At 61.3% G+C, this 57,671-nt stretch carries 50 protein-coding genes, 2 pseudogenes and 1 riboswitch (1 of these 53 running past the window's edge); of the genes and pseudogenes, 44 read left to right on the top strand and 8 right to left on the bottom strand.

Features of this window, described 5'->3' with window-relative positions; all coding sequences use genetic code 11:
* The 11 genes from AB1576_09885 to AB1576_09835 form a co-directional block, all read left to right on the top strand.
* Positions 1-544, top strand: the 3' portion of a protein-coding gene (locus AB1576_09885) for a TIGR00282 family metallophosphoesterase (protein MEW6082064.1). 245 nt of this gene lie to the left of the window's left edge; only the last 544 of its 789 coding nucleotides appear in the window; its start codon lies off the left edge, out of view; its stop codon occupies positions 542-544.
* 109 nt (positions 545-653) lie between these two features.
* Positions 654-914 (top strand): stage V sporulation protein S, encoded by a 261-nt coding sequence (locus AB1576_09880; protein ID MEW6082063.1) that lies wholly within the window; start codon positions 654-656, stop codon positions 912-914.
* A gap of 226 nt (positions 915-1,140) precedes the next feature.
* A complete protein-coding gene (locus AB1576_09875) occupies positions 1,141-1,683 on the top strand; it encodes an XRE family transcriptional regulator (GenBank protein MEW6082062.1) in 543 nt (180 codons plus the stop codon).
* Between the two features lie 50 nt (positions 1,684-1,733).
* Complete coding sequence (locus AB1576_09870; protein MEW6082061.1) at positions 1,734-3,581, top strand: aldehyde ferredoxin oxidoreductase family protein; 1,848 nt, start codon at positions 1,734-1,736, stop codon at positions 3,579-3,581.
* Positions 3,582-3,625: 44 nt separating this feature from the next.
* Positions 3,626-4,906, top strand: a complete 1,281-nt coding sequence (gene gabT, locus AB1576_09865) for a 4-aminobutyrate--2-oxoglutarate transaminase (GenBank protein MEW6082060.1) — start codon at positions 3,626-3,628, stop codon at positions 4,904-4,906.
* Between the two features lie 60 nt (positions 4,907-4,966).
* Entirely contained in the window at positions 4,967-6,148 is a 1,182-nt protein-coding gene (locus AB1576_09860; protein MEW6082059.1) for a thiolase family protein, read from the top strand.
* Between the two features lie 20 nt (positions 6,149-6,168).
* A complete protein-coding gene (locus AB1576_09855; GenBank protein MEW6082058.1) occupies positions 6,169-7,050 on the top strand; it encodes a 3-hydroxyacyl-CoA dehydrogenase NAD-binding domain-containing protein in 882 nt (293 codons plus the stop codon).
* A 33-nt stretch (positions 7,051-7,083) separates the two neighbouring features.
* Positions 7,084-8,238, top strand: a complete 1,155-nt coding sequence (locus AB1576_09850) for an acyl-CoA dehydrogenase family protein (GenBank protein ID MEW6082057.1) — start codon at positions 7,084-7,086, stop codon at positions 8,236-8,238.
* Positions 8,239-8,254: 16 nt separating this feature from the next.
* On the top strand, positions 8,255-9,034 hold the full coding sequence (locus AB1576_09845) for an enoyl-CoA hydratase-related protein (GenBank protein MEW6082056.1): 780 nt from the start codon (positions 8,255-8,257) through the stop codon (positions 9,032-9,034).
* Between the two features lie 70 nt (positions 9,035-9,104).
* Positions 9,105-9,926, top strand: coding sequence for a PHP domain-containing protein (locus tag AB1576_09840; protein ID MEW6082055.1), 822 nt, complete (start codon positions 9,105-9,107; stop codon positions 9,924-9,926).
* A 181-nt stretch (positions 9,927-10,107) separates the two neighbouring features.
* Positions 10,108-10,374 (top strand): translation initiation factor 2, encoded by a 267-nt coding sequence (locus AB1576_09835; GenBank protein MEW6082054.1) that lies wholly within the window; start codon positions 10,108-10,110, stop codon positions 10,372-10,374.
* Positions 10,375-10,382: 8 nt separating this feature from the next.
* On the opposite strand, the gene AB1576_09830 is transcribed toward AB1576_09835, so the two are convergent.
* Both AB1576_09830 and acs read right to left on the bottom strand, forming a co-directional pair.
* A complete protein-coding gene (locus tag AB1576_09830) occupies positions 10,383-11,438 on the bottom strand; it encodes a phosphotransacetylase family protein (protein ID MEW6082053.1) in 1,056 nt (351 codons plus the stop codon).
* An 11-nt stretch (positions 11,439-11,449) separates the two neighbouring features.
* Positions 11,450-13,552 (bottom strand): acetate--CoA ligase alpha subunit, encoded by a 2,103-nt coding sequence (gene acs, locus AB1576_09825; GenBank protein MEW6082052.1) that lies wholly within the window; start codon positions 13,550-13,552, stop codon positions 11,450-11,452.
* Between the two features lie 463 nt (positions 13,553-14,015).
* Here acs and AB1576_09820 point away from each other — a divergent pair, with 463 nt between their 5' ends.
* The 21 genes and pseudogenes from AB1576_09820 (at position 14,016) to AB1576_09720 (ending at position 38,029) form a co-directional block, all read left to right on the top strand.
* Complete coding sequence (locus AB1576_09820) at positions 14,016-15,779, top strand: formate--tetrahydrofolate ligase (GenBank protein MEW6082051.1); 1,764 nt, start codon at positions 14,016-14,018, stop codon at positions 15,777-15,779.
* 152 nt (positions 15,780-15,931) lie between these two features.
* Positions 15,932-16,453, top strand: coding sequence for a hypothetical protein (locus AB1576_09815; protein ID MEW6082050.1), 522 nt, complete (start codon positions 15,932-15,934; stop codon positions 16,451-16,453).
* 157 nt (positions 16,454-16,610) lie between these two features.
* Positions 16,611-16,721: pseudogene (locus tag AB1576_09810) on the top strand (RNA-guided endonuclease TnpB family protein).
* Between the two features lie 151 nt (positions 16,722-16,872).
* Positions 16,873-18,171, top strand: coding sequence for a D-alanyl-D-alanine carboxypeptidase family protein (locus tag AB1576_09805; GenBank protein MEW6082049.1), 1,299 nt, complete (start codon positions 16,873-16,875; stop codon positions 18,169-18,171).
* 172 nt (positions 18,172-18,343) lie between these two features.
* Complete coding sequence (gene miaB, locus AB1576_09800; GenBank protein MEW6082048.1) at positions 18,344-19,660, top strand: tRNA (N6-isopentenyl adenosine(37)-C2)-methylthiotransferase MiaB; 1,317 nt, start codon at positions 18,344-18,346, stop codon at positions 19,658-19,660.
* Positions 19,657-22,251, top strand: a complete 2,595-nt coding sequence (mutS, locus tag AB1576_09795; protein MEW6082047.1) for a DNA mismatch repair protein MutS — start codon at positions 19,657-19,659, stop codon at positions 22,249-22,251. Before miaB ends, mutS begins: the two co-directional genes overlap by 4 nt.
* A 2-nt stretch (positions 22,252-22,253) precedes the next feature.
* Positions 22,254-23,936, top strand: a complete 1,683-nt coding sequence (gene mutL / locus AB1576_09790) for a DNA mismatch repair endonuclease MutL (protein ID MEW6082046.1) — start codon at positions 22,254-22,256, stop codon at positions 23,934-23,936.
* A gap of 12 nt (positions 23,937-23,948) precedes the next feature.
* Positions 23,949-24,893: a tRNA (adenosine(37)-N6)-dimethylallyltransferase MiaA gene (gene miaA / locus AB1576_09785; GenBank protein MEW6082045.1), complete on the top strand. Its 945-nt coding sequence runs from the start codon at positions 23,949-23,951 to the stop codon at positions 24,891-24,893.
* A 40-nt stretch (positions 24,894-24,933) separates the two neighbouring features.
* The gene (gene hfq, locus AB1576_09780; GenBank protein MEW6082044.1) at positions 24,934-25,194 is read left to right on the top strand and encodes an RNA chaperone Hfq; all 261 of its coding nucleotides are present in this window, start codon (positions 24,934-24,936) and stop codon (positions 25,192-25,194) included.
* Positions 25,195-25,492: 298 nt separating this feature from the next.
* The gene (locus AB1576_09775) at positions 25,493-25,666 is read left to right on the top strand and encodes a twin-arginine translocase TatA/TatE family subunit (protein ID MEW6082043.1); all 174 of its coding nucleotides are present in this window, start codon (positions 25,493-25,495) and stop codon (positions 25,664-25,666) included.
* 113 nt (positions 25,667-25,779) lie between these two features.
* Entirely contained in the window at positions 25,780-27,684 is a 1,905-nt protein-coding gene (gene selB, locus AB1576_09770; GenBank protein ID MEW6082042.1) for a selenocysteine-specific translation elongation factor, read from the top strand.
* A gap of 17 nt (positions 27,685-27,701) precedes the next feature.
* Entirely contained in the window at positions 27,702-28,031 is a 330-nt protein-coding gene (locus AB1576_09765; GenBank protein MEW6082041.1) for a twin-arginine translocase TatA/TatE family subunit, read from the top strand.
* A complete protein-coding gene (tatC, locus tag AB1576_09760; GenBank protein ID MEW6082040.1) occupies positions 28,006-28,743 on the top strand; it encodes a twin-arginine translocase subunit TatC in 738 nt (245 codons plus the stop codon). The genes AB1576_09765 and tatC overlap by 26 nt, the downstream gene beginning before the upstream one ends.
* A gap of 117 nt (positions 28,744-28,860) precedes the next feature.
* Positions 28,861-29,796 (top strand): formate dehydrogenase accessory protein FdhE, encoded by a 936-nt coding sequence (locus tag AB1576_09755; protein MEW6082039.1) that lies wholly within the window; start codon positions 28,861-28,863, stop codon positions 29,794-29,796.
* Positions 29,793-32,819, top strand: coding sequence for a formate dehydrogenase-N subunit alpha (fdnG, locus tag AB1576_09750; GenBank protein ID MEW6082038.1), 3,027 nt, complete (start codon positions 29,793-29,795; stop codon positions 32,817-32,819). The genes AB1576_09755 and fdnG overlap by 4 nt, the downstream gene beginning before the upstream one ends.
* Position 32,820: 1 nt before the next feature.
* The gene (locus tag AB1576_09745) at positions 32,821-33,588 is read left to right on the top strand and encodes a 4Fe-4S dicluster domain-containing protein (protein MEW6082037.1); all 768 of its coding nucleotides are present in this window, start codon (positions 32,821-32,823) and stop codon (positions 33,586-33,588) included.
* Positions 33,589-33,657: 69 nt separating this feature from the next.
* Complete coding sequence (rsxC, locus tag AB1576_09740) at positions 33,658-34,974, top strand: electron transport complex subunit RsxC (GenBank protein MEW6082036.1); 1,317 nt, start codon at positions 33,658-33,660, stop codon at positions 34,972-34,974.
* Positions 34,975-34,987: 13 nt separating this feature from the next.
* On the top strand, positions 34,988-35,968 hold the full coding sequence (locus AB1576_09735; protein MEW6082035.1) for an RnfABCDGE type electron transport complex subunit D: 981 nt from the start codon (positions 34,988-34,990) through the stop codon (positions 35,966-35,968).
* Positions 35,969-36,146: 178 nt separating this feature from the next.
* Positions 36,147-36,482 (top strand): annotated as a pseudogene (locus AB1576_09730) (solute carrier family 23 protein).
* 206 nt (positions 36,483-36,688) lie between these two features.
* Positions 36,689-37,411 (top strand): 4-hydroxy-tetrahydrodipicolinate reductase, encoded by a 723-nt coding sequence (gene dapB / locus AB1576_09725; protein ID MEW6082034.1) that lies wholly within the window; start codon positions 36,689-36,691, stop codon positions 37,409-37,411.
* A gap of 39 nt (positions 37,412-37,450) precedes the next feature.
* The gene (locus AB1576_09720) at positions 37,451-38,029 is read left to right on the top strand and encodes a glycerol-3-phosphate acyltransferase (GenBank protein ID MEW6082033.1); all 579 of its coding nucleotides are present in this window, start codon (positions 37,451-37,453) and stop codon (positions 38,027-38,029) included.
* An 11-nt stretch (positions 38,030-38,040) separates the two neighbouring features.
* Here the strand turns inward: AB1576_09720 and AB1576_09715 are convergent, their stop codons facing one another.
* The 5 genes from AB1576_09715 to yedE form a co-directional block, all read right to left on the bottom strand.
* A complete protein-coding gene (locus AB1576_09715) occupies positions 38,041-39,198 on the bottom strand; it encodes an aminotransferase class V-fold PLP-dependent enzyme (protein MEW6082032.1) in 1,158 nt (385 codons plus the stop codon).
* A 60-nt stretch (positions 39,199-39,258) separates the two neighbouring features.
* Entirely contained in the window at positions 39,259-39,519 is a 261-nt protein-coding gene (locus AB1576_09710; protein MEW6082031.1) for a DUF3343 domain-containing protein, read from the bottom strand.
* A complete protein-coding gene (locus tag AB1576_09705) occupies positions 39,516-40,424 on the bottom strand; it encodes a LysR family transcriptional regulator (GenBank protein MEW6082030.1) in 909 nt (302 codons plus the stop codon). Before AB1576_09705 ends, AB1576_09710 begins: the two co-directional genes overlap by 4 nt.
* 216 nt (positions 40,425-40,640) lie before the next feature.
* Complete coding sequence (locus AB1576_09700; GenBank protein ID MEW6082029.1) at positions 40,641-40,889, bottom strand: sulfurtransferase TusA family protein; 249 nt, start codon at positions 40,887-40,889, stop codon at positions 40,641-40,643.
* Between the two features lie 16 nt (positions 40,890-40,905).
* The gene (gene yedE, locus AB1576_09695) at positions 40,906-41,967 is read right to left on the bottom strand and encodes a YedE family putative selenium transporter (GenBank protein MEW6082028.1); all 1,062 of its coding nucleotides are present in this window, start codon (positions 41,965-41,967) and stop codon (positions 40,906-40,908) included.
* A gap of 333 nt (positions 41,968-42,300) precedes the next feature.
* A riboswitch (cobalamin riboswitch) is annotated at positions 42,301-42,479 on the top strand.
* A gap of 115 nt (positions 42,480-42,594) precedes the next feature.
* Here yedE and AB1576_09690 point away from each other — a divergent pair.
* The 12 genes from AB1576_09690 to AB1576_09635 all read left to right on the top strand — a co-directional run bounded on the left by AB1576_09690 (position 42,595) and on the right by AB1576_09635 (position 56,878).
* Complete coding sequence (locus tag AB1576_09690; protein MEW6082027.1) at positions 42,595-43,539, top strand: cobalamin-binding protein; 945 nt, start codon at positions 42,595-42,597, stop codon at positions 43,537-43,539.
* 19 nt (positions 43,540-43,558) lie between these two features.
* Complete coding sequence (locus AB1576_09685) at positions 43,559-44,656, top strand: iron chelate uptake ABC transporter family permease subunit (protein ID MEW6082026.1); 1,098 nt, start codon at positions 43,559-43,561, stop codon at positions 44,654-44,656.
* A 50-nt stretch (positions 44,657-44,706) separates the two neighbouring features.
* Positions 44,707-45,651: an adenosylcobinamide-phosphate synthase CbiB gene (gene cbiB / locus AB1576_09680; protein MEW6082025.1), complete on the top strand. Its 945-nt coding sequence runs from the start codon at positions 44,707-44,709 to the stop codon at positions 45,649-45,651.
* A 12-nt stretch (positions 45,652-45,663) separates the two neighbouring features.
* Positions 45,664-46,611, top strand: a complete 948-nt coding sequence (locus tag AB1576_09675; protein MEW6082024.1) for a GHMP kinase — start codon at positions 45,664-45,666, stop codon at positions 46,609-46,611.
* Positions 46,595-47,704, top strand: coding sequence for a threonine-phosphate decarboxylase (locus AB1576_09670; GenBank protein ID MEW6082023.1), 1,110 nt, complete (start codon positions 46,595-46,597; stop codon positions 47,702-47,704). The genes AB1576_09675 and AB1576_09670 overlap by 17 nt, the downstream gene beginning before the upstream one ends.
* Positions 47,686-49,215, top strand: coding sequence for a cobyric acid synthase (locus AB1576_09665; protein ID MEW6082022.1), 1,530 nt, complete (start codon positions 47,686-47,688; stop codon positions 49,213-49,215). The genes AB1576_09670 and AB1576_09665 overlap by 19 nt, the downstream gene beginning before the upstream one ends.
* An 84-nt stretch (positions 49,216-49,299) precedes the next feature.
* Positions 49,300-50,217, top strand: coding sequence for a metal ABC transporter substrate-binding protein (locus tag AB1576_09660; protein MEW6082021.1), 918 nt, complete (start codon positions 49,300-49,302; stop codon positions 50,215-50,217).
* On the top strand, positions 50,214-50,990 hold the full coding sequence (locus AB1576_09655; protein MEW6082020.1) for a metal ABC transporter ATP-binding protein: 777 nt from the start codon (positions 50,214-50,216) through the stop codon (positions 50,988-50,990). Before AB1576_09660 ends, AB1576_09655 begins: the two co-directional genes overlap by 4 nt.
* A gap of 5 nt (positions 50,991-50,995) precedes the next feature.
* Positions 50,996-51,850 carry a metal ABC transporter permease gene (locus AB1576_09650; protein MEW6082019.1) on the top strand — a complete coding sequence of 285 codons (855 nt, stop codon included), beginning with the start codon at positions 50,996-50,998 and terminating at the stop codon, positions 51,848-51,850.
* A 93-nt stretch (positions 51,851-51,943) separates the two neighbouring features.
* Positions 51,944-54,289 (top strand): DNA internalization-related competence protein ComEC/Rec2, encoded by a 2,346-nt coding sequence (locus tag AB1576_09645; protein MEW6082018.1) that lies wholly within the window; start codon positions 51,944-51,946, stop codon positions 54,287-54,289.
* Positions 54,290-54,354: 65 nt separating this feature from the next.
* Positions 54,355-55,677, top strand: a complete 1,323-nt coding sequence (gene hflX, locus AB1576_09640; GenBank protein MEW6082017.1) for a GTPase HflX — start codon at positions 54,355-54,357, stop codon at positions 55,675-55,677.
* The gene (locus AB1576_09635) at positions 55,616-56,878 is read left to right on the top strand and encodes a methionine gamma-lyase family protein (GenBank protein ID MEW6082016.1); all 1,263 of its coding nucleotides are present in this window, start codon (positions 55,616-55,618) and stop codon (positions 56,876-56,878) included. Before hflX ends, AB1576_09635 begins: the two co-directional genes overlap by 62 nt.
* On the opposite strand, the gene lexA is transcribed toward AB1576_09635, so the two are convergent.
* Positions 56,864-57,466 (bottom strand): transcriptional repressor LexA, encoded by a 603-nt coding sequence (gene lexA, locus AB1576_09630; GenBank protein MEW6082015.1) that lies wholly within the window; start codon positions 57,464-57,466, stop codon positions 56,864-56,866. The genes AB1576_09635 and lexA overlap by 15 nt on opposite strands.
* Between the last annotated feature and the right edge of the window lie 205 nt (positions 57,467-57,671).

Genomic DNA, 57,671 nt, shown 5'->3' with positions numbered 1-57,671 from the left:
GCCAAGACTGCTCAGGCCAGCCAACTACCCCGGCGAGCCCCCGGGCTCAGGGTCTGGCGTGTTCACCGCCAGGACAGGGCAGCAGGTAGGTGTGATGAACGCCAGCGGCCGCGTCTTCACCGGGATACACTTCGCGTGTCCCTTCCGCTGGGCGGCCGGGGAGGCCAGGCGCCTCAGGCAGGTGACCCCTATCGTCCTGCTGGACTTCCACGCGGAGGCCACCTCGGAGAAGATCGCCATGGGGCACTACCTGGATGGCAAGGTCAGCGCAGTACTGGGAACCCATACCCACGTGCAGACCGCTGATGAGATGGTACTTCCCGGCGGCACCGCCTTCATAACTGACCTGGGGATGACAGGGCCGTGGATCTCGGTTATTGGCGTGAGGCCCGAGCTGGTGCTCGAGAAGTTCCTGTCCCAGATGCCTGTGAAGTTCGAGGTGGCCCGCGGGCCTTGCCAGCTGAACGCCGTTGTGGTGGACGTGGATGAATCTGGTGGAATGGCCAGGGGCATCCGGAGGATTTCCTTCAGGGAGCATGCGTGACTGGTGATACTTGTCAGACTAGGCAATTAATTCTTGTCAATCGAGGGATAGAACAGTACAATGTAATTGTGCACTAGACAAAGTCTTTGCCCTCGGGGGGTCGTTACACTTGGACATGCTAAAGGTTTCATCCAAGTCCAATCCCAATGCCGTAGCAGGGGCCCTTGCCGGAGCCATTAGGGAGAAGGGAGGAGCCGAAGTCCAGGCCATCGGAGCGGGGGCGGTAAACCAGGCAGTGAAGGCAGTGGCTATTGCCAGAGGCTTCGTAGCGCCAGCCGGGATGGATCTCATCTGTATTCCCGCCTTCACCGATATCGAAATAGATGGAGAGGAGCGCACCGCCATCAAGTTCATAGTTGAGCCAAGGTAGCGCTACCCATGCCGCCAAGCCTCGGGCCTGCCTGCTTCTGGGAAGGGGCGGGCCCTGTCGTCTGGCGCCAGGACCGAGGGGCGCTATCCCCCGCAGGATCCGGGGTGCGAGTTTTAGCCGAGAGGAAAATCTGGGCTTTTCATTTTTCCCAGGGAGAAAGGAATCCAGGCGCCCACGGCGAAGATGACAGGTAGGTTTCCACTTATTAAACCCCGGGGGTTCCCACGTGGTCGAGATTGGCAAGTCCCTGAGAAACCTGCGGCAGGCCCGCGGGCTGAGTCTTCAAGAAGTCTCCCAGGCCACAGGACTCTCCGTGGCCTTTTTGAGCAAGGTCGAGAGAGACCTCAGCAACATAACCATGGGTCACCTCCGGAGACTCGCCAACTTCTACGGAGTCCAACTGGTCAGCCTCTTCGAGGACAGGGAGGAGCTGGAGAACCCCGTCATCCGCAAGGGCCAGGGCGTCAAGATCAACGCCCAAGGAGTCGAACTCCAGCTTCTCATGGGCAAGGACAATGGGGTCCTGGAACCTATCGTGGCAATCCATCACCCCAAGAGTCAAAGCGGCGCCCTCTACACCCACCATGGTGAGGAGTTCAACTACATCCTGGAGGGGCAGCTCCTGTACATCCTGGGAGGCGATGAGTACCTCCTGGAAGAGGGGGACAGCATAAGCCACTCCAGTTCAGTTCCTCACGGGTGGATCAACCCGGGCAAGACTAAAGCGGTGGTGCTGACGGTTGTCACGCCGCCTTCATTCCTGTTCTAGCGCCCCGCGCCAGGCGGACCTGCGAGGACAACGATGGGAGAGTGATGTCTATGTCAAACTACGGATTCTGGGGAAGGGTTCTCAGGGTAGACCTCACGGAGGGAAGGGTCAGTGATGAACCCGTCTCACCGGAGACCACCAGGAAGTACCTTGGGGGGTCCGGGCTTGCCGCCCACTTCCTCACAGCTGAGACGGGGCCAGGGACAGACCCCCTCGGTCCCTCCAACCTGCTGGCCTTCACAACGGGCCCCTTGGTGGGAACCAAGGTGCCCTGCTCTGGGAGGCACTGCGTGGCTTCGAAATCGCCCCTTACCGGGATCTGGGGTGAGTCTGATGCGGGGGGCACCTGGGGTGCCGCGCTGAAAAAGGCCGGCTATGACGGGATCCTGGTCACGGGCGCCTCTGAGCGCCCTGTCTACCTTGCAGTGACCGCTGGTGGCGCCGAGATCAGGGACGCCAAGGGGCTGTGGGGCCTGGACACCTTTGAGGCCCACCACGAGCTGGAGAGGGAACACCCGGGCTCGGTAGCTGCTGTCATCGGCCCCTCGGGTGAAAGGATGATTCGAGTAGCCGGTGTCTTCCATGACGGCAAGGAGGCCAGGGTGGCAGCCAGGGGGGGCCTAGGTGCAGTCATGGGCTCCAAGCGGCTCAAGGCCATTGCGGTGGTGGGTGCTAGAAACGTACCCGTGGCCGACCCTGGCGCGCTTTCCGAATCCATCAAAGAGATGGCCAAGGGCATCAGGGAGAGCACCAAACGCCTGCATGACCTGGGAACCGCTGGCATCGTGGTGCCAACCGAGGCCATAGGGGACCTCCCCATCAAGAACTGGGCCCAGGGGAGCTGGCCCGAGGGCGCCGGCAAGATATCCGGGGAGAGGATGGCCGCCACAATCCTCACGGGACGCTACTACTGTGGCTCATGCATCATCGGATGTGGCCGGAAGGTGAGGATCTCCGAAGGCCCCTACGCCCCGGTGGACGCCGCAGGACCCGAGTACGAGACCCTCGGGATGATGGGAGCCAACTGCCTGGTGGATGACCTCCATGCCATCTGCAAGGCCAATGACCTGGCCAACCGCTACGGCATAGATACCATCTCCACAGGGAGCCTGGTAGCCTTCACAATGGAGGCCTTTGAAAAGGGGCTTGTAACACGGGAGGAAATCGGGTACGACGTCAGGTGGGGGGACGGCCAGGCCCTGGTGCGCTTGGTGGAGGACATCGCCCTGGGCCGGGGTTTCGGTGCCGTACTCTCCATGGGCATAGTGGAGGCCGCAAAGAGCGTGGGAGGTGAGGAGTTCGCCATCCATGTCAAGGGGATGGACCTCCCGGCCCATGACCCCAGGGCCTTCGTAAGCCTGGCTCCGGGATATGCTACGGCCAACAGGGGTGCCTGCCACCTCCAGGGTTTCAGCTACGCCTTCGAGAAGTCCGTGGTCATGCCCGATATTGGGGTTGACGCTGTCATGGACCGGTTCTCCAGCGAGGGCAAGGGAGCCCTGGTCGCCAAGGCTCAGGACCTCATGAGCGTCATGGACTCGTTGAAGATCTGCAAGTTCCTCCTTTACGGCGGGGTGAAACCCGGCCACATCTGCCGCTGGCTGAATGCCGTGACCGGCTGGGATACGGATGTGCCTGAGATCCTCGGCACCGGTGAGCGGCTCTATAACCTGAAACGGGCCTACAACGTGTCCTTGGGAATCACGCGGAAGGATGACACCCTGCCCCCCAGGATCCTCACGCATCGCAGGGGGACCGGCGGGGCCGCCCAGTGCCTGCCTCACCTGGGAGAGATGCTCTCCCAGTACTATGAGGCGCGAAATTGGAGTGAGGATGGGGTGCCCACCCGCGAGAAGCTGTCGGAACTAGGACTACTCACAGGAGGAGATGTGCAGTGAGCAGGGTCAAAGGAAACGTTCCAGGGCCCAAGAGCCAGAGGCTGATGGAGGAGCGGAGGAAGTACGTTCCCGATGGCGTGTTCAACGTGACGCCGCTCTTTGCCGAGAAGGCGTCGGGTGCCCTCCTTACGGATGTGGACGGGAATGAATTCATCGACTTCGCCGGGGGCATTGGCGTGCTCAACGTTGGCAGCTGCCCGCCCCCGGTGGTCAAGGCGGTAAAGGACCAGGCAGAGAAGTTCCTTCACACCTGCTTCCACGTGGTAATGTACGAGGGATACGTTAATGTCGCCAGGGAGGTCACCGGCATCTGCCCTGGTGATTTCCCCAAGAAGGCCATGCTGGCCAACAGCGGAGCCGAGGCGGTTGAGAACGCCATCAAGATAGCCCGCAAGGCCAGGCAGCGCCAGGCAGTAGTCACCTTTGAGAACGCCTTTCACGGGCGCACCCTCCTGGCTATGGCTCTCACCAGCAAGGTGAAACCCTACAAGTGGGGCTTTGGTCCCTTCGCCCCTGAGGTGTACCGGGTTCCCTACGCCTACTGCTACCGCTGCCACTTCGGTCACTCCTACCCAGGCTGTAACATGGAGTGCCTGAGTTACATCGATAAGGCCCTCAACGTGGACATCGGGACGGAGAACGTTGCGTGCATGATCGCCGAGCCCGTGCAGGGAGAGGGAGGCTTTATCATCCCGCCTGCCGAGTTCATACAGGGACTCAGGGAGATTTGCGACAGGTATGGCATCATCTACGTGGATGACGAGATCCAGTCAGGTTTCGGCAGGACCGGGAAGATGCTGGCTATTGAGAACTACAAAGTGGTGCCAGACATGGTGACAATGGCTAAGAGCATAGCTGCGGGGCTGCCGCTATCCGCGGTGGTCTCCAAGGCCGAGTACATGGACGCAGTGCACGCTGGCGGCATAGGCGGCACCTACGGCGGGAACCCGCTGGCGTGCGCCGCCGCTATGGCAGTGCTTGGGATGATCAGGGAGCAGGACCTAGTGTCTAGGGCGGCAGCCATGGGTTCGAGAATAGGGGATAGGCTCCATGCCTTGAAGGACCGGTTCCCGGTCATGGGAGACGTCCGGGGAATGGGAGCCATGTGGGCCGTGGAGTTCGTAAAGGATCCGGTCACGAAGGAGCCCGCGAAGGAGACCTCTGCGTCGGTCATCGCCAACTGTACCGCTGCCGGGCTCATTGTGATGAAGGCCGGCATCCTCGACAACGTGGTGCGCTTCCTGCCGCCCCTTACCATCGAGGAGTCCCTGCTTGACGAGGGCTTGGACATCTTCGAGAAGGCGGTCATGGGCGCAGTCAAGTAAGCGAGACAGTCCCCGGGGCCTGGCGGCCCTGGGGACCAGTCCGAAGGGGGGAGGGTACCCGTGAATCAGCCTGTTATCGTCAGCGCTGTCAGGACTGCGGGAGGCCGTTTCGGTGGATCGCTTTTGGGAATGACGGCACCCGAGATGGGTGCAGCTGTAGTCAAGGAGGCCCTGTCCAGGGCCAGCCTGAGCGGAGACGAGGTGGACGAGGTCATTTTCGGCTGCGGCTGGCAGGCAGGGATCGGCGCCAATGTGGCTCGGGTTGTGACCGTCAAGTCAGGACTCCCTGTGAAGGTCCCAGCGTTCACCGTAAACATCCGGTGCGCGTCCAGCCTGCGGGCGGTTGCCCTGGCAGCCCAGGCTGTGAAGTCAGGGGATGCTGAGGTTGTGGTGGCCGGCGGAACCGAGTCCACCAGCAATGTCCCGTACGTTCTGCCGGAGGCCCGGTGGGGGCAGCGCATGGGGGATAAGACCGTCGTGGACGTCCTGCACAAGGATGGTTTCATGTGCCCCCTAGCGGGGATGCTCATGGGGGCCACTGCTGAAGTGCTGGTGGACAAGTACCAGATATCACGGCAAGAACAAGACCAGTTCGCCCTGGAGAGCCACCAGAAGGCGGTAGCCGCTGTTGAGAAGGGCTACTTCAAGGATGAGACACTCCCGCTTGAGGTCCGGGCTGGCAAGAAGACCACCATCTTCGGCGACGAGGAGATACCGCGGAAGGACACGAGCCTGGAGGTCCTGGGGAGCCTGGCACCGGTGTTCAAGAAGGAAGGCACCGTGACCGCAGGCAACAGCTGCGCCATGTCAGATGCGGCCTCCGCTGTTGTGATCATGAGCGCCCAGAAGGCAAGGGCACTGGGGATTAACCCAATGGCTGCTATCAGGTCCTATAGCTACACCGGAGTCGAGCCCACGGTGATGGGGATTGGGCCTGTGGAAGCCATTCCCCTGGCCCTGGCCAGGGCAGGCCTGAAGCTGGGGGATATCGACCTCATCGAACTGAACGAGGCCTTCGCTGCACAGGTCATTGCTGTGGAGCGGGAAGTGAAGTGGGACAGGTCCCGGGTGAATGTGCACGGTGGCGCCATCGCCCTGGGCCACCCGGTAGGGGCCACCGGAGCCAAGATCCTGACCACGCTGCTTTACGCCCTCAGGACCCACGACAAGCGCCTTGGCTTGGCCAGCCTTTGCGTGGGAGGTGGCCAGGGCGTGGCCGTGGTTGTTGAGCGCCTAGACTGATGGAGTGAGGTGAGACCAGGGTGGATGTAAAGAGGGTTTTTATCCTGGGTTCAGGGATCATGGGGACAGGTATTGCCCAGGTGGCCGCGCAGGCAGGCCTGGACGCAGTGCTGTCCGACGTGAACGAGGCCATCGTCAACAGGAGCGTCGGCAGGATCAAGTCAGGCCTTCAGAAACGGGTGGAGAAGGGTAAGGTTTCGCAGGAGGAGGCAGATTCCATAGTCTCCCGGGTTATCCCTTCCGTGGGCCTTGAAGGCGCCAAGGATGCCGACTTCTGCATCGAGGCCATCCTCGAGGACGTAAAGGTGAAACGGGAGGTCTTCCGCGAGCTGGACGGGCTTGTCCCCGGCGATTGCATCCTGGCCACGAATACCACCGCCTGCAGCATCACGGAGATCGCCGCGGCCACCTCGAAGCCGGAGAGGGTTCTTGGCATGCACTTCTTCAACCCAGCGGTCGTGATGAAGCTGGTAGAGATCATGCCAGGCCTAGCCACGTCTGGGGAAACCGTGCAAAAAGCCAAGGATTTTGCTGAGTTCCTAGGCAAGGTTACCGTGGTCACCGAGCGTGAGGGTCCTGCGGGAATTGCCAGCCGCGTCCTGGCGGCCCAGCTGAATGAGGCCGTATGGGTTCTGGAAGAGGGCATAGCCTCGGTGGATGCCATCGACACTGCCATGAAGCTGGGGGCGAACCTGCCAATGGGACCCCTGGAGCTCATCGATCTCATCGGGATAGACGTGCACCTGGCCAAGACTCGCACCCTCTACTCCAAGCTAGGGGATCCCCGTTACAGGCCGTGCTTCCTCCTGGAGAAGATGGTGACTGCAGGCTATCTCGGAAGGAAGTCGGGCAAGGGGTTCTACGACTACAGCAAGGAACCGCCGGTGCCGGTGAAGCTGTAGGAAGGGTGCCACAACCTGTGGAGGTGACAGAAGGTGGATTTTGCCCTCACCGAGGAGCAGAACATGATCCGCAGCACCGTCCGGGAGTTTGCGGAGAAGGAAATAATGCCCTACGCTGCCCAGTGGGACAAGGAAGAGAAGTTCCCGGCGGACCTGGTGCCCAAGATGGGGGAGCTTGGCATCTTCGGCACCGTGATACCCGAGGAGTACTCCGGGGCGGGATTCGACTACATCAGCCACGCCATAGTCGCAGAGGAGCTGGGGAGGGCTTGCTCCTCCGTGCGCGGCCTGTACTCAGTACAGATTTCCCTGGTAACCCTGACCGTACTCAAGTGGGGCACGGAGGAGCAGAAACAGAAGTACATTCCGCGCCTGGTATCTGGTGAGATGCTGGGGTGCTACGGCCTGACGGAGCCCGATTCGGGCTCAGACCCTGCCAGCATGAGTGCAAGCGCGGTGGAAGACGGGGACGACTACATCCTGAACGGCAACAAGATGTGGATTACCAATGCCGGAGTGGCAGACCTCGCCATCGTCTTTGCCAAGACCGACAAGGCGGCGGGCGCCAAGGGCATCACGGCCTTCTTGGTGGAGAGGGGGACCCCTGGCTACTCCACCAAGGACATCCATGAGAAGCTGGGGCTCAGGGCCTCCAACACTTCGGAGATAATACTGGAAGACGTGAGGGTGCCCAAGTCGCAGGTCCTTGGAGATGTGGGCAAGGGGTTCACTGTGGCCATGTCCGCCCTGGACAACGGGCGCTACACCGTTGCAGCAGGGTGCGTTGGCACGGCGGACTATGCCCTGGAGGTATCCAAGGCCTATTCCAAGAACAGGGAGCAGTTCGGCAAGCCCATCGGGGGCCACCAGCTGGTGCAGCAGCTGATCGCTGACATGGCGGTGGATGTTGAGATCGGGCGCCTGCTCACCTATCGCGCCGGCGACGTGAAGAACAAGGGCCTTCGCAGCACCAGGGAGGTGTGCGTGGCCAAGTATTTCTGCAGTGAGATGGTGAACCGGGTCACCTACAAGGCCATACAGATCCACGGTGGCTATGGCTTCAGCGCCGAGTATCCCGTGGAAAGGCTCTATCGCGACGCTCGAATCAACACCCTGTACGAGGGAACCTCCCAGATCCAGCAGCTCATCATCGGCAACTTCGAGCTGGGAATTGGCGCCTTCGCCTGATAAGGAGGCACGACGCATGTACGAACTCCTGGAGTACCGCAAAGAGGACACCACAGGGGTGCTTACCATTAACAGGCCGGACGTGAGGAACGCCCTCTCCAACGCCATGGTCGAGGAAATGGACCAGGCCATAGCCGAGGTTCAGAAGGACGAGGGGCTCAGGGCCCTAATAATCACCGGGGCTGGCGATAAGGCATTCATGGCGGGCGCTGATATCCGGGAACTGGAAAAGCGGGACTTCCGCCTGGGGCGGAACCAGACCCGGCGCCGCCAGGAGGTGTTCGGGCGTATCTGGGAGCTACCCATCCCCGTGATAGCTGCGGTGAACGGGTTCGCTCTTGGGGCGGGCCTGGAGCTGTGCCTCGCTTGCACGCTCCGGGTGGCCTCGGAGAACGCCCGCTTCGGGTCTCCCGAGGTCAACCTGGGAATAATACCAGGGGACGGCGCCACGCAACGCCTGCCCAGGGTTGTGGGACTGGGGAACGCCATGTTCCTGGTGCTTACTGGGGATATAATCGATGCTCACGAAGCCTACCGCATGGGACTGGTCAACAAGGTGACTTCGCAGGAGGCTCTCATGGAAGAGGCTATGGCCCTGGCTGGCAAGATCGCGGGGAAGGCGCCCCTGGCCATCCAGTATGCCAAGGATGCAGTGGCCAGGGCCCTGGACGTGAGCCTCGCGGACGGCCTGGCCCACGAGTCCTACCTCCACGCGCTCTCGTGCGCCACCGAAGACAAGGCCGAGGGCGTCCGGGCCTTCCTGGAGAAGAGGAAGCCAGAGTTCAAGGGGTCCTAGCCGGGATCAGGGTCGTTGCAAAGCGGTGGGGCGGGGGGCCTACCCCCGCCCTGGTCTAGGGGGACCGCGCTTGTACGCTGACATGCATGTGCACACCACACGCTCCGATGGCACGCTAAGCCCGGAGGACCTAGTGGCCGAGACCAAGCGGCTTGGCCTTAGGGCCGTGGGGATCGCGGACCACGATACGATGTCCGGGATCGAGGAAGCCCAGGCTGCCGGCTGCCGCCTGGGCGTCGAGGTTATCCCCGCGGCGGAGATCAACGCTGACCTCGAGGGGGCAGAGGTGCACATACTTGCCTACTACCCGTGGCACAGCCTGGAGGACGCCCTACTGGTGTTGCGGGGCGCCCGGGTGGACAGGATGGAGGAAATGGTGAGCAATCTGGGACGTCTAGGATTTCGCCTGCCCCTGGAGAGGGTGCTTGACCTAGCGGGGGACTCTGCCCCAGGCCGCCCTCATCTTGCCAGGGTCATGGAGGAAATGGGCTATGTCCGGGACACGGAGGAGGCTTTTAGCAAGTACCTGGCAGCGGGCAGGCCAGGGTATGTGGGAAGGACCAGGCCCAGCCCCGAGCAGGCTGTTAGGCTCATCCTAGATAACGGGGGCGTCCCGGTGCTGGCTCACCCTGGGCTCACCGGCGCGGGTGGCCTGTTGCCGGGCCTGCTTAGGTCTGGGCTAATGGGGATTGAGGTGTTCCATCCCTCTCACTCCCACGCCGATGTGATGCGCTATTCAACGCTGTGCAGTGAGAAGGGCCTCCTGGTTACAGGCGGCTCGGACAGCCATGGCCCAGGCTCCGGGAGGGTGGCCCTGGGAACTATAAGGGTGCCCTACGACCTTGTAGAGCGGGTCAAGGAGGCGTCCCGGCGCCTGGCAGCCCAGGTCTAAACCGCCCTGCCTGCCCCTTGGCGATGCGCGCATAGTGCCTGGGGGCCAAAGATATAATAATCCTGGGAATGAGGCCCCAAATCAGGAGAAGCGTGACATGGTGCCCCGGGATGACCAGGTGTGCCATGCCGGTGCAGCCTAGGAAGGGAGGCAGCCGGCTAGACAGGGCCGGCCACGTGCTGTGCTGAATGAGATCCATGAGGTTGCCCACCTGATGGCCAGGGTGAAGACCCTGGAGGACACCGTGAGGAGTCTCCGGGTGAGCCGCCGAGTGCTCATGAACCTCATGGCGGAGAGGGAAAGGAGCCACGAAGGGCGCATCAGGGACCTGGAGAGAAAGAACAAACGCCTCCGGCGGGACAACCGGAGGTATGCCCAGCGCATGCTCGAGCAGAACATACGGCTCATGGGCATGGAAAACCCAGCCTCAAGCGACGGCCGCCGCTAGGGGCGTCATCAGCCCTGGGGAAGTCCCAGGATCGCCGGCCAATCGCAGTGTTTATCCACGTTCTCCTTGGCTATCCTTATCCCCTTCAGGTCAGACGGGGTTATCTTCCTGGATACCTGGTGGCACCTCTCCACGGCATCGTAGGTCAGGTAGTGGACAAGGATGACCGGGATCTGCTTTTCGTCTGCCCTGGCCAGGACACCCACGTCCGGGTACATTCCACCCGTCAGGACTAACCCGGCTGTGCTTGTCTCCAGGGCAGCGAGGCACAGGTCGGCCCTGTCACCGCCTGTGATCAAGAGCTTATTGGGAACGCGGCGGAGATACTGGAGGGCCCCCTCCGAAGTCATGGCTCCTATGAGGACCTCCTCCACAACCTTCTCAAGGCCATCCTCCCCGGCTAGCAACTCACCGCCCAGGACGTCCAGGTACTGCCTGACCTTGGGGGCGGACACCTCCATTCTCCTGGGCACCACACCCAGGACCGGCAGGCCCCTGGCCTCGAGGAGTGGCTTGTACACCCCCCTGGTCTTGTCCAGGAGGGGCCTTGTGACGTCGTTAAATATGTTGCCTAGGAGGGGTACCCCCTTGCATTGGAAGCAGTCGTTGTACATGATGATCCTGTCCACTATGAAGTCATTGTCCGGCCGCGTTACCAGGAGGGCCGGGATGTCCAGGGTCTTCGCCAGGGAGCCCGCATCAAGGCTAAGCCCGGCCATGACGTAGGGGGACGTCGTGCCTTCCACTACAACCACCTGGTACGTGGAGGCGAGGTCCCGGAAGGCCTGGGTTATCTGGTGAAGAAGGTTCTCACCCCGGCTGTACCTGGTGAGGTAAGTGGAGGACGCCTGGATGTGGACCAGTTGCTCCAGCGGTTCCTCCATCTTGAGCACGTGCTTCATGAGCACCGCGTCCTCATCGGCCGTTCCACGAGCGGCCTCCACAGCCCCGATGGGCTTGAAGTAGCCTACCTTGAAGCCCTCTTGCTGTAGCCTCAGGGCTAGGCCCAGGCATATGGCGGTCTTGCCGCTCCCGTATCTGCCAGCCACCAGGAAACTCCTCATGCCTTCACACCTCACGATATAGTGATTTTGACGTCTAAGGCCAGGGCACCCTGATCGTAGGCCATTACCGGGTTGATGTCCATCTCCGTTATCTCCGGGAAGTCCAGGGCAAGCTGGGCCACGCGCTGGATCATCTGGGCGATAGCGGCGCAGTCCTTGGGCTTCTCCCCCCGGAAGCCGCGGATAAGGGTGAAGGCCTTGGTCTCTTCCATCATCAGCCTCGCCTCAGCCTCCGACAGGCCATCGGCTAGGCGAAACGCTACATCCTTGAGGAGGTTAACGTATATTCCTCCTAGGCCGAATGCGATGAGGGGTCCGAACTGGACGTCCCTGGTCATCCCCACTATCAGTTCCACGCCCTTGGGTGCCATCCTCTGGACCTCTATGCCGTGGGGCGTGATCCCTGGGAGGTACCGCTGGACGCTCTCAGTGATGTCCAAGAAGGCTTGGCGGACCTCCTCGGGGCCCTTGAGATTGGGCTTTACGCCCCCCACGTCGGTCTTGTGGAAGATCTTTGGGGAAGCCACCTTGAGGATCACCGGGAAGCCTAAGAGGTCCGCCATGTACGCAGCCTCATCAGCCCGCGTGGCCAGAAGTGAAGGTGCGCAGGGGATGCCATACGCCCGCGCCACCCTGATGGCCTCGGGTCCCAGGAGGATCAGGCGGCCCTCCTTCCTGATGTCCCGAAGGATCTCCTTGACGGCCCCGGTATTAACACCGCCAAACTGAGGGGATTCCGTGCAGGGCGGGTTCTTCAGGCGCTTCCCATACTTCACCAGCCCCTGGATGGCCTCCACCGCAGGTTCGGGAAACGGGTAGCAGGGAACCCCCTGCTTAAAGAGGAGCGCCGATGCCTCCTCAACCGCCTGCCCGCCCATGAAGGAGGCCAGAATGGGCTTATCCGGGTGGGCCTGGCGTGCCTCGAGCACCACCTGGGCCGCCTGGGTCGCGTCCAGGACGGCGGTGGGGGACAGTATCACCAGGCCCACATCAACGCCGGGATCCCCCAGGGTCTTCTCCAGGGCCAGCCGGTATCGCGCGGCGCCGGCGTCCCCTATCACATCCACGGGGTTGTACACGTTCGCCGTACGGGGCAGCGCCTCCCTGAGGCTGTCGATCGTCTCCTTGGCGAGGTGAGCCATCTTCAGGCCGCGTCTCTCCGTGGAGTCCGTGGCAATGATGCCGGGCCCGCCCGAATTGGTCACGATGACGAGGTTCTCGCCATGGGGCACCGGCTGGGATGCAAAGGCCACGGCCCATGCGAACAGTTGCTCCACGGTGTCAGCCCTGAGCACACCGGACTGCCTGAAAGCCACTTCATAGGCAAGGTCGCTTCCGGCTAGGGCCCCGGTGTGGGATGAGGCTGCCTTGGCTCCCGCCTGGGTGCGGCCAGCCTTCAAGACAATGACAGGTTTTTTCAGGCAGGCCTTCCTGGTCACCTCAAGGAACTGCGGCCCATTGGCGACGTCCTCAAGATAGCACAGGATCACCCTGGTGTTAGGGTCGCCGGCGGCATCGGCGATGAAGTCGGCCTCATTGAGGTGGCCCTTGTTGCCCAGGCTGATGAACTTGCTGAAGCCTATGCCTCGCTCCAGGCTCCAGTCAAGGATGGCCACGCACATGGCGCCAGACTGGGATATGAAGGCTATGTTTCCCTTCAGGGGATAATCCTTGGCGAAGGTAGCGTTTATTGGGGTGTGGGTATCGATTATGCCCAGGCAGTTGGGCCCGACCATTCTCATCCCCATTCCCCTCACGGCATCCACAAGGTTCTTCTCCATCTCGAGGCCCTCTTTACCAATCTCCTTGAACCCGGCGGTGATCACCACGAGGTTCTTTACTCCAGCGTCCCCGCACTCCTTGACCACCTCCAGGATCGCTGCGGGTGGAACGGCTAGCACAGCGAGGTCCAGGGGTTTTCCAATGGACTTGACCGAGGGGAAACACGGCACTCCCAAGATCTCTTTCTCCGTAGGGTTCACGGCATACGTCTTTCCCTGGTACCCGCTGGAGAGGATGTTCCTGATGAGAGCGTGGCCTATCTTGCCCGGGCTGCGGGAGGCACCAACCACCACTGTGCCTGCAGGGTTGAACAACGTCTCTAGGTCCGGCATGGTGCGACCACCTTTAGAAGAAGGTATAAACGATCCAGCAGTTATCAGCTAGAATCTATCATATCACGCCGGCTGGGACAACTCGGGCGCGCTTCATTGATGCCTGGGACCTGAATGCCCAGGACGCGGTTATAGAAAACGCGATTTCGGATTTTTCCGCCTGTTGGCCCGGTGCCGCCAAGTAGCAGGAATTGGGGGAGACTGTGGAGAAAGTTAACGGGCGAACAAGGGGCTCGGGCTAATTGACACCCTGGCGATGCATCCTGGCCGGGGCGGTCCCCCGCGTGTACCCACGGCTCATCCCCAGGCAAAGCGAGGGGGCTTAGGGTAGATGGCCCTTGGCCAGATTGTGTGGCAAGGCCTTGGGCTGGCGTTCCGCCGGACCCGGGCGGCTGGCTTGGCACGGTGTTCTGGCCGGACGGGTTCAGGACAAGTTTAGACAAAAGGGTAAGGAGGACGAAGGATGGCACTGGATCCCACCAAGTACGCAGATTGGCAGATCGCTGAAGAAGCAGAGACCAGGATGAAGAGCGTGTACCAGCTCGGCGAAGAACTGGGGCTGGAGAAGGAGGAGCTCCTGCCCTACGGTCATCACGTGGCCAAGGTGGACTTCAAGAAGATCCTGGCCCGGTTGGCCGGCAGGCCTGACGGCAAGTACATTGACGTTACCGCCATTACACCCACACCCCTGGGTGAGGGCAAGTCCACCTCCACAATGGGGCTTACCCAGGGTCTTGGCAAGCGGGGCAAGAGAGTGACCGCGGCCATCCGGCAGCCGTCAGGCGGTCCCACCATGAATATCAAGGGTTCGGCGGCGGGCGGCGGGCTGTCCCAGTGTATCCCCCTGACTCCCTTCTCCCTGGGGCTCACTGGCGACATCAACGCCATCATGAACTCCCACAACCTTGCAATGGTGGCACTCACTTCCCGGATGCAGCATGAGTTCAACTACGGGGACAAGTTCCTGGAGGGCAGGGGCCTGAAGAGGCTCAACATCGACCCTCACAACGTGGAGATGCGGTGGATAATCGACTTCTGCGCCCAGGCGCTGAGGAACATCGTTGTTGGCTTGGGCGGCAAGATGGACGGCTTCATGATGCAGTCGGGGTTCGCCATCGCTGTGTCCTCAGAGGTGATGGCCATTCTCTCCGTGTCCAAGGACCTCAAGGACATGAGGGAACGCATGGGCCGGATAGTCGTGGCCTATGACAAGTCCGGGAAGCCTGTGACAACAGCTGATCTGGAGGTTGACGGGGCCATGACTGCGTGGATGGTCGAGGCCCTGAATCCCAACCTCTTGCAGACCCTGGAGGGCCAGCCCGTCTTCGTGCACGCAGGACCCTTTGCCAACATAGCCATTGGCCAGTCGTCCATAGTGGCGGACCGTGTGGCCCTGAAGCTCTCTGACTACCATGTGACGGAGTCCGGCTTTGCGGCGGACATCGGGTTTGAGAAGTTCTGGAACCTCAAGTGCCGCATGTCTGGACTGAAGCCCCATGCTGCTGTCCTGGTAGCCACCGTGAGGGCCCTGAAGGCCCACGGCGGGGCACCCCTTCCTGTGCCGGGCAAGCCCCTTGACAAGGCCTACACTGAAGAGAACGTGGAGTGGGTCGACAAGGGGTGCGAGAACCTTGTCCACTGCATCAACATCATCAAGAAGGCTGGCATCAACCCGGTGGTATGCATCAATTCCTTCCACACTGACACTGCCAACGAGATCAAGACCGTTAAGGCTGCAGCCGAGGCTGCGGGCGCCCGGGTCGCTGTTTCCAGCCACTGGCTCAAGGGTGGGGATGGCGCTGTGGACCTGGCGGATGCCGTCATCGACGCCTGCAATGAGCCCAACGACTTCCGGTTCTTGTACGAGCTGGATGTGCCCCTTCGCCAGCGCATCGAGCTCATAGCCAGGGAGGTCTACGGTGCAGATGGGGTGGACTACTCCCCCTTGGCCTTGGAGAAGGCCAAGAAGATGGAGCAGGATCCTGAGATCCAGAAACTCGGTACCTGCATGGTGAAGACCCACCTTTCTCTCACGGACAACCCGGCCCTAAAGGGTGTGCCCAAGGGCTGGAGGCTCAGCGTCAGGGACATCCTTACCTATAGTGGCGCAGGCTTTGTGGTGCCCGTGGCGGGGGCCATAAGCCTCATGCCAGGTACTTCCTCCGATCCGGCCTACCGGCGCGTGGACGTGGACACGGAGACCGGCAAGGTAAAGGGATTGTTCTAGTGCGCAGGGACTCACCTGGCCCCGCCCCATTTTCCTGGGGCGGGGCCAGGTCTTTTCCAGGCCTCCATGAAGAAAACCGCCGGGGAGGAAATGGGACCCAGCCGTAGAAACCCTAGGGGAAGGAAAGGACGCTAAGGGGGTCTTTAGGTCTCATGGGTGAACCTGCTCGAAGGCACGTTTCCCTTGGGGAAGCCTGTGAAAGGCTGGGGCTTGGCCCCAAGACCTTCCGGAACATGGTGGACGAGTACCGGGAGGTACTGGGCTTATCCGCTGAAGAAGACCAGGGGCTCCCTGAAGAGCGCGTCGAAACCCTCGAGCGCATAGTGGAGTGGAGGAGCTCGGGGCTTGGCCCCGAGGAGATAGGTCGTCTCCTGGAGGAGACCATGCCTTCGCAGGCGCCACCCCGGTCTTCCCAGACCTCCGAGCGCCTCCTGGCCCGGGTTCCCAGCCATCGTGAGAGGGCCCTGATGGAGCAGAGCCTTCCCGAACGCCTCGAGCGCCTTGTCAAGGCCATCGGGCAATCCGAATCCAAGCGCCTGGAGGACCGGGACCTTATGCTGACTGCCATGATGCGGATCCAGCAAGAGGTGAGGATGCTGCGCTATGAGCTCAGGGGAGGCACCCGCAGGGAGAGACGCCGCGGGTTCTGGAGCCGCCTCTTCGGCGGCGGCTGATGCCATGGTGCCCGGCAGGCGGCAAGTGTCTGATGCCCGGAGTCTCCCCCTATTCGGGGGTTTACGATCCGCCGCTGGGAAAGCCCACCCTTTTAAGGGTGGGATGAAAGGCGGCCGAAGAAACGGTTCGTAAGTATATCGAGGAGCAGAAAAACAAGTGAAAACCTACTGCTTCAAGCTGTACCAGTCGAAACGCAATAAGAGGCTCCACAAGGCCCTCAACATCGCGGGGAGCATCTACAACCACTTGATCGCCTTGCACCGGAGATAACCCTTGGGGAGAAGGAGTAGGACCTGCTTCGGCGGGCGTCCTTCCATGAACCCGAATCACACGAATTCATTCGTGGGAGTATGTCAAACACTACATGCGGAGTTGAGTCATGAGACCCTGGATCCGTAGGTCTAGAAGGCTAGTTCTCTTGGGAATAGCCCTTGTCCTGGCATTGGCCTTCACCGGCGCGCCACTGCCCACGCAGGCATCTCGACCGCTGCGAGTGCGTGGGCTTTCCTATGCCCTGGTGGACGTGGACACCGGCCAGGTGCTCTCCCAGAATGGCGGGGACAGGCAACTTTCCATAGCCAGCACCACCAAGATCATGACCGGCCTGATTGTCGTGGAGAGGTGCTCGCTGGCGGAGATCGTCACCGTGCCCGCTGAAGCTGCCTTGGTCCACGGCAGCCGCATATACCTTGAACCCGGCGAGACCTATAGAGTTGAGGAACTCCTCTACGCAATGATGATCGCCAGCGCCAATGACGCTGCGGTGGCCCTGGCGCACCACATATCAGGCAGCGTTGAGGCGTTTTCAGCCCTCATGAACCAGAGAGCCCGGGAGCTTGGCCTGGAGGGATTATGGTTTAAGAACCCCCATGGCCTGGACCAGGAGGGGCACCTGGGCACGGCAACGGACGTCGCCCGCCTGGGGGCACTGGCGCTGAAGAACCCCCTGTTCCGCCGGTTTTCCTCGGCTACCCAAGCCACCATACCCTGGCCCGTTAAGGATTCGGTGAGAGAGATCAACAGCCATAACTACTTTCTTGTGTCCTACCCCGGGGCCACCGGCATGAAGACCGGCTGGACTGACTTGTCCGGGCACTGCCTGGTGGGTTCGGCTGCCAGGGGAGGCCGGGAGGTGGTCGGGGTAGTCCTGGGGGCCGAGGACCGGGATCAGCTGTGGAGGGACATGAGCTCGCTCATTTCCTATGGCCTGGACGAATTCGAGGCGGTTGAGACTGTGAGTGCCGGGGCCCGGTTTGACCTTGCACTGGAGACGGGAATGCCAGGCCTGTTGGCAGAGACACAGCTGCCCGTGCGCACCGTGAGGCCAGTTGGCGGGGCCTTCGCCGCAGGCTCCAGGGTGGGCCTAGCCATCAACCGCCTGGAACTACCCATAGGTCAAGGGGATGTTGTGGGATACCTTGAGGTTTTCGAGGGCGATCGTATGGTTGGGTCTAGTCCACTGGTCTCTATAGTACCGGTGCCAGCGGCCGGCGCTGGAGTTGCCCTGTGGAAACAGGGTGGCTTGATCCTCCTGGCGGGAGGCGCCCTGGCGGGCATCTATCGCTGGGGGAGACGCAGGAGGAGGCTGAGGCGGGTACTGGTGAGGAGATATGCGCCTTTAACCACCTCAGGCTGGAGGCCTTCAATCCCGGCACGGCGCGGGAGGCCCCGGGCCCTTAGGCAAAAGAGGCACTGGAACCTCTATATCCGTGAATAACCACACCAGTGCAGACCATCAGACGCTTGCACAAGTGCCTTGATCCTCCCGCACAACCCCTGGCCCGGAACCCCGCCTACCTTGCTCCAGTTGCCCTCTTTGAGGATCTGGCATAAACTTGGGTTATCACGGGCACCTGGATACCTAGACAGCGCCTGGGGGAGGCCAGAACTTGAGGTTTTACGTCATGACCTTTGGCTGCCAGATGAACGCCAGCGACTCGGAGGTTGTCTCTGGTCTCCTGGCGGGTGCAGGGTATGATAAGGCACCCCATGTAGAGGATGCCGATGTTGTAATCGTTCTTACCTGCTCAGTCAGGGAGAGCGCAGAATCCCGGGTTCACGGCAGGCTGGGGGCGTTGAAGGCGCTGAAGGCCCGGAGGCCTGGCATGATCATAGGGGTTGGCGGCTGTATGCCTCAGCGAGAGGGCGGCGCCAGGGAGATCATGGGGCGTCACAAGCACGTAGACCTGGTGTTTGGGACGCACAACCTCCACGATGTGGCAAGGCTGGTGGAGGAGGCCCGGGCAGGAAGAACCGTGGAGGTCCTGGAGGACCAGGAGAGACCCGCTTTCAGAAACCCCCTTCGCCAGGAGGATCTCCTAGCCTGGGTGCCCATCATGCATGGGTGCGACAACTACTGCTCTTACTGCATTGTCCCCTACGTCCGGGGAAGACCCCGCAGTCGTCCCTCGGAGGTCATAGAGGCAGAAGTGAGGAGCCTGGTGGCCGGGGGCTGCCGGGAGATTACCCTCCTTGGGCAGAACGTGAACGCCTATGGCCACGATCTGCCAGGGGGTGAAGGGTTCTCACGCCTCCTGGGGCGGCTTGACGCGATAGAGGGACTCTGGCGGATCCGCTACACAACATCGCACCCTAGGGACTTCGACCTGGACATGGTGAAGGCCGTGGCGGCCTCCCGGGCAGTGTGCGAGCACTTCCACCTGCCCGTGCAGTCAGGGAGTGACAGGGTCCTGACCTTGATGAACCGGGGCTACACCAGGGAACGCTATCTTGACCTGGCCGCTGCCATCCGGGAACGGATCCCCGGGGCCTCCATCACCACTGATATCATCGTGGGCTTTCCCGGGGAGACCCAGGAAGACTTCGAGGATACCCTGGACCTCGTGAAGAGGGTTGGTTTCGACTCTGCCTTTACCTTCATGTTCTCCCCGAGATCCGGGACCCCCGCGGCTACCATGGAGGGCCAGGTACCCCTGGAGACCAGGAAATCCAGGCTGTCCCGGTTGATTGAGATGCAGAAGGCCATCACGCTTGAAAGAAACCTGGCCCTGGTAGGCAAGAAGGTGGAGGTCCTGGTGGAGGGCCCCAGCAAGAAGGAGCCGGAGCGGCTTCAGGGAAGGACAAGGACAGGGAGGTACGTTCACTTCCTGGGCCCCCCCTCATGGAAGGGGAGCCTTGTGGGTGTTGTCATCACCCGCGCAGGGCTCTGGAGCCTAGACGGTGAAAGGAGCGAGAAGCAGCCTTGAGTGCCTCCACCCCCATGATACAGCAGTATAAAAGGGCCAAGTATGAGCACCCCGATAAGATACTCATGTTCCGCCTGGGGGACTTCTACGAGATGTTCTACGAGGATGCCGAGGTGGCATCCCGGGAACTGGACATCACCCTGACGGCCCGGCCCGCGGGGAAGGACGGGAAGATCCCCATGGCAGGCGTGCCCTATCACGCGGTGGACTCGTACCTGGAGCGCCTGGTGAGCCGGGGCTACAAGGTAGCCATATGTGATCAGGTGGAGGATCCAGGCCAGGGCAAGGCACTCGTGCGCCGGGAGATCACCCGGATAGTGACCCCTGGTACCTGCGTGGACCTGAGGACCCCCCAGAACAACTACCTGGCCAGCCTGAGCCTGGGCGGGGGAGGGATTGGCCTGGCGGTGGCGGACGCATCAACAGGTGAGTTCCGGGCCACCGAGTTCCGAGGGGACGATGCGGCTGGAAGGGCCCAGGAGGAACTCCTTCGCACCGCCCCGTCAGAGTGCCTGGTGGGCCCGGGTGTCCGTGAAGAGGCCTCCTGGAACCGCTTTTTTGGCCAGAGACTGAGGTGCGTGCTTACCCAGGGTGACGAATTAGCCTATGATCACGAAACTGCCTACCGGGTCCTCACGGGCCACTTCGGAATCCTGTCTCTCAGGGGGTTCGGGCTGGAGGATGAGCACGCGGCAATCGCCGCAGCTGGCGCCCTCCTGGGGTACCTCCAGGAGACCCACCGTACAGCCCTGGCCCACATGACCGCTATCTCGCATTATAGCAGTAGTAACTACATGGCCCTGGATTCCCAGACCAGGAGGAACCTGGAACTCACCCAGACCCTGGCAGGCCAGAAGTCTAAGGGTTCACTCCTTTGGGTCCTGGATGCAGCCGTCACCAGCCTGGGGCAAAGACTCCTCAGGAACTGGATCACCCACCCGCTCGTTTGTGTGAAGGCCATAGAGGAGAGGCTGGATTCCGTGGAGTTCCTGGTGAAGGCGGGGCTCCAAAGGGCCTCCCTGCGGGGTTCCCTCAAGGGGATCAGGGATCTGGAACGCCTCATGGCCCGCATCGCCTACGGGAGCGCTGGCCCCAGGGACCTGGTGGCATTGAGGGCCTCCCTGGAGGCGGCGTCGGCCCTCCCCAGGCACCTGGAGGGAGCCCGGGGAAGCCTCGCCCATCTCCCTAGGGAGATGCCGGACCTCGGGGACCTTACCAGGCTTCTTGAAGAGGCGGTGGAGGATGACCCGCCTCTCCTTGCCAGGGAGGGGGGCTTCGTGAAGACAGGGTACCGCCAGGAGATAGACCAGCTGAGGGAACTTGCCAGGGGAGGCAGGAGCTGGATCAGCCAGTTCGAATCCTCCGAGCGGCAAAGGACAGGTATCAAGTCGCTCAAGGTGGGCTACAACCGGGTGTTCGGCTACTATGTAGAGGTCACCCGGGCAAACCTCTCCCAGGTGCCCTCAGACTACCAGCGCAGGCAGACCCTGGCCAACGCTGAACGCTTCGTCACTGAGGAGCTGAAGGCCAAGGAAGAGGCTATCCTGGGGTCTGAGGAGAGGATGCAGGCCCTGGAGTACGAGGTGTTCATGGAGCTCAGGGATGCGGTCCTGGCCAGGACCGCCCAGATCCAGCGGGCTGCCAGGGTTGTGGCCCAGGCTGACGTCCTTGCGGCCCTGGCCGAGGTTGCCGCCAGGGAGGGGTACGTGCGCCCCCTGGTTGACCAGTCCACCGTGGTGGAGATCACCGACGGGAGGCACCCCGTACTTGAGAAGGTGCTTGACGCGGGGGCCTTCGTGCCCAACGACTCTCACCTAGACACCCAGGAAAACCGGTTTCTTGTCATCACCGGGCCCAACATGGCTGGCAAGTCCACCTATCTTCGCCAGGTGGCGCTCATATGCCTCATGGCTCAGATGGGTGGGTTCGTGCCGGCCTCCCGTGCCAGGATAGGTGTGATAGACAAGCTCTTCACCCGGGTAGGCGCCTGGGATGACCTAGTAATGGGACAAAGCACCTTTATGGTGGAGATGACCGAGGTGGCCCACATCCTTCATAACGCCACGGAGAGGAGCCTGATCATCCTGGACGAGATAGGCAGGGGCACCAGCACCTATGACGGCCTCAGCATAGCCTGGGCGGTGTCCGAGTACATCCTGGACAGGGAGAGGATCGGTGCCAAGACCCTCTTCGCCACCCACTACCGGGAGATGGTCCAGATGGAGGAGGGCCTGGATGGGGCCCGGAACTTCTCCGTTGCCATCAAGAGGCGGGGGGACGACATGGTGTTCCTCCGCAGGCTGGTCCGGGGGGGCTCCGACGGCAGCTACGGTATCGATGTGGCCCGCCTGGCGGGCCTGCCCAGGGACGTGACGGAGAGGGCTCGCCAGATCCTCAGGGGACTGGAGGAGGCGTCTGGAAGGGTCAGCGCCACACTGGATCCCCCGGCCTACACCCAGATTAGCTTCCTGGAGCCAGGGGAGCACCCGGTTCTTGAGGAGCTTCGCAACATGAAGGTGCTGGAGATGACGCCCATCGAGGCCCTCCAGGAACTCTATCGCCTGCAGGGCAAGGCAAGGAAGGGGAGCTAGACATGGGCCTCATAGCCGTCCTGGACGAGATGACGGCCAGCCAGATCGCTGCGGGGGAAGTGGTGGAGAGGCCCTCCTCCGTTGTGAAGGAACTGGTGGAGAATTCCCTGGATGCCCAGGCATCCAGGATAAGCGTGGAGACCCGGGGGGGAGGGGCGGGACTTGTAACGGTGACCGATGATGGCACCGGCATGGAGCGAGAGGATGCCCTCCTTGCCTTCTCGCGCCACGCCACCAGCAAGGTGAGGAGTGCCCGGGACCTGGTGACGGTACGCACCCTTGGGTTCAGAGGGGAGGCACTCCCGAGCATCGCCTCAGTGTCCAAGGTGGAGATGGTTACCCGGGTAGCAGGGAGTGCCGCTGGATCAAGGGTGTGTGTTGAGGGGGGGAAGGTATCCTCCGTGGGTGAGGCGGGGTCTGCCCCCGGCACCAGGATCAGCGTGAGGTCCTTGTTCTACAACACCCCAGCCCGGAAGGAGTTCCTGGGCTCCCAGCGGGGAGAGAACGCTGCCATCACCGACGTGGTCACCCGGCTTGCTCTATCCTGGCCCCAGGTAGCCTTCCGCCTAGTGCAGGAGGGCCGGGAGACCCTGGTCACCACTGGCCAGGGGGATTCGCTGCTTATAGTGGCGGAACTGTTCGGCAAGGACCTGGCTGAGAGGCTTTTGCCCACCGGCCCTGTCGAAAGGAACGGCCTGAGGGTGAAGGCCCTGGCAGGAGACCGGGAGACATGCCGGCCGAGCCGCCGGAGGCAGTTTTACTTCGTGAATAACAGGTCCATATCCTCTGCCGTGCTAAGACGGGCTTCAGAGGAAGGCACTAGGGGCTCCTTGCCTTGCGGTTCCTATCCCTTCCTGCTACTTCTCGTTGAGGCGGAGCCAGGACTGGTGGACGCCAACGTCCACCCGGGGAAGTGCGAGGTGCGCTTTAAGGATGAGCGCGGGGTGTTCCTCCTGGTGTCCCAGGCGGTGAGGCAGGCATACGCAAGGGACACCCGTGACCTGGAGCCCTCCCCAGGATGGGCCGCCATTGCTGAGGCAGCGCCCTCCTACATGGAGGCAGGGCAGGGGGACCTCTTCGGTGAATGGAGTGACGCAAAAGAGGGTTGGCGTCCAGCCCTCAGGGTCCTGGGGCAGGCGGGAAACACCTATATCGTGGCAGAGGGCAACGACGGTATCTACCTGGTTGACCAGCACGCCGCCCACGAGATGGTCACATTCAGGAATCTGGAGGAAGCCCTGAAGGGGGGCAGGACCTGCCAGGAGCTGATGATGCCCGTCACAGCGCACCTGGGCCCAGGCGAGGCTGCGGCATGGCTGGGCAACAGGGATTACCTTGAGGAGATGGGGATACACTTCGACCACCTGGGAGGGGATACCATCACCGTAAGGGCGGTACCCCAGCCCCTGGAAGGGAGCGTGAGCCCTTCCCTCTTGGCTGAGTTCACGGAGAGGCTCTTAGGTACCAGGGCCCCTGGGGACCTTCCTCCCCGGCAAGAGGCGCTGCTGGCCCTGGCCGCATGCCACGCCTCGGTGAGGGCAGGGGAGAGTCTCCGAGACGAGGAGATGGCCTGCCTGCTACAGCAAGTGGGAGGAATGGGTTTTCCAGGGGCTTGCCCCCACGGCAGGCCTGTGATGGTGAGGCTCACCTGGGAAGAACTCGAGAGGCGGTTTGGCCGCCGCTAGGGGGCGAGCTGGATGAGTGGAAGGCCACTCTTGGTGTTGCTGGGCCCCACAGCCGTGGGGAAGTCCGAGGTGGCCCTGGAGGTGGGTGAGAGGCTGGGCGGGGAAATCGTGTCCGCCGATTCCATGCAGGTCTACCGGTGGATGGATGTGGGGACTGCCAAGCCCTCTCCTGAGGACAGGGCCAGGGTGCCTCATCACCTCATAGACGTGGTCGACCCCGCCACACCCTTCAGCGTTGCTGACTACCAGGCCATGGCCTTGGAGTGCATCAGGTCAATACATGCTCGCGGCCGCATTCCCTTGCTGGTGGGGGGAACGGGCCTTTACATCAAGGCGGTGACGGATCTCTATCTCTTCGAGGCCATGGAGCGGGACGGCCCGACCCGGCGGGAGCTCCAGGGGCGAGCCAGGCAGGAAGGGATTGAAGGGCTGTACCGGGAGCTCCAGGCGGTAGACCCCGAGGGCGCCCGGCGCATTCACCCCAATGACGCCCGGCGCGTGATAAGGGCGCTGGAGGTGTACCGGGCAACTGGGAGGCCCATCTCCAGGCACCAGGCGGCCAGGCGGGATGACGAGGGCTTTGACCTCCTCATGATCGGTCTCACCATGGAAAGGGAACACCTGTACAGCCGGATCGACTCCCGGGTGGATAGGATGATGGCCCTGGGGTTCAAGGACGAGGTAAGGAGGCTTCTTGAGAGGGGCTACGGGCCTGGCCTCTATCCCATGAGATCCCTGGGGTACAAGGAAATGACCCTGTACCTCCTGGGCGGTATCGGCCTGGAGGAGGCGGTGAGGCTCCTCAAGAGGAATACCCGGCACTTCGCGAAGCGCCAGATTACGTGGTTCCGGCCGGACAAGCGAATACAGTGGATAGAAATGGGAGAAGATAGAGACGAAGGCGCCGTAGTGGCAGATATTGTTAATATGGTGGAAGGACTTCCTTGGAACACGTAGAATGGAACCAACACAGAAACGGGCTGGAGGGCGATGCCGGATGGCTAAGGTCTTGAACCTGCAGGATTCCTTCTTGAATCACATTCGAAAGGAGAACGTTCCCACCACCCTGTACCTGGTGAACGGGTTCCAGCTCAAGGGCCAGGTACGTGGTTTTGACAACTTCACAGTGGTAATGGAGAGCGAAGGAAAGCACATGCTTGTCTACAAGCACGCCATCTCCACCGTCACTCCCAGCCGGGTCATAGGGAACATTGTGGAAATCGCGAGGAAGGAAGCGGAGACAGAGGGAGAGGCTTGATGGCGGGCAAGGGATTCGAGTAAAAGCCCGGGCCTAGAGGGGCCCGGGCTTGCTGTGGGGCATCATTGCCTGGGGTCGTGTGTCTCGAGGGGAGAGGTGCCCGTGGATGCCCATTTTGGGAACATTCTGCCTTAGTGTCCGGGCTTGTTTACACCCGGTCCCAGTAGTGTTATGCTTATGTTGACAAGAATGGCGCCGGTCATAGTGGCTGGCAGTGCGGTAAAGGAACCTTTGGGTACTTGGGCGTTTGAATTCGAGGCGCCAGCGACCATCTTGAATATCTCGGAGGTGTAAAGACGTGCTTGGCAGGTTCGGTTGGACGGAATTGGTGATAATCCTGGTTATTGCCTTGATAGTCTTCGGACCAGGCAAGCTCCCCGATGTTGGGAAGGCTCTGGGGAAGGCCATCGGCGAGTTCAAGAAGGGTACTTCCGATAAGGAGGAGTCTAAGCCCGCCGAGAAGGACGCTTGAGGTTCTGGCCCGGATCATGTCGTTCCTTCCGTTAGATGCGGGGCCTTAAACCGCGGCCTGCAGCCAAGGGCTGTGGGCTGTTCTATGGGTGGACCGGGCGGGGAGGAGACACGTTGGACTCAGGACGCCACTTCGTAGTGGGAACCGCAGGCCACATCGACCACGGCAAGACTGCCCTGGTCAATGCCTTGACCGGGCAGGAAACGGACCGCCTGCCCCAGGAGAAAGAGCGCGGGATATCCATTGACCTGGGCTTTGCCCACATGGACATAGACGGCGTCCCCGTGGCTATAGTGGATGTGCCTGGCCATGAACGGTTCATCAAGAACATGCTGGCTGGCGTGAGCGGGATCGACCTGGCCCTCCTGGTGGTGGCTGCGGACGAGGGCCCCATGCCCCAGACCAGGGAACACCTGGACATCCTGGATCTCCTTGGGGTTAGCCGGGGCATCGTTGCCGTGACGAAGCGAGACCTCGTGGACGATGAGTGGGCTTGCATTGTAATGGACGAGATCCATAACCTCCTGGCGGGTACCACCCTGGAGGGCTCACCGGTGATACAGGTATCGGCGGTGACCGGGGAGGGCCTTGAAGAACTGAGGAAGGCCATAGGTAAGGTGGTCTCGGAAGCCCTGGCCAGGACGTCTGAGGGGGTGGCGCGCCTCCCCGTTGACAGGGTATTCACCATGCCGGGCTTTGGAACAGTGGTTACAGGTACCCTGGTTTCCGGGGAGATTGTGGATGGCCAGCGACTGGACGTCATGCCCCAGGGCTTCACCGTCAAGGTGAGGCAGCTAGAGGTACACGGCAAAAGGGTGCCCGGGGCCCTGGCGGGCCAGCGCGTCGCCCTGAACCTGGCCAAGGTCGAGCGAGGTGAGGTGCGACGGGGTTCTGTGCTCTCCGAGCCCGGGACTCTGGCTCCAACCTGGGGGTTTGCGGGCACCTTCCGCCTGCTTTCCCGGGCCTTGAGGCCACTGGCCAGCTCCACCAGGGTAAGGCTCCACGTGGGAACCTCGGAGGTCCTGGGACGCCTGGTGAGCCTTGAGGGGGATTCGCTAGATCCCGGGGATGAAGGCTTGGTGCGGTTCAAGGCTGAGGAACCCATGGCGGTGAGCAAGGGAGACCGCTTCATCGTCCGGAGCTACTCGCCTGCCCTCACCATCGGGGGGGGGAGGGTGATAACCTCCAGGGGACGTTTCCGCCGCCTTAACCACATGGACCATGAGCTGCTGAGGCTCATTGACCAGGCTGAGGGATCCGGTGCCGCGCTGGTGGAGCTCCGGATCCAGAACAGCCCTGTGAGTCTTCAGACACTGGGGTTTCTCATAGCGGAGAACCCCGAGCGGGTAACCGCGATGGTGGAGCACCTGGCCGCGCGAGGTAAGGCGCTTTTTTGGAAGGACTGCGGCCTTGTGGTTCATCCCGAGGTATACCAGGCAATGGCCGGGAAGATCCGGTGTTTTCTGGGTGAGTATCACGCTAGGCACCCCATGAGGCGCGGGGCCCCCAGGGAAGAGGTGAGGGGGCAAGCCACCAGGGGGTGGGACCAGAGGCAATTCACTGCCCTGGCCGCCGCCATGGAACAGGATGGCCTCCTAGTGGTGAACAAGGAGGTCCTGGCGCTTCCTGGCCAGTCCGCATCCATGGATGTGGAGGGCCGCCAGATCAAGGAGGACCTGGAGGAGCAGTTCAGGGCAGGCGGCTTCAACCCCCCACCAGTGGCAGAGGTGGTGGCCCAGGCAGCCGTGAGCGGGCGTGCCGGGGACGTGGTACGGCTCCTCCTGGAGGAGAAGCGTCTCATCCGTGTTGAGGATGACATGGTGTTCCACGCCGATGTGGTTGAGGAGGCAAAGAACCGCGTGCGGCGCTTCATACAAGAACAGGGTCCCATGACGGTGGCGGACTTCCGCGATCTCTTAGGCACCTCAAGAAGGTATGCCTTACCCCTCCTGGGATACCTAGACAGGGTGAGGTTTACAAGACGGGAAGGAGACTCTAGGACGCTCCACGGGTCCTAGCTACTGGGGGCTTTGCAATGCTGGGTATAGGAATGGGAGAACTCTTCATAGTGCTTCTGGTAGCCCTCCTGGTTTTTGGCCCGGAGAGGCTTCCGGACCTTGCCAGGTCGGCTGGCAGGGCCCTGGCCCGGTTTAACAAGACCTTCGAGGATATCCAGCGGGAGATGAACGAGGGTATGAAGGAGGTCACCCGGGCAGCCCAGGTAAATGTTCCCCGCCTGGACCAGCTCCTGGATGAACCCGAGAAAGAGATAGGCCGTAATGGGGCAGGGGCACAGCCTGCTGGCGGGGAAGCCTACGTCAGTGCGGGAGAGGGTCAGGATGAACGAGAAGACTTCAGTGCTTGAACACCTCAAGGAGCTAAGGAAGAGACTCCTCTGGGCAGGCGGCGTCTACTTCGTCGCGGTGACGGCGTGCTTTAGCTTCGCCGGCTGGATAAGCGCATTTCTTAGGGCGCTGGGCGGCGACCTTGAACTGGTCTACATAAACCCGGCGGAGGCCCTGGTCACAAACATGAAGATCTCTTTGATAGCTGGTCTCTTCGTGGCTCTGCCTTTCATTCTCTACCAGGTGTGGGGCTTTGTCTCGCCTGCCTTGTACAGGCACGAGAGGAGGTACCTTGCCCTAGTCGTTCTCATGTCCCTGACTCTCTTCCTGCTGGGCGCTGCCTTTGCCTACCTAGTGGTGCTTCCTTTCACCATAGCGTTCTTCCAGAGCTTTGCCGGGCCTGGATTGACCGCGATGTTCTCCTATGACAAGTATGTCTCATTCATCGGTACCTTGACCATCCTATTTGGCCTAGTGTTCCAGCTGCCCCTGGTTGTGCTCTTCCTGGCGCAGGTAGGCATTGTGACACCAGCGGGGCTGAGGAGGCAGAGGAGACTTGCCATCCTGGTGATATTCATCGTGGCGGCGGTGCTCACTCCCCCGGATGTAGTCTCCCAGGTGCTCATGGCTTTGCCCATGCTAGGACTGTACGAGATCAGCATTGTCCTGGCTTCCATGATGGTTAGGAGACGGAGCAGCAAGGCAGAAATGGAAGTTGAAAAAAGCTCATGACAACTTGAAGGAAACATGGGCTGGGGGTAGAACAGGTGTACAGGGTGTGGGTGTGTTAAGCGGTCTTCGCCTGAGGTTTGAGGCCGCCTGCTTACCTCCAGCCAGGGAAGGGGATATGTGGGTTTCGTGAAGATGAAGCGTCCAATACCAAGTTGGGCCTCGCTGGATGAGATCACAGCTGAGGTCCGGCAGTGTGCCAAGGAAAGACCGGAGTTCAAGAAGGTTGAGGATCTGGTACTCAGGATCTTCACCTTGCAGGAAGAGGTGAGGATGAAGGGGAGCCTCCGTCCCGAAGACGAAGACCTGAAGCAGTCTCTGAGGCAGGGGACAGCCCTGCTCGGGGATCTTTGTCCTGACTTAGAGGTCTTTGCCAGGCATGTCGAGGCCTTAGTGAATCTGTTAGATTCCACCGGAGCCCAGGTCGTGCCTGCCCCGGAACTTGTTTTGGAGTTCTTCCAGGCCCACGTTGACCAGCTCGTGGATGGTCTTGCTGGGGCTCCTCGGGTTTGGGCAAAACGCCTCCGCGAGTCGACGGGCCTATCCCCGGATGTCGCCCAGTTTTTGCTCTGGGCTGTCATGCATCCTTTCTTCCGTGGGGCCGCCCGGTCCATGATAGGGGACCGGGACACTCACCTGTGGTCCGGGAGCACATGTCCCGTGTGTGCCGCCAAGCCCCACATGGCCCAGCTCCGGGAGAGCGACGGGCTCAGGGTTATGGAGTGCTGGCTGTGCGCAGCTCAGTGGGAGTACCCAAGGATCCGCTGCCCGTTCTGCGGGAACGAGGACCAGGAGACGCTGGGTTTCTTCCACCTTGAGGGGGATGAGGGTTGCAGGGTACAGGTTTGTGACTCGTGCAAGAGGTATCTTAAGGTCTTCGACGCTCGCGTACTTGACAGGGAGGTGGTCTTATCGGTCCAGCACCTAGCCACCCTCGGGCACGATGCGGTGGCAAGGGAAGAGGGTTACCTACCGGGTTCCAGCCTTGTGCTGGTGCCTGAAATAGGGGAGATGGAGGAAGCAGAGGAAACAACCGAGAGAGGTGAGAATGGATGAAACTGTCCCGCCGAGATTTCCTGAAGCTCTCGGGCGCCACAGTGGCTGCTGCCAGCCTGGCGAACGTTGGCTTCAGCACTCGGGCTCACGCTGCTCAGCCCATGAAGATCCACTATGCCAGGGAGTACCTGACCAACTGCGCGTTCTGTTCAGGCGGCTGTGGCATCATCGTCCATGTCAAGGACGGGGAGCTTGTGGGCTTGGAGGGCTATCCTGACCACCCGGTTAACGAGGGGGGCCTTTGTTCGAAGGCCAACTCCATGGTGAACCTGAGGAACGTGTATGACCGCCATGGAAACAGGGTTCTTAACCCGGAGAGGGCGACCCATGTCCTTTACCGGGCGCCCAAGAGTGACAGGTGGGAGGAGAAGAGCTGGGAGTGGGCCTTGGAGGAGGTCGCCAAGAGGGTAAAGGCAACCCGTGATGCCACCTTCGAGACCAAGGATTCCAACGGCGTGACCGTCAACAGGACCTTCGGCATTGGGCACCTGGGAAGCGCTGCCATCGACAACGAAGAGAACTACCTCATGCACAAGATAATGAGAGCCCTCGGCGTGGTGAACTTGGATCACCACGCCCGCCTGTGACACTCCTCCACCGTGGCCGGTCTGGCCGCGACATTCGGTAGAGGAGCCATGACAAACCACTGGGTGGACTACCGCAACGCCGATGTCATAATGGCCATCGGGGCCAACACCGCGGAGAACCACCCCATCTCCATGCACTGGGTGAGCGCCAGCCGTGACAAGGGCGGCAAGTTTATAAACATTGACCCCAGGTTCACCAGGACTTCGGCGGTGGCCGATATCTACGCCCCACTGAGGCCTGGCACGGACATCGCATTCCTGGGGGGCCTTATATTCTACGCCCTGGAAAACGGCCTCTATGACGAGGAATATGTCTCGAACTTCACCAACGCTACGTATCTTATCAACCCGGACTTCTCATTCCAGGACGGCATGTTCTCCGGAGCAGTGGGACCCGGGCCTGACAAGGTCAAGTACGACAAGTCCACCTGGTCCTACCAGAAGGATGAAGAGGGCAACGTGCTCAAGGATCCCACGATGCAGGACCCGAACTGCGCGTGGCAGCTCATGAAGAAGCACTTTTCCCGCTATGATGTAAAGACCGTGTGCTCGATAACGGGTTGCCCTGAGGATGCCTACCTCAAGGTAGCTCAGACCTACTGTGGCACCGGGCGCAGGGGCAAGGTTGGAACCATCCTCTACGCGATGGGGATCACCCAGCATACCCATGGGTCCCAGAACGTCCGGGCCATCGCCATACTCCAGATGATCCTGGGTAACATCGGGTTGGCCGGAGGCGGCGTAAACGCGCAGCGCGGTGAATCCAACGTGCAGGGCTCAACGGACATGGCCATGCTGTTCCACCTTCTCCCAGGTTACCTCGGGATGCCCAAGGCCTCGGCGCACCCGGCTCTCAAGGACTATAACGAGAAGGAGACGCCGAAGACTGGCTACTGGTCCAACAAGCCCAAGTTCCTCACCAGCCAGCTCAAGGCTTTCTGGGGTGACGCTGCCACGGCAGCCAATGATTTTTGCTATGACTACCTCCCGAAGCTGGATGACCGGAATCACTCCCACATAGCTATCTTCGAGCAGATGGAGGATGGCGAGATCAAGGGCTTCTTCATGTGGGGCCAGAACCCGGCTGTGGGAGGGCCCAATGCCGTGGCGGAGCGCAAGGCCCTGGCGAAGCTGGACTGGATGGTGGCCATAGACATCGTGGAGACGGAGAGCGCGTCCTTCTGGTACAAGGACCCGGACGTGGACTCGTCGACAATAGATACCGAGGTGTTCTTACTCCCCGCTGCCATCTCCTACGAGAAGGAAGGGAGCATCTCCAACAGCGGCCGCTGGATACAGTGGCGCTACAAGGCACTGGAACCGCCAGGGGAGGCCAGGTCCGATCTGTGGATCGCGGACAAGATCTTCAAGACGATACGCAATCTCTACCAGGCAGAGAACGGCGCGTTCCCTGACCCCATCCTCAAGATGAACTGGGACTACGGCGGGGGAGACTGGGAGGAGCCTGACATCCAGAAGGTAGCCCTGGAAATCAACGGTATGAACTGGGCGACCAAGCAACCGCTGCTCAATTTCACACAGCTGGCTGCCGACGGGTCCACAGCCTGTGGCTGCTGGATATACTCGGGCTACTACAACAACACAGAGAAACCTGCGTGCAAATCAAGGGTGCGGGAGAAGGAAGGCATAGGGCTCCACCCGGGATGGTCCTTCGCCTGGCCTCTTAACCGCAGGATCCTCTACAACAGGTGTTCGTCGGATGCCAGCGGGAAGCCGTGGGATCCCAGGGCGCCCGTCATTTGGTGGAACGGGGAAAAGTGGGTTACCCCGGACGTGCCCGACTTCGCTTGGAGGACCGCGGATGGCACCCACGTGACCCCAGAGGAATCGGCGCAGCGGCCCTTCATCATGCTGCCTGAGCTCCAGGGGCTCCTGTTCTCGAACCGGCTGGCTGAGGGTCCCTTCCCCGAGCACTACGAGCCGGTGGAAAGCCCCTATAGGAACGCGCTTTCCAAGACCCAGATCAACCCGGCCATAGTCATCTGGAGACCAGAGGAGATGGCTGAGGTAGGCAGTGCCGAGTACCCGCACGTCGGCACAACCTACAGGGTCACGGAGCACTGGCAGTCTGGCATCATGACCCGGAACTGCCCGTGGCTTAACGAAATGATGCCTAACATGTTCGTGGAGATAAGCCTTGGTTTAGCGGCCCAGGTGGGCGCCGGCAACGGAGACGAGGTTATCATCTCCACCAAGCGCGGGGAGATAAAGGCCGTGGCCTGCGTCACGCCTCGCATGAAGCCCTTGATGGTGGCAGGCAGGGAAGTTGAGATCGTAGGACTGCCCTGGCATTGGGGTTACGCCGGCATGTCCAACGGAGCCATAGCCAATGACCTCACACCGTACGTGGGAGACGCCAATACTACCATCCCCGAGTACAAGGCGTTCTTGTGCAACGTAAGGAGGGTGAGTTAGCATGAGGGCTACAATGCTGGTGGACACCACCCGGTGCATAGCCTGCCGTGGCTGCCAGGCGGCCTGCAAGAACTGGAACGGGCTCCCAGCTGAGAATACCAAGTTCACCGGGTACTACGAGAACCCTCCAAGGTACACGCCCACCACGTGGACCCGGGTCACCATGAGGGAGTACGAGAGGGAAGACGGGTCTATACAGTGGCTCTTCGGAAAACTGCAGTGCCTTCACTGCGCCAATGCCTCCTGCGTGATGGTGTGCCCCACTGGGGCCCTGCATCACACGCCTGAGGGCACAGTCCTGGTGGATCCGAAGAAGTGCATTGGGTGCAACTACTGTGTGGGAGCGTGCCCCTTTGGGGTGGCGCAGCTGGACACCATAAAGGGTGTCATGCGCAAGTGCACCTTCTGTTACGACCGGATAACAAACGGCCTGACACCAATGTGTGTCAAGACATGCCCCACTGGGGCCATATGGTATGGGGACAGGGTGGAAATGGTGGCCAAGGCCTACGCTATCGTAGATGGTCTGAAGGCCAAGGGCATCAGCGGCGCCCGGGTATACGGACCCGATATCGTGGGTGGCACCGGGACGGTGTATGTCCTCACAGACCTGCCGTCGAAGTACGGTTTGCCGGATGAACCGGAGATCCCAGTTTTCTCCCGGGTCTGGAACGTTCTGTTTGGCCCGTTAAGAGCCCTGGCTGTAGCTGGCTTGGCCCTGGGACTCCTGGCCAACAGGATCAAGGTGAAGGACTTCTCCAAGGAGTAGCCCCGTGGGGGATCCCCCAGAGGGCCAATGACACAGCCGAGAAACCATAAAGGAGTTGGAGGGATCTAGGTGAGCGCAAAGACCTTCCAGGCAGGGATCCACCCTCCTACGTGCAAGGAAGCTAGCGGCGGCAAGGAAATCCAGGAGATTGCCTTGCCGGAGGAGGTAGTGATCCCCCTTCATCAACATACCGGCGCGCCCTGTGACCCCTTGGTCAAGGTGGGTGACACTGTCCTGGCCGGCCAGAAGGTCGGTGATACCGGGGCCTTCGTGAGCGCCCCTGTTCACGCCAGTGTCGCTGGCACGGTAAAGGCCGTGGAACCGCGGCCCTACTTCACAGGGACCCAGGTGAACAGCGTGGTCATCGCTGTGGCCGAGGAACAGAACACAGCGGACCTGCCGCCGGGCAAGAGCGTTGAGGAAGCCACTCCCGACGACATCAAGAAGGCAGTCAGGGAGGCTGGCATCGTGGGCATGGGGGGCGCGGCCTTCCCGACAGCGGTCAAGCTGAGCCCGCCCGCGGACAAGCCCATTGAGTCCGTCATCATCAATGGTGGCGAGTGCGAGCCATTCCTTACGTGTGACCACAGGAACATGCTGGAGATGGCGGAGGAGATGGTGCAAGGGGCCCGCCTGCTCCTGAAGGCGGTGGGCGCCTCTCGCTGCTACTTCGGGATAGAGGGCAACAAACCCGATGCCATCGCCCTCATCAGTGAGAAGGTTGCGGGCATGGAGGGTATGGAGGTTGTCCCGCTGGAGTGCAAGTACCCGCAGGGGGCTGAGAAGCAGCTGATCAAGGCTGTTCTTGACAGGGAGGTGCCACCCGGCAAACTCCCCATGGAGGTGGGGGCCCTTGTGCAGAATGTCGGCACCACCATAGCGGTGTTCCAGGCGGTCACACAGGGCAAACCCTTAATCGAGAGAGCCTTGACGGTGAGTGGCCCTGCGGTGGCCGAACCGAAGAATGTCAGGGTGAAGATAGGAACCCCTGTCCGGCATGTCCTTGAGCAGTGCGGTGGCATTAAGGGTGCCGCCAAGGTAGTGCTGGGCGGCCCGATGACCGGATGGGCTCAATCGAGCCTTGATGTGCCGGTGGTGAAGGGTACCAGCGGGATCCTGGCCATTCCCCCGGAGATGGTAGATCCTGAGGGCTGGCTGGCTTGTGTAAGGTGCGGCAAGTGCGTTGATCACTGCCCGATGTTCCTATACCCGAACTTCATCGGTACCTTCGCTGAAGCGGGCAGGTACGCCCAGGCGGAAGACTGGGGAGCCATGGACTGCTTTGAGTGTGGAGTGTGTGCTTACGTCTGTCCTTCAAAACGGCCCCTAATACAATTCGTCAGGTTCGCCAAGGCCGATATCCTGGCCAGGCGGCGGAAGCAATAAGGAGGCGATGCTCATGATCCCGGAGAAGTTCATCGTAACTCCCCCTCCACACATAAAGGCGAAGGGGACCGTGCAGCGTGCCATGTGGGACGTGTTCACCGCCCTGAGTCTCGTTACGATCACCTCCCTGTACTTCTACAGGCTGAATGCGCTCCTTCTGATACTGGTGTGCATGGTCACGGCGGCACTGAGTGACGTCATCGTCAGGGCTGCCCTGGGCAAGAAACATAGCCTTAGAGACGGGAGCGCCCTGCTCACCGGCTTGTTCGTGGCGCTGTGCTTCTCACCGACAACCTCCTGGTGGCTGGCGATACTGGCCAGCTTCATCGGTGTGGGGATTGCCAAGGAACTCATGGGCGGCCTCGGGTGGAACCGCTTCAACCCGGCACTCTTCGGCAGGGTGGCGGTGATAGTGCTGGGGTCTGTGTTCGTGCTCATCAACCCCTTTGCGGGATGGGCGGTGCGGCTCCCCATGGTGGATGCCGTCAGCGGCGCCACACCCATGGCGCTGCTCAAGCAAGGGCTGCCCATTCCCTACGGCGCGCTGTTCTTCGCCAATCCCGGCGGCTCCCTGGGGGAGACATCCGCCCTGGCCCTGATCCTGGGCGGGCTGTACCTCTACCACAGGGGCCACATCTGCTGGAGGATCCCCGTTTCCACGGTGGGGACGGTGTTCGTCCTTACCGCCATATTCGGAAGGAATCCCTTGCTCCACGTGCTGGCGGGAGGTCTCCTTCTTGGCGCCATCTTCATGGCTACTGACTGGGTCACCAGTCCTGTCACGCATAAGGGCAAGCTCATCTACGGGGTTTGCATAGGCATCCTCATCACGGTGTTCCGCCTCTACATGGGCCCCGTTGAGGGTGTTGCCTTCTCCATCCTCATCATGAACTTCTTCGTGCCCATGATTGACAAGGCCACTCACAGGCTGAGGTTTGGAGAAACCATGGAGAATGCGAACTTGGCTGAACGAGCCAGGGTGATGTGGGGCTAAGGGAAGTTTTGAGGGGGGTCGGTACCCGGCCCCCCTCCGAATAGGGAATTCACGGATACGGCCGCATTCCTCCTAGGGTTTTTGACCCTGGGAGGAATGCGGCCCTCCGTGTTGCCTCACGTAAAAATCTAACCTAACTTCACCCCCCTGTTTAGCGCCATAAGGGGCCTTATGCAAGTTTGGGGCTGTGGTGGCCACCATTCCCGGTCCCATCGTAGGAGGCCTCTACTGCACGCTATTCAGCCTCATCGCTTCAGTGGGACTGTCCAATGCCGCCAAGGTTGACCTCACCTCCCAGAGAAACCTGATGATCATAGGTTTCTGCCTGTTCATGGGCCTAAGCGTGCCAGCGTACTTCCAGGCTACTCCTGTAAGCTTCGAGCCCAAGTGGGTGGCGGACATAGTAAACACCATAGGTTCTACTGGGATGGCCATAGCAGCCATTCTCGGCCTTATGCTAGATAACCTGATCCCTGGCACCGATGAGGAGCGGGGACTAGCCGCCAAGGGTTGACAGCCAGCTCTAGCCGGCCGGGCACCTGCTTCAGGTGACAGGGCGGTGCCAGCCATGACCAGGCCAAGGCAGGAGTAAGAGAAGGGGGGCCGGGATCCCGGCCCCTCCAGGCAGGAGTGGGGGGACCAGAGTGGAACGTAACTACCATAGTCTTGGTGCCCTAGCGCATAGAATACTTCTAGGCAGTCTCACGGGGGGTGTCACTCTTGAATGAACCGGTTCGCGTGGCGGTGAGCGGTGCCATGGGCAAGATGGGGCAAACCATCATCAAAGGCCTTCTGGCCGAAAAGGGATTGACTCTCGTAGCCGCGATAGACCCGGATTTCGCTGGCAGCAGTGTTATGAAGGGGGTGTCACTGGAGGTTGCCGGGAACATCGCGGAGGTCCTGGGCCAGAGCAAGGCTCAGGTTCTCATCGACTTCACTCGCCCAGACGTGGGGGGCAAGAATGCCCTTGAGGCTGTGAAGCTCTCGGTGAGGCCGGTGGTGGGGACCACAGGGATACCGGAGGAGGAAATAGCCCAAGTGCAGGAGGAGTGCGGGAGGCGCGACCTGGCGGCGGCCTTCATACCCAACTTCTCCTTGGGAATCCTTGCATTGAAACGGTGCGCCAGACAGGTGGCTCCCTTGCTTCCCCGGGCAGAGGTCATTGAGATGCATCATGACCAGAAACTGGACGCTCCCTCGGGGACGGCCATCAGCATCTCCAGGCATATTACGACCTGTACGGGCCAGGAGGTGCCCATCCACAGTGTGCGGCTGCCCGGGCTGGTGGCCCACCATGAGGTGTTGTTCGGGGCCCTGGGACAGACCCTCTCCCTGAGGCACGACACCATGAGCCGGGATGCCTTCCTGCCCGGGCTGTTCCTGGCGGTGAGGCGAATACTGGAGGTCACTGGCGTGAAGCGGGACATGGAGGAACTCTTGTAAAGGCGGCCACGGTGTCCATTTCCCGCAGGGAGGCAAAGCATGAGAGATGTCCTGTCACTGGCACTAGCATATCTCCTGGGGACCATCCCCACGGCCTACTTTCTGTCCAAGGCCGCGGGCAGGGACGTCCGCCGGGTCGGCTCCGGGAATGTGGGGGGAACCAATGTCCTGCGCAACGTGGGTTTGGCTGCAGGCATCCTCACAGTCCTGGTGGACACTGGCAAGGGAGCCTTGGCGCTGTACCTGGCAAGGCAGCTGGCAGGGGCGCCATGGGTGCCCTTCGCCTGCATGCCCCTCGTTATCGCCGGACACAACTGGATACCCTGGCTGGCCTTCAAAGGCGGCAAGGGCCTGGCCGCCCTGGCCGGGGCAATGCTCGTCCTCATGCCCGGGGCTCTCCCGCCCGCCCTGGTGGCCATGGCGGTGTGGACAATGACTCTCAAGGATGCGGGGATGGGCGCGGCTTTGACCGCAGCCAGCCTGCCTGTGATAGCCTGGCTCTCCCAGGGCAGGGATGTCCTGGCACTGCTATCAGGGCTGGCCGCAGGGGTTCTGGTCTTCTGGAAGCACCTTCCTGACGTCAAGGCCTACGCCGAGGGGCGGCGGCAGATCCTGTAGGGGTACAGTTTTCAAAAACCCCTGGCATCCTTGACTGCCTCGGCTATGGCATCCCGCGTGGCCTTGAGTTCTTCAGCCGTATTGAAGGGGCCTAGACTGAGCCTGAGGGCGCCTTGGGGGAATGTGCCTAGGGCCTCGTGGGCCCAGGGGGCACAGTGGAGCCCGGGCCTGGCCATGATGGAGTAGTGCTGGTCAAGGATGTAGCCGAGGTCTGCCGGGTCCACCGCATCGACAACAAACGAGACCACACCGACGCTATCCTGAGCCCTTCCCGTCCCCAGGACCCGGAGACCGGGGATGCCTCTCAGGTGTTCCACGAGGAGCCCCGTGAGTTCAATCTCCCCTTCCCTCAGCCGGGCTACGCCTGCCTCCAAAAGGTACTCGAGCCCGGCGCCGAGGCCGGCAAGTCCAGGAGTATTGGGGGTTCCGGCCTCCAGGCGCTCCGGCATCCCGTACGGCTGGAATGGCTGGTCAGACTGGCTTCCAGTGCCTCCCTCCCGCCATGGCTCAAGGTCGAGCCCAGGTCTAGCGTACAGGGCGCCTGTGCCCTGTGGCCCCAGGAGCCCCTTGTGGCCGCTGAATGCCACCAGATCCACAGGCATCCTGGACACGTCAATGGGGAGGACCCCAGCCGTCTGCGCGGCATCCAGGAGGAACAGGATGCCTTTATCCTGAAGCATCTCCCCGATTTCCTCCACCGGGTTGATGGTACCGGCCACGTTGGAGGCGTGGGTTAGGGTGACCAGGCGCGTACTGGGCCTGAGACATGCCCGCACGCTGCTGGCGGTAACCAGGCCGGCGGGTGTTGCGTGGGCGACGTCCAGGGACACTATGCCCCTCTGGGCCAGTGCCGAAAGGGGTCTCAGGACCGAGTTGTGATCCATCTGGGATAAAACCACATGGTCACCAAGCCTGGTCACCCCCTTGATGGCCATGTTCAGGGCGTCGGTGGCGTTTAGCGTGAATGCGAGGCGCGCGGGGTCCTCTGACCCCAGGAGACGCGCCAGGAGACCACGGGTGTTCTCCACCGTGCGGGCAGCCTCCAGAGACATGGTGTGACCGGAGCGCCCAGGATTGGCTCCCACATGGCGGAGGCACGAGTCTACCGCCCGGTAGACAGCCGCGGGTTTTGGCCAGGAAGTAGCAGCATTGTCCAGGTATATCGTCAACGAGTACCCTCCTGGAGTGAGAAAGCCTCAGGGCCGCGCTCTTGCCGGTAGCGCCTGATCTCAGTGAGGTTCTTCTTGTTCCAATAGGGAATGACCGTTCTTCGTGCAGATCCCTTCCAGTTCTAGTCCGAGTCGCGTGGAGGCTGCCACCACATCTTGCACTGACGAAGCCTCTACCTCCAGGCAAATGCCGCAGCTGGAACTCATGGTGCGAGGTACCGGCCTAAGGGTCACGGGAATCCCGTACTCCTTCAGAAGCCTTTCAGCCCTAAGAGCCCAATAGGTCGAAGGGAAGGTGACATAGGCCAGATCCTGGGTCATTGGCCAGTCTCCTGGTCGGGGTCTAGCCTGGCCCCGGCCTCCAGCAGGAAGTTGAGGAACTCTTCCAGGGTGCCTGAGGCGGAGAATCCGAGGTAAGAACCGTAGATCTTGCGCCGAACCCTGAGCCCGTCCAGGGGCAGGACGGCCAGGGTGGCCGCCCGCTTCGCGCGGTTGGCCGCCCAGCGGGAGACGAAGGCGAGGCCCGCCCCGGCCTCCACAGCGGCCACTACGGCCTGGGTGTTGCCCAGTTCCAATGTTCTCCGGAGCCTTGACACCGCAGATCCAAGCGCATCCTCAAGGACCTGCCGGGTCGCGGAGCCCTGTTCCCTCCAGATGAATACCTCCCCCTCAATGTCTTGGAGGCAGACTTGCTCCCTGGTGCTGAGGGCATGGCAAAGGGGTGCGATGAGTACAAGCTCATCATCGAAGAGCGCGTGAGTGGCAACTCCAGGGAGGTTTAGGGGGATGCCGGTGAGTGCGAGGTCGACCTCGCCGTGCAAGAGCCTAGATCCCACTTCCCGGGTGTCGTGGATCGTTATGTTCACAAGCACGTTAGGATGGCGAGACATGAAGGGGCCCACCAGGAGGGGGAGAATGTACTGGCCCGGGACGGTGCTGGCTCCCACCATAAGGGTCCGAGGAGTGGCATGCTCTATGGCTCCCATGGCCTCTTGCAGGTTGCGGTAGGCCTCCAGAACGGACAGGGCATGCCGGAAGAGCACCTCTCCGGCCGGCGTCAGGACGCACTGCCTCACTGGCTGCTGGAACAACTGCATCCCGTACTGGGACTGCAGGGAGGCGATTTGCTTGCTGACAGCGGGCTGGGAGAGGTTGAGGATCCCGGCGGCGCGGGAGAAGCTCCTAAGCTGAACCACCGCAACAAGGGTCTTGAACTTCTCCAGCAAGTCCTCGCACCTCCCCTCCAGGTTGCAGGGTAAGCGGGTCGCCTATAATTATGCATCAACTCCCCTGTCCAGGCAAGGGCAGGGGTTTCACCCCTCAAGACGGCTACAATTGTGCCGGTTATGCAGGCCGACAGCAAATGGGCAGTTGCGACCACTCCGGCTAAACCGGTAAAGAGACTCACCCAGGTAGGACTGTAAATTGTCATGTAAGTACAACTACAGGCCCTGCCCAGGGGGAAGACTCCCTGGACAAGATTGATAGTCATTTCCCTCAATCTCAATGACGTAGGCGTCCCCCTCAGGCCGGGTCTCAACCTTGAAGCCCTTCCGGGTGGCCACCCGGATAACGTTGTCCCTGGCGACCTCCGTATCGACCCAAACCGATACGGGCTTACCCTGGCTCTTTCTTAACGCGTCCATAGTAAGGAGTACCGGTTGTGGGCAGGAAAGTCCCCTGGCGTTAATCCTGATTGCGTCCAGTTCAGATCACCCCCACGTCAGTTCGCCTGAGGAAGTACCCCACGATAATGCAGAATGCCAGGCCAATAATCACTGCAGCCGGCCCGTAGGGGCCAGTTCCAGCAGCGGAGCTGGCCAGGGACATGTTGTGGGCAAAGCCCGCTCCCACCAGCATGCCCAGGACGAATAGCGAGGCGTCGGCGTCCCCCTCCCCGGACAGGACCAGCTGCCTGCCTGGGCAACCGCCCGCCAGGGTGAAGGCGAGCCCCGCCAGGAGCATGCCCAGGAAGTTCCACAGGTGGGATGTATGGGCTATGGGCTGGCCTTCAAAGCCCCACCTGAACTGTCCAAACAGAAGGTTAAGGACGAACGCAGTCACCACCATGGCAATTACGCCGCCCAGAAGGTGGAAGTCCTTCACCAAAATGATGTCCCGCAGCGCCCCAACCGTGCAGAACCGGCTTCGCTGAGCGAGTGCCCCGACAGATAGTCCTGCGATGAGAGAAGCCACGATGGGTGCGTGCTGGGAGCCGGGTCCCTGCAGGCTTGCAAAGATGGGGCCAGCGGGCTTTCCGTCCACCCTCCCAAACTGGGGTGACGCGATGAGCAGGACCAGCAATATAGCCATGAGGGCAGGCATCATCCAGGCTGTGCGCGGGTCATTCCTCTGGGCGCGCCCCAGGGTGAATCCGGACTTGAGGAACGCCACACCTACCCAAACCCCGGCACCCAGACCCAATAGACCAAGAATCGCATTGGCATCCCCGGCGGAAAGGCGAAGCAGCGCTCTCCAGGGACAACCCAGGAACACTAGGGCGCCCACCATGGCAAAGAACCCCAGGAAGAAACGGACCAAGGGCGCCGAGCCTCCCCGGGCGCGAAACTCCCTTCCCATAAGAGAGCTGGCCGTAGAACCCAGCACGAAACCGATAATCTCCGGCCTCAGGTACTGTACCATTGGTGCCCTGTGGAGCCCCAGGGCGCCGGAAATGTCCCTGAGCATGCAGGCAACACAGATCCCCATGTTCCCAGGATTGCCCAGGCGTTGCAGCAGGATTGCCAAGGCACCGGTGGCTGCACCCACTAATACCAGCGACCTAGTCGAAGTACCCAGCGATTACACCTCCTTTGGAAGCGAATATCCGATAAGTGGTTTCCACACGAAAACCCAAGTTCCTTCATGCAAACTATGACACATGGTTATGAAGAACACAGGCAAGCCTGTCGGGAACGGCTAGGCGCGGTTACGGGGCTCCGAGGGGGCCAGCCCTGAGACCCTCCTGAAAAACCTGGTAATGCCCAGCCCTAACAAAAAACCAAGGGATTGGGGCCTCTGGGTGGGTGATTGCGTGTACGTACGTGCGTGCGTGCGTGCGTGTATACACTGGTCCACCTGGATGCTATAATGTAAAGGACAAGTCAATATGCACGGCCAGGCGCCTTCGAGGCGCAAGGGAATCAGGTAAGATGCCTGAGCGGTCCCGCCACTGTATCCACGAGCCCACGGCTTAGTACCACTGCTCCCCCGGAGCGGGAAGGTGCCGGGATGGGCGATGACTGGGAGCCAGGAAACCTTACTGGTGGTCGCGTACTTGAACCTTCGAGGTAGAGGGGAGGTACGCATGGCGAGGGAATGAGAGCATTCACCAGCGTCGTGTGAGAGAAGCCCGGCCTACCGGCCGGGTTCAGATTTTCTAAGGAGGATTCTGTCATGATGAGAAGCATTGCCATTGTGCTCCTGGCGGCCATTGCAGTGTTCACGGCGGCGATCTGGATAGGAGGAAGGCGCGCGGAGACTCCTGCGGCCACACCGGGGGAGGAGCTGGAGGGCTACCCGCTGAGGATTGTAGACGACATGGGAAGGGAGACGGTGCTTCCCAGCATGCCCCAGCGCATCGTCTCCCTGGCCCCCAGTAATACCGAGATACTCTTTGCTTTGGGTGCGGGAGACCGCGTTGTAGGTGTCACAGACTACTGCGACTTCCCCGGGGAGGTGCAGGGCATCGATAAGGTGGGAGGGTTCGCTGACCCATCGGTTGAGGTCATAGTGTCCCTCCAGCCGGACCTGGTGCTGGCTACGAGTATGCACCAGCAGCAGGTCGAGCAGCTGGATAGCCTGGGGGTTAAGGTGATGGTGCTTTTCCCCAAGGATATAGATGATGTCCTTCGCAGCATACGCATGGTGGGCGAGGCCATTGGAGGCGAACAACAGGCCCAGGCCCTGGTGGAGACCACCAGGGGCCGGATCGAGGCTGTCACTGAGCGCCTTGAGACGGTGGAGGCGAGGCCCCTGGTTTACTATGAGGTGTTCTCAGACCCTCTTATGAGCGCTGGCCCGGGCACCCTCATTCACCAGCTCATACAGGCCGGTGGAGGCATAAACATGGCTGGTGATGCCGACACTGACTACCCTCAGTACAGTGCCGAGGCAGTGATTGACAGGAATCCCGACGTCATCATCTTCCCGGCCTACCACGGTACAGACGCCCTCACGGAGGAACAGCTCCTGGCACGGCCAGGTTGGCAGGAAATCGGCGCCCTGAAGAACCGCAGGTATCATAGCATAGATGCGAATATCATCTCGCGGCCAGGTCCTCGTATAGCCGAGGCTGTGGAGATCCTGGCAACGATGCTACACCCGGAACTCTTCCAGTGACCTCTCAGGGGAGGCATAGATGAAGACTCGTCTTAGACGCGACGTGCCCAAGGGGAGGTTCGGGGGCACCCAGGTTATCATCGCTGCAGCCCTTGCACTGCTGGTTAGTGTGTTCCTTGGTGTGACCATTGGTGCTGTGCGGGTGTCCGTGGCAGAGGTCCTAGGCATACTCGCAAGAGATATCCTAGGCATAGGGGTGGGGCCTAGCCACGTCTTCCGAGAGCCCGAGGGCTTAAAGGCCTCCATAATCCTGCAGATACGCTTGCCCCGGGTGGTACTGTCTGGACTGGTGGGAGCCTCACTGGCAGTGGCGGGGGCCACCTTCCAGGGCATCTTCCGAAACCCCATGGCAGACCCCTTCGTCATAGGGGTTTCTTCCGGTGCCTCCCTCGGGGCGGTGCTCGCCATCGTCCTGGGTCTTCAGGCTGGGTTCCTGGGGCTGGGGGCGGTACCTCTGATGGCCTTCACCGGCGCTCTCGGATCAATCCTGCTGGTGTACAGCATATCCCGGGTGCAGGGCCGCCTTCCGGTGCTAACCATGCTTCTTGCAGGTATTGCCGTGGGCTCCTTCCTGTCTGCCCTGGTTTCCCTAGCTGTGTACTTCTCAAACCAGCAGATCCACCAGGTGGTGTTCTGGCTGATGGGCGGGTTCAGCGGCGCCACGTGGCAATACGTGAGACTCGCGGTGCCCTACGTAGCAGTAGGGTGCGCTGCCTGCCTGGTCTATGCGCGGGATCTGAATGCTATGGTACTGGGGGAGGATACTGCGGTGCACCTGGGCGTCGATACGGAGTGGGTCAAGAGGGCACTTCTTGGAGCTGCATCCCTGTTGACAGCCACCGCGGTGGCTACCAGCGGGCTCATCGGCTTCGTTGGCCTGATAGTGCCCCATGTTATAAGGCTTGTGGCCGGGCCTGACCACAGGGTGCTTATTCCCGCTTCCGCCCTGGCCGGAGCCGCCTTCCTGGTTACGGCGGACGCCATGGCCAGGACGGTCATAGCGCCAACAGAACTCCCGGTGGGCATCCTGACATCCATGTTTGGAGGCCCCTTCTTCATCTACCTCCTGAGGAGAAGGAAAAACTTGGCGTACTTCGGGAGCCCAGGTGGGGAATAGGGCAGGATTAGCCTGGGAGGCCCACCTTACAGGGCAGGTGAGACACTAGCGTGCTGGCCCTGGAGATCGCCGCGGCCTATCTTCTGGATTGCGTTGTGGGGGACCCCCGGTGGTTTCCCCACCCGGTCCGGGGCATGGGATGGCTTGTGAAGAAGGCCGAGCGACATCTCAGGCCGAGTCTTACGCGGCCCGCGCAGGTTGTGGCGGGGGGCTTGGTTTCCCTTGTCGTGATAGGCCTAAGCTACGGCCTTACCCTGGCTGCCAGCCTGTGGGCCGTGCGTGGTGGGGAGCCTGCCGTGGGATTTGCCGCAAACACGGTTCTCTTGTGGCTTGTTATGTCCACAAGGGATCTGGCGGATCACGCCAACCGGGTACTGGCAAGTCTTAGGCGGGGCGACCTTGAAGGGGCTAGGCTTGAGGTGTCTCACATCGTAGGCCGGGACACTGCCTGCCTGGATGAGCCGGGGGTGTCCAGAGCAGCCGTTGAGGCCGTTGCCGAGAGCCTCTCCGACGGTGTGGTGGCTCCCTTGTTCTACGCAGCACTTGGAGGGCCGGCCTTGGCCATGGCCTACAAGGCCGTGAACACCCTGGACTCAATGATAGGACATAAGGACTCTACATACCTCTACTTCGGGCGGGTGGCAGCCCGTTTGGACGATGTGGCGAACTACGTGCCCGCAAGGGTTACCGCATTCCTGCTGGCCCTGGCAGGGTCTACGACCCCGGCAGAAGGCCGCAGGGCGCTGGCAACGATGTTCAGGGACGGCTCAAGACATCCTAGCCCCAACAGTGGCTACCCGGAGGCAGCCATGGCCGGCCTTCTGGACGTCCGGCTAGGTGGGGTGAACCACTACAGGGGCGTTCCTTCGGAAAGACCCGGAATCCGCCTGGAGGGCGCTGTCGCCCGGGCGGGGGATGTGTCTAGGGCGGTGAGAGCTATGAGACGGGCTAGCCTGGCGGCGGTGCTCCTGGCCATAATCACCAGGAGTCTTTAGGGGGCTCGCAGGATGGGATTGACATGCTCAAGGGGAGTTTCGGCTTTCGGGGAGGCGCGGGCTCCTGGCACGTGTGGGGAGCTGGTGCAGGGTCGCATCGGTAGCCAGGACTTCCTGGTAACCTGCCCGGTAAACCTCTATTCCACGGCCCGGGTAGAGCTGCGAGGCCTTACCGCCAGGGCTCTGGGCTCCAGCTACCCAGACCCGTGCATTGATGTGCGGTGGGGCGTGCCTGGGGAGGGCTGGAAGACCCGACTGGCGGTGGCACGGACCCTTGAGTTCCTGGGCTTTACTGCCGGTGAGGTGTGGGTGGAAGTGGATTCGCCCATTCCTGTGTCCAAGGGGATGGCTAGCAGCAGCGCTGACATCTCAGCCGCCAGCTGGGCAACCGCCCTGGCCCTGGGGGTCCCCATCACACCCTGGCAGGTGGCCAGGGTTGCGCTGTCTATCGAGCCCACTGACGGGGTTATGTTCCAAGGCTGCGTTATCTTCGATCACAGGCGGGGCAGGTGCGTTCACAGCCTGGGGCAACCCCCGCCCATGAGGGCGCTGGTGGTGGAAACGGGGGGAGAGGTAGATACCTTGCACTTCAACGCCCGTGAGGACCTGGGCCGCCTTAACGCCGCCAAGGAGCACTGGGTCGGGCTCGCCCTCACCGCCGTTGTCCGCGGGGTTTTGCAGTCTCACCCAGCCCTAGTGGCCTGGGGGGCCACCGCAAGTGCCATGGCCCACCAGGCGGTCCTGGAGAAGCGACTGCTAGAGGAGCTGGTGGCCGCAACGGCGCCTGTGGGCGCCCTGGGTGTCAGCGTAGCTCATAGTGGCAGTGTCATAGGGGTGCTGCTTCCATGTGACGGTCCCGTTGAGGCCTTGGCCAGGACCGTAGAGAGGGTGGGCGCCGGCAAACCACTGGGGGTGTATAACCTGGTAGGGGGAGGGGTGAGGGATGGATCACGGGGGTAACCTGTGGCGCTCCGGTAGGATCCAGGAGGGCCTCTTGGACTTCAGCGCAAGCATCAACCCCCTGGGACCTCCGGGTCATGTCATGGAGGCCCTGCAGTCTCACCTCGGGGTGGTGAAGTACTACCCCGAACCTAACGCGAGTGCACTGAGGGCGAGGATCGCCCAGATCCACGGGGTGGAACCCGGTAGGGTTATCGTGGGGAACGGGTCTTCCGAGCTGCTGTTCCTCTTTTTTGGTGTAGTAGGGCCGGCTCTCGGCCTTGTGGTGAACCCGACCTTCAGCGAATACGCCAGGGCATGTTCGGCGTCAGGGGGTACCCCCCTGAGTTATATCTCAAAAAATCGCGCATTTCCAGCGGATCTTCGCGATGTGGCAAAGGCATCCCAGGGGATAAAGGCGGTGTGCCTGTGTAACCCAAACAACCCCACCGGTGCCCTCATAGCCGGGGATTCCGTCCGCTGGCTCGCCAGCGCCTTGCAGGACAGGGATACCTGGCTGGTGCTGGATGAGGCCTTCATGGATTTCGTGGTGCCTGAGATGCGCCAGGGTCTACTGGGGCCAATGGAGCGGGTGCCCGGGAACGTGTTTCTTCTCCGCTCCTTCACCAAGATGTTCTCCATACCCGGGCTTCGCCTGGGATGGGGCATAGGCCCCCCGGGTCTTATAGGGATGATGGAGAAAAGAAGGGATCCGTGGAGCGTCAACAGCCTTGCCCAGGTTGCCGGGCTTGCCTGCCTTGAGGATGCATCCTACTCTGACCACGTGGCTCGCTACATCCATAGAGCCAGGGAGGACCTGGGGCGGCGCCTGGAAGGGATAGATGGGATCAGGGTTTGGCCGTCCCTTGCTAACTTCCTCTTGTGCGAGATCACCCGGGGAGGAATAGGGTCGGCGGACATCGTAAGGGCCATGGCAGCCCGGAGGATACTTGTGAGGGATGCCTCCACCTTCCCCGGGCTCGGGGAAGGATACTTCAGGGTTGCAGTGCTAACCCCTGAGATGAACGGGGTGCTGGCAGCTGAGCTGGCCGAGGTCATGGAGGGCCTTGCCTCGAAGGGAGTGGCCAAGAAACCATGGAATGCCGGAGCCTGATGGTACAGGGAACCTCATCCAATGTGGGAAAGAGTCTTCTTTGCACAGGACTGTGCCGCCTCTTTATGCAGGATGGCTTCAAGGTTGCCCCCTTCAAGTCCCAGAACATGTCCCTGAACTCCTACGTTACCAGGGATGGGCTGGAGATAGGGAGGGCTCAGGGGATCCAGGCAGAGGCCAGCGGTGTGGAGGCCACGGCCGACATGAACCCCATTCTCCTAAAACCCAGCTCAGGGCAGAAGGCCCAGGTGGTGGTGATGGGGAAGCCCATCGGCCACATGGGGGCCATGAGGTACCGGGAGGAGTATGTGCCAAAGGCACTGGGGATCGTAAGGGAGGCCCTGGCCCGCCTGCGCTCCCACTACGATATCCTGGTTATCGAGGGGGCCGGCAGCCCCGCTGAGGTTAACCTCAGGGACCGTGATATTGCCAACATGGAGGTGGCAAGGCTGGCGGAGGCTCCAGTGATCCTGGTGGGGGATGTGGATCGAGGGGGTGCACTGGCGTCCATCGTTGGCACGCTGGAGCTCTTGCAGCCCTGGGAGCGCCAGAGGGTTAAGGGATTTGTCCTTAACAAGTTCCGGGGAGACCTGAGCCTTCTTGAGCCAGGGATCAGGTTCCTGGAGCACCGTACCGGAGTGCCCTGCCTTGGGGTTGTGCCCTACCTGCCGGGGCACGGGATCGACGCTGAGGACTCAGTCGCCCTGGTGGAACGGTCCCAGGTCAAAGCGGCTGGTAATGAACTGCGCGTTGCAGTGCTTCAACTTCCCCTGATCTCGAACTTCACCGATTTTGACCCTCTTGAGCGTGAGCCTGGTGTCCTGGTGCGTTACGTGAAAGACGGAGAGCCCATAGGGGCCTGCGATGTCCTGATCATACCAGGGACAAAGGCTACTGTCTCTGACCTTGAGTACCTGAGGACCTACGGCTATCACCGGCAGATCCTGGCCATTGCCAAGGAGGGCACGGTAGTCCTGGGGGTATGCGGGGGATACCAGATGCTGGGCCAGTGGATCTACGACGAAGACGGTGTGGAATCTGACCAGAAGGCCGTGGCAGGACTAGGGCTGCTGGATACGGTGACGCACTTTGCTCCCGAGAAGGTGACGGTAAGGGTCTGCGGCAGGGTCGTCACAAACCGCGGCATCTTCTCTCTGGAGGGGTGCCGCGTGAGCGGGTATGAGATACACATGGGGAGAACAGAAAGGGGGGCCTGTGATCCCTTTCTCAGGATAAGCCAGCGGGCCGGGCGGCCAGTGGAGGACTTCGACGGGGCAGTGAACCCTGGAGGGAATGTTGCCGGCACCTATGTCCACGGCCTCTTTGATGACCCCAGCTTCCGCCAGGGCTTTGTTAAGGCTATTAGAGCCCAGCGGGGCTTGGAACCGCCGGGATCGGTGAAGACGGGTCAGGACGCTGGGGAGCGCTTCGATGCGCTGGGAGCCGCATTGAGAAGGCACCTGGATATCGAGGCAATCTACAATCTGTTAGGGCTTGAACCAGGCCGCTAGGGCGTCGCTGCCCTGCGGGGTTTATGTGCAGTCTGGCTTTGGGGTATAATGGTACCAGTCAGTCGCCCTGTGGGGGTGTCTGTCTTGAAGAGGGCCATTTTGATCCTGGCACTCCTTTTCTCCATCACGTTGCCCGGGTGCGCGAGAGGAGTCTCGGATGAAGCCACCCGGCCCTTGGTGGTGACCTCCATCTATCCCCTCGCGGATGTGGTCCGCCAGCTCGCGGGTGAAGATGTTGAAGTTATCTGTCTAATGCCCCCTGGCGCTAGCCCTCACACCTTCGAACCGACCCCGGGGCAGATCAGCCGTGCACATCGAGCGGACCTCATCGTGGCGGTGGGCGCTGGCCTTGACAACTGGCTGGTTGAGCCCCTCGTTCAAGGCGGGCCTTTAGTGGTAATAACCGAGGGAGTACCCCTGAAGCCTGCGCGGGAACCCCACGACCACGAGGACTCCCATGACCCCGAAGGGAACGGCGATCCTCACATATGGCTGGATCCGGTCATGGTGAGAGACGTGATAGCACCAAGGATCTCGTCAGCTCTAGAAACCGTCTATCCTGGGGACTCAGCTCGCATGGACGAGAGGCTCAAGGCGTTTCACCAGTCCATGGATGCCCTTGACTTGGAGGTTGGCCGGGTATTGGAGCCATTCAGGGGCGCCAGGTTCGTGTCTTTCCACCCGGCCTGGGACTACTTCGCCGCCAGGTACGGTCTGGAGGACGTGGGACCCATCGCCCAGTTTCCCGGTCAGGAGCCGTCCGCTAGGTACCTGGCGGACTTGGCCAGTACTTGCTCAGCGAAGGGGGTCAGGGTGGTCGTGGCCGAACCCCAGCTTAACCCACAGGCTGCCAAGGTTATTGCCGAGGAAATCAACGGAAGTGTGGTGATCCTGGACCCGCTGGGTGGGCCCAGCGTGGAGGGGCGTGATACCTACCAGGAGATTGTCCGCTACAACGCTAACGTTTTGGCCGGTGCCTTGGGGAAGGGGGAAGCGGAGTGAGGGCCGGGGATACGGTGATCGAGGTGAGGAACCTCTCCGTTGCCTTCAACGGCTGCGTTGTGCTGGAGCATGTGACCTTCCAGGTTACTCGAGGGACCCTGGTGGGGCTACTTGGCCCCAACGGGGCTGGCAAGACAACGCTTCTGAAGACCATCATGGGGTTGGTGAAGCCTTCATCAGGCCAGGTGCGTCTCCTGGGCATGGAGGCGAATGGCTCGCGGCAGGTAGCGGGGAGAGTAGGCTACGTGCCCCAGGCGCCCACCATCGACAGGGGCTTTCCCTTATCCGTCTTGGATGTAGTGTTGATGGGCAGGCTCAGTGCCAGCCGTGTCGGGCAACGGCTGAACTCGGGGGATCGCGACGCCGCAATCAATGCACTTGAACATGTGGATATGCTCGATTACGCCCATACAGCCATAGGCAGGCTTTCCGGGGGGCAACAGCAGCGGGTGCTCTTGGCCCGGGCACTGGTCAGAGCGCCCGAGGTGCTTCTCCTGGACGAACCCGGTACTGCTCTTGACACAAACTCCAAGGACAGGCTCTACTACCTCCTTGCCCGGCTGAAGATGGAGAAGAACCTGACTTCCATCGTGGTGTCCCACGATATAGCTCCCGTGCTGGCCTATGCGGATGAGGTGATCTGCGTGGACAGGACCCTTCATGTACACGCCAACACATCGGAGATCCGCAGTAATCCTGAGCTGTACAGGTCGTGCCGGTGCAACTTCCAGCTGTGGAGCTGCTCCGCAGACAGGGAGGAACTGCGTACTTGAACGCCATGCTCACCTATTCCTTCATGCAACGGGCGTTCCTGGCTGCCATCCTGCTCGGGGGTCTTTGTTCCCTAGTGGGCTTCTTTGTTGTCCTGCGGAGGCTGAGCTTCGTTACGGTGGGCCTGTCCCATGCAGCGTTTGGCGGTGTAGCCTTAGGCATCCTGCTGGGGGTTAGTCCAGTGCTCTCAGGGGGTGTCTTTACCACCCTTGTGGCCCTGGCCACCGGTACTGTTAGTTCCAGGACCAGGATCAGTGAGGACACGGTTATCGGTGTGTTCTTTTCCTCGAGCATGGCGCTGGGCGTGGTGTTGCTGGGATTGGCCGGTGGCTACCAGGCCGATATCTTTGGCTACCTGTTCGGCAACATACTGGCGATCGGGAGGGAGGATCTCTGGACACTGGGTGTCGCGGGGCTGGCGGTGACCGGGTTCATCCTGTACTTCTTCAAAGAACTGCTGGCCTTGTGTTTTGATGAGGAAATGGCCAGGGCACAGGGCCTGCCGGTGACCCCCCTGTACTTGGGGCTTCTGGTGTCAGTGGCTGTCACTGTGATTGTTAGCGTGAGGTTGGTTGGGGTGATCCTTGCCTCTGCCCTCCTGGTCATACCCGCAGCAACCGGCCTGGCATTATCCTGCAACTATCGCATGGTACTGGTCCTCGCCCTTGCCTCGGCCTTGGGAAGCGGCCTTACTGGCCTTGTCCTCTCGTACTGGTATGACCTGGCTTCCGGCGCCACCATCGTTATCTGCGCTACCCTGGTATTCCTGCTGGCATCCGGCATCCGCATGGGAAGGGCAAGGCGGGCTGCTCGTTCGACCCCGCCGGGCGAAGGGGGCATATCCCGGGATCAGGGCCCTTGATCCCTTGGTGTACCGTGCCCGTGGCCAGGCCGGACCTGCAAATAGTGGCAAAATCTGGCAGGAAGATGGCGGCTGGTGTCGAAGATCCCTTGAGTGAGTTACCGGAAAGGGAAAGGACTGCCGGCTTCCTTAGGGGCGCTTGCCCTGGGCTACGGTGCCGGCATACTCCTGGCCAGTGAAGACCTCGCGGCAACGGGGTGGCTGCTTCTGGCCATTACTTCAGCTGGCGGGGCGTTGCTGTTATGGCGGTCACGCCCAAGGGGAGCAGTCATGGTTTTCCTTGCCCTTCTCCTTGGGGTTGGCCGGTGTGAACTGGTGCGCTATGCTGACAGGGAGTTTTGGCTTAGCGGCGATACGCTGCGCCTCCAAGGAAGGCTGGAGGGTGAAGTAACCAACCGGGGTGAATGGAACGAGGCCATCCTGAAGGTTGCCGGGGTGGGCCCTCGAGTCCTCGTCCGCGGTGCCATTCCCCAGACTGTTGAGCCCAGTAGCGAAGTCTTGGTTGAAGGTGTTATCCGCAGGCCCAAAGGGGCCACTAATCCCGGGCAGTTCGACTATGCCATGTACCTGCGTTCGAGGGGGATAGGCTGGATCATGACCCCCTCCGAAGGAGGCATGCAGGTGCTGTCGCCCTCGCGGTTCCCTGCGGGTGCCGTAGCTAGGGCGCGCGTGGCCATGAAGGCCTCGTTGAAAAGGGCTTTGCCGGCCGAAGCTTACGCGGTGTATGCTGGGATGGTCTTTGGGGATAAAGCCTCTCTGGAGCCAGACCTAAGGCGTGACATGTCCAGGGCGGGATTAGGTCACCTGCTGGCCGTGTCTGGGCTGCATGTGGGTTTTGTGGTGGCCTTTGGCCTGGCAGTGTGTCGCTGCGTGCGGGTGGGGGATCCCTGGAAGGCCCTCATCACGGGGCTCCTGACCGTGGGCTATTGCCTGCTGGTGGGGATGTCCCCCTCGGTGGTCCGGGCTACCGCCATGGCCCTCTGCCACCTCGGGCGTTCCTCTCGTCTTGCCCCTCGCAGCTCCTTTGATGCCCTGGGCCTGGCTGGAATACTCGTGCTGACCCTTAGACCTTTTGGCCTATTTGACCCGGGGTTTCAGCTTTCCTTCACGGCCACGTGGGGGCTACTTGCCCTTTCCAAGCGGTTCACTATGCTGATACCGCTCTTGCCGGTGCCTGTCAAAACCCTCCTAGCTGTGACTATGAGTGCCCAGGTTGCCGCGTTGCCGATCACCCTTCGCCACTTCGGCTTCGTCCCCGTTATCTCCCTCTTAACGAACCCGCTGGTGCTCCCGGCCGCAGGTTTCATGGTGATTTACGGGCTGGCCCTGGCAACACTGGGGCTGGTGCTGGACCTGCCTTGGTGGGTTAGCTGGCCTGGCTTCGCAGCCGCCGGGCTTCTTGAGGCCGTAGCCAAGACCGCGGGTTCGTGGGACACTGGCGTTGCTGGCGGGCTTCCGTTGCCTTCCTGGGCCACCGCGCTTGCATGGCTTGTGTTCTTGTCACGATGGGCTGCCGGTCGCCGCAAAGCCTGGCTATGGGGGGCTGTCTGCCTGGTCTTCCTTGGCCTGCCGGGCCTAGCCAGGGCACTGCAGCGGGATGTAACCCTCACAGCCCTGGACGTAGGCCACGGTGACGCCATAGTCATAACCCTTCCGGGGGGCAGGCAGGTGCTGGTCGATGGCGGCGCGGGAGGCCAGGCTGGGGCAAGCGACACGGGGCTCTCAGTCGTGGTTCCATACCTCCGCAACGCCCGGGCAGGGCAGGTGGAGGCGGTGTTTCTGAGCCATCCCCACGACGACCACATAGGCGGGCTGTTCAGCGTGGTCCAAAACATCAGGGTCCAGAATCTCTTCGTTGCGGCATGCCACAGGGCAGACCCGGCAGTTGACGCACTAGTCCGGGCTGCTACCGCCAGAGGGGTCAGGGTTACGTCGCTGAGCTCGGGCGACGTCATCAGCCTTGGAGATGGGGTAAGATTGGCGGTCCTCCATCCTCCCGAACAGGTTCCCCAATGGTGGAGTCCAAACGAATCCTCCATGGTGCTCAGGCTCGAGCTGAACAGCCTAGCCATCCTCCTCACCGGCGACGTGGAGGGGGAGGGGGAACGAGCCCTGCTTTCCAGGGGCCCACCCCCTGCGGCAATATTGAAGGTAAGCCATCATGGGTCGCGCCTAGCCTCAAGCGAGGCATTCTTAGAGACGGTAAAGCCGTCCCTGGCTATCATATCCACGGGGAAAAACACCGCTGGGCATCCCCACCCCGACCTCATTGAGAGACTCACCTCTCGGGGCGTAAAGGTGCTCCGCACAGACCAGGAAGGAGCCACCACTATCGTGGTATGCGCGCAACAAGCGACATATAGCGTCAGGGTAACCGGGCAGTGGGGAAGAGGTCTTTCCTGGCGAGAGAGTCTCCTGGCAAGACTGCTGCTGGACTAGGGCCTGGCGGTGACGTGGCGGGGGCTCAAGTATGGTATAATTGCAGGCGGAAACGGGGTGAGTTGTTGATTTCCAAGGGCAATCCTGAACGTGTGGTGGTCCTGGCAGTAGAGACTACCGCCGACAGGCTCGAGCCAGAGGACATCGCAGAAATGGAGAGACTGGTGGAGTCCGCAGGCGGAGTGGTAGTACACACCGCCATCCAGCGCCGGCAGTCAAGAGATCCAGGGTTCCTGGTGGGCAAGGGCAAGATCCACGAGCTGGCGGGTGTTCTTGAGGCTTTAGAGACTGAGATGGTGGTCGTGGCCTGTGACTTGAGCGCGGCCCAGGCGCGCAACATTGAGGCGGCCCTGGGAGCCAAGGTGATCGACAGGACCCAGCTCATCATGGACATTTTCGCGCAGCGAGCCCAGACCAGAGAGGGCAAGCTTCAAGTAGAGCTGGCCCAGCTCCTATACCTTCTGCCGAGGCTTTCCGGAAAGGGCGTTGCCCTGTCAAGGCTGGGAGGCGGGATCGGTACCCGGGGGCCCGGGGAGACAAAGCTCGAGGCCGATCGCAGGACCATCAGGAGAAGGATTGCAGACCTCAATGCTGAGATAGAGGCAGTGGGAAGGCACCGGTCACTCCATAGGAGGAGTCGCCGGAGTGTCCCGCTGCCTGTGTGTGCCCTGGTGGGTTATACTAATGCTGGGAAGTCCAGCCTGCTACGGGCGTTGACAGGCGCACAGGTGGTTGTTGAGGACCGGCTCTTCGCCACGCTGGACCCCACTACACGAAAGGTAGCGCTACCGAACAGGCAGGAGTTGTTGCTCACCGATACCGTGGGGTTCATACGGCACCTCCCGCCCCACCTGGTCGCTGCCTTCCGGGCCACCCTGGAGGAGGTTATAGAGGCTGACCTCTTGGTTCACGTGGTGGATGTATCCGACCAGGGGCTGGAGCGCCAGGTTGCCGCCGTGAACGAGATCCTCGAGAGCCTTGGGGTTCACGGTAAACCAATGGTGACCGCACTGAACAAGATCGACCTCCTGGATGGCGGGATAATGCGTGAGGCACTCATTGGGCAGTTCCCTAATGCGGTGGCAGTTTCCGCCCTCACAGGCCAAGGCTTCGAGGGACTGCTGGAGGCCTTCCAGCGCCTGCTGGCTCCCAGCAGGGTCACGATCCGCCTCCGGATCCCCTATGGCAACGGGGACGTGCTCAGCACCATCCGGCGAGGCGGCGTGGTACACGAGGAGGTGTATCACGACGATTGCGTGGAGATTCTCGCCGAGATAGACAGGGTCTTGGCTGATAGGATGGAGATGAGATTGGGGGAGGGGCAGTGTGAACGAGGCGCTGTGGCGTCAATGGATGAAGGACTACGGCATAAGCGGGCGGTGGATTGATGAAGCTAAGGCCGCGTTGCTGGCTGTCGAGCCTTGCTGGAGGCTGGTGGAAGACACTGCCTCCGTCAACCGAGCGCGAGTCCTAAGAGCGTTTCAAAGGGCTCAGGTTACTGAGAGGGACTTCTTTCCAACCACTGGGTACGGGTACGGAGACTCTGGCAGGTCCCGCCTGGAACAGGTCTACGCCGAGGTGTTCGGCGGGGAGAGTGCCCTGGTGCGCTGGCAGGTTTGTTGCGGTACCCATGCAATCAGCCTTTGCCTTGCGGGGTTGCTGAAGGCTGGCGATACGCTGGTGGCCGCCTCGGGAAAACCCTACGACACGCTCCATCCGGTAATCGAGGACCTGCGCGACCGGGGCGTTCACTACCGGGAGGTCGACCTGTTTTGGCAGAATGGGCAGAATGGGGGAGAGGGGAACGTCGAAGACATCAGGGGTGCCACGATGGTGCTCGTCCAGCGATCGGCGGGCTACACGTTCAGGCCTGGCATTAGCATTGAGAGGCTTGAGAAGGCCATAAAAGCCATGAGGCGTGTGGCTCCCCAGGCCGTGTACTTCGTGGACAACTGCTATGGTGAGTTCACTGAGGAAAGGGAACCCCTCCATGTGGGAGCGGATCTCATAGCTGGATCACTCATGAAGAACCCCGGAGGGGGCATAGCTCCCACGGGCGGTTACGTTGTAGGCAGGTCTTCGCTAGTGGAGAAGGCAGCAGTACGATTAACCGCACCTGGTCTCGGTTCCGCGGTTGGTCCATCCCTCGGCTTTCTGAGGTTGATGTTCCAGGGTCTGTTCCTGGCGCCGGGGAGCGTGAGAGAGGCGCTTCAAGGGGCTGTGTTCGCGGGGAGATTCTTTCAAGAGTTGGGTTTTGATGTGTGCCCCGCCTGGGATGAGCCTCGCAGTGACATTATACAGGCAATTAAGCTGGGAAGCCCCGCGGCCCTCTTGGCCTTCTGCGAAGCCGTTCAACAAGCCTCACCCGTGGATTCCATGGCCAAGCCTCAACCCGGCGCGATGCCAGGCTATCAACACGAGGTCGTCATGGCAGCAGGCACCTTTGTGCAAGGCGCTACACTTGAATTGTCGGCCGATGCCCCCTTGAGACCGCCCTTTGCCGTCTATATGCAGGGAGGCCTTGCCCGGGAGCAGAATATCCTGGCATGCCTCCTGGCAGCCCAGCGCCTGTCACTACAGGCGTCTTAACAGCCCTACAACCTTTCCCAGAACATGGACCTCCCGAGTGAGAATGGGCTCCATATAGTCATTCTCCGGCTGCAGTCTAACACTGTCACCCTCTGTGTAGAACCTCTTTACCGTCGCCTCGTCGCCCAGCAGGGCGACCACGATATCCCGGTTCACCGCGTCAGACTGTCTCCTGACGATCACGTAGTCCCCGTGAAGAATGCCGGCATTTACCATACTGTCTCCCTGAACCCTCAGGAGGAACGACTCACCCCCGCTGGTGAAGTCGGCGGGCAGGGGGAGCGTGTCCTCAATGTTTTCTTCCGCAAACAGGGGTTGGCCGGCCGCCACCTGCCCGACGAGGGGAACGCAGACAACACGCTTCCTCGGACCGCGTTCATCCTCCAGCGAGATGGTCCGAGGCTTGTCGGGGTCCCAATCGATGTACCCCGCTGACCTTAGCTTGCTCAAGTGGGCATGGACTGTGGATGTGGACCGCAGGCCGAGCGCTCTCCCGATCTCCCTTACTGACGGGGGATACCCCCTCTCCTTGATGCTGAGCCTGATGAACTCGAGCACTTGCTGCTGCCTGCGCGTGAGTTGATTCAAGGCCTGCCCTCCTCTTGGGATTATTCACGGCCATTATAGCATGTGACTCGGGGGAGAAGCAAACAAATGTTTGCATAGGGGTGCACGACAATTATGTGATTCACTATTTACTGCTGTTATTTTTTGCGCTATTCTGGAGGTAATAATACATCCAGGAGAGGGTGGCTTATGTCTTTCGAGGAGGAACGTCTGGAAGCGGAACGGG

It is taken from the genome of Bacillota bacterium (genome assembly GCA_040754315.1).
Taxonomy (GTDB): domain Bacteria; phylum Bacillota; class Sulfobacillia; order DUSP01; family JBFMCS01; genus JBFMCS01.
This window is presented reverse-complemented; position numbering and strand designations above follow the sequence as displayed.

Bases quoted from the DNA above. Each gene is read 5' to 3' on its own strand.
- hfq (MEW6082044.1), top strand. From the start codon at position 24,934: ATGGCTAAGGTCTTGAACCTGCAGGATTCCTTCTTGAATCACATTCGA.
- AB1576_09870 (MEW6082061.1), top strand. From the start codon at position 1,734: ATGTCAAACTACGGATTCTGGGGAAGGGTTCTCAGGGTAGACCTCACG.
- AB1576_09650 (MEW6082019.1), top strand. From the start codon at position 50,996: ATGCTCACCTATTCCTTCATGCAACGGGCGTTCCTGGCTGCCATCCTG.
- tatC (MEW6082040.1), top strand. From the start codon at position 28,006: ATGAACGAGAAGACTTCAGTGCTTGAACACCTCAAGGAGCTAAGGAAG.
- AB1576_09690 (MEW6082027.1), top strand. From the start codon at position 42,595: ATGATGAGAAGCATTGCCATTGTGCTCCTGGCGGCCATTGCAGTGTTC.
- AB1576_09745 (MEW6082037.1), top strand. From the start codon at position 32,821: ATGAGGGCTACAATGCTGGTGGACACCACCCGGTGCATAGCCTGCCGT.
- AB1576_09720 (MEW6082033.1), top strand. From the start codon at position 37,451: ATGAGAGATGTCCTGTCACTGGCACTAGCATATCTCCTGGGGACCATC.
- AB1576_09830 (MEW6082053.1), bottom strand. From the start codon at position 11,438: ATGAGGAGTTTCCTGGTGGCTGGCAGATACGGGAGCGGCAAGACCGCC.
- acs (MEW6082052.1), bottom strand. From the start codon at position 13,552: ATGCCGGACCTAGAGACGTTGTTCAACCCTGCAGGCACAGTGGTGGTT.
- AB1576_09820 (MEW6082051.1), top strand. From the start codon at position 14,016: ATGGCACTGGATCCCACCAAGTACGCAGATTGGCAGATCGCTGAAGAA.
- AB1576_09765 (MEW6082041.1), top strand. From the start codon at position 27,702: ATGCTGGGTATAGGAATGGGAGAACTCTTCATAGTGCTTCTGGTAGCC.
- AB1576_09675 (MEW6082024.1), top strand. From the start codon at position 45,664: ATGGGATTGACATGCTCAAGGGGAGTTTCGGCTTTCGGGGAGGCGCGG.
- AB1576_09685 (MEW6082026.1), top strand. From the start codon at position 43,559: ATGAAGACTCGTCTTAGACGCGACGTGCCCAAGGGGAGGTTCGGGGGC.
- AB1576_09665 (MEW6082022.1), top strand. From the start codon at position 47,686: ATGGAATGCCGGAGCCTGATGGTACAGGGAACCTCATCCAATGTGGGA.
- AB1576_09815 (MEW6082050.1), top strand. From the start codon at position 15,932: ATGGGTGAACCTGCTCGAAGGCACGTTTCCCTTGGGGAAGCCTGTGAA.
- AB1576_09735 (MEW6082035.1), top strand. From the start codon at position 34,988: ATGATCCCGGAGAAGTTCATCGTAACTCCCCCTCCACACATAAAGGCG.
- AB1576_09710 (MEW6082031.1), bottom strand. From the start codon at position 39,519: ATGACCCAGGATCTGGCCTATGTCACCTTCCCTTCGACCTATTGGGCT.
- gabT (MEW6082060.1), top strand. From the start codon at position 3,626: ATGGAGGAGCGGAGGAAGTACGTTCCCGATGGCGTGTTCAACGTGACG.
- miaA (MEW6082045.1), top strand. From the start codon at position 23,949: ATGAGTGGAAGGCCACTCTTGGTGTTGCTGGGCCCCACAGCCGTGGGG.
- mutL (MEW6082046.1), top strand. From the start codon at position 22,254: ATGGGCCTCATAGCCGTCCTGGACGAGATGACGGCCAGCCAGATCGCT.
- AB1576_09670 (MEW6082023.1), top strand. From the start codon at position 46,595: ATGGATCACGGGGGTAACCTGTGGCGCTCCGGTAGGATCCAGGAGGGC.
- AB1576_09845 (MEW6082056.1), top strand. From the start codon at position 8,255: ATGTACGAACTCCTGGAGTACCGCAAAGAGGACACCACAGGGGTGCTT.